This is a genomic window from Micromonospora sp. CP22, assembly GCF_009712475.1.
Classification (GTDB): Bacteria; Actinomycetota; Actinomycetes; order Mycobacteriales; family Micromonosporaceae; genus Micromonospora.
Genome location: NZ_VCJO01000020.1, coordinates 1 through 57,671 on the forward strand (window position 1 = coordinate 1; position 57,671 = coordinate 57,671).

The 57,671-nt window shown below is 71.5% G+C and carries 44 protein-coding genes and 1 pseudogene (1 of these 45 running past the window's edge); 24 read left to right on the forward strand and 21 right to left on the reverse strand.

What is annotated here, in order from left to right; all coding sequences use genetic code 11:
* Positions 1–288: 288 nt before the first annotated feature.
* Both FF096_RS22830 and FF096_RS27560 read right to left on the reverse strand, forming a co-directional pair.
* A complete protein-coding gene (locus FF096_RS22830; RefSeq protein WP_155221618.1) occupies positions 289–2,772 on the reverse strand; it encodes a DNA topoisomerase (ATP-hydrolyzing) subunit A in 2,484 nt (827 codons plus the stop codon).
* 31 nt (positions 2,773–2,803) lie between these two features.
* Entirely contained in the window at positions 2,804–5,383 is a 2,580-nt protein-coding gene (locus FF096_RS27560) for an ATP-binding protein (RefSeq protein ID WP_375335377.1), read from the reverse strand.
* A gap of 358 nt (positions 5,384–5,741) precedes the next feature.
* On the opposite strand from FF096_RS27560, the gene FF096_RS22840 reads away from it, so the two are divergent.
* Positions 5,742–6,998: a hypothetical protein gene (locus FF096_RS22840; protein WP_155221658.1), complete on the forward strand. Its 1,257-nt coding sequence runs from the start codon at positions 5,742–5,744 to the stop codon at positions 6,996–6,998.
* A 9-nt stretch (positions 6,999–7,007) separates the two neighbouring features.
* Here the strand turns inward: FF096_RS22840 and FF096_RS22845 are convergent, their stop codons facing one another.
* The gene (locus FF096_RS22845; RefSeq protein WP_309223792.1) at positions 7,008–7,499 is read right to left on the reverse strand and encodes an Rrf2 family transcriptional regulator; all 492 of its coding nucleotides are present in this window, start codon (positions 7,497–7,499) and stop codon (positions 7,008–7,010) included.
* Positions 7,500–7,678: 179 nt separating this feature from the next.
* Here FF096_RS22845 and FF096_RS22850 point away from each other — a divergent pair, with 179 nt between their 5' ends.
* The 6 genes from FF096_RS22850 (at position 7,679) to FF096_RS22875 (ending at position 13,406) form a co-directional block, all read left to right on the forward strand.
* Positions 7,679–8,899, forward strand: a complete 1,221-nt coding sequence (locus tag FF096_RS22850; protein ID WP_309223793.1) for a globin domain-containing protein — start codon at positions 7,679–7,681, stop codon at positions 8,897–8,899.
* A gap of 108 nt (positions 8,900–9,007) precedes the next feature.
* Positions 9,008–9,853 carry an alpha/beta fold hydrolase gene (locus FF096_RS22855; RefSeq protein ID WP_309223812.1) on the forward strand — a complete coding sequence of 282 codons (846 nt, stop codon included), beginning with the start codon at positions 9,008–9,010 and terminating at the stop codon, positions 9,851–9,853.
* A gap of 159 nt (positions 9,854–10,012) precedes the next feature.
* Positions 10,013–11,209, forward strand: coding sequence for an NAD(P)/FAD-dependent oxidoreductase (locus tag FF096_RS22860; protein WP_155221621.1), 1,197 nt, complete (start codon positions 10,013–10,015; stop codon positions 11,207–11,209).
* A 74-nt stretch (positions 11,210–11,283) separates the two neighbouring features.
* Positions 11,284–12,180: an RNA polymerase sigma-70 factor gene (locus FF096_RS22865; RefSeq protein WP_309223794.1), complete on the forward strand. Its 897-nt coding sequence runs from the start codon at positions 11,284–11,286 to the stop codon at positions 12,178–12,180.
* Between the two features lie 114 nt (positions 12,181–12,294).
* Positions 12,295–12,933 (forward strand): hypothetical protein, encoded by a 639-nt coding sequence (locus tag FF096_RS22870; RefSeq protein ID WP_155221622.1) that lies wholly within the window; start codon positions 12,295–12,297, stop codon positions 12,931–12,933.
* A gap of 86 nt (positions 12,934–13,019) precedes the next feature.
* Positions 13,020–13,406, forward strand: a complete 387-nt coding sequence (locus FF096_RS22875; protein WP_155221623.1) for a hypothetical protein — start codon at positions 13,020–13,022, stop codon at positions 13,404–13,406.
* A 16-nt stretch (positions 13,407–13,422) separates the two neighbouring features.
* Here the strand turns inward: FF096_RS22875 and FF096_RS22880 are convergent, their stop codons facing one another.
* Positions 13,423–14,316 (reverse strand): DUF72 domain-containing protein, encoded by an 894-nt coding sequence (locus FF096_RS22880; RefSeq protein WP_155221624.1) that lies wholly within the window; start codon positions 14,314–14,316, stop codon positions 13,423–13,425.
* Between the two features lie 146 nt (positions 14,317–14,462).
* Between FF096_RS22880 and FF096_RS22885 the strand changes: the two genes are divergently transcribed.
* Both FF096_RS22885 and FF096_RS22890 read left to right on the forward strand, forming a co-directional pair.
* Positions 14,463–15,509 carry an NAD(P)-dependent alcohol dehydrogenase gene (locus FF096_RS22885; protein WP_155221625.1) on the forward strand — a complete coding sequence of 349 codons (1,047 nt, stop codon included), beginning with the start codon at positions 14,463–14,465 and terminating at the stop codon, positions 15,507–15,509.
* Positions 15,510–15,570: 61 nt separating this feature from the next.
* Positions 15,571–16,086: a 2'-5' RNA ligase family protein gene (locus tag FF096_RS22890; protein ID WP_309223795.1), complete on the forward strand. Its 516-nt coding sequence runs from the start codon at positions 15,571–15,573 to the stop codon at positions 16,084–16,086.
* Positions 16,087–16,132: 46 nt separating this feature from the next.
* Here FF096_RS22890 and FF096_RS22895 read toward each other — a convergent pair whose 3' ends face one another.
* Genes FF096_RS22895 through FF096_RS22910 form a run of 4 tightly spaced genes read right to left on the reverse strand, consistent with a single transcriptional unit; the run spans position 16,133 to position 21,036 of the window.
* Positions 16,133–17,044, reverse strand: coding sequence for a siderophore-interacting protein (locus FF096_RS22895; protein ID WP_155221626.1), 912 nt, complete (start codon positions 17,042–17,044; stop codon positions 16,133–16,135).
* Between the two features lie 29 nt (positions 17,045–17,073).
* Entirely contained in the window at positions 17,074–19,170 is a 2,097-nt protein-coding gene (locus FF096_RS22900) for an iron ABC transporter permease (RefSeq protein WP_155221663.1), read from the reverse strand.
* A gap of 5 nt (positions 19,171–19,175) precedes the next feature.
* On the reverse strand, positions 19,176–20,162 hold the full coding sequence (locus FF096_RS22905) for an ABC transporter substrate-binding protein (protein ID WP_155221627.1): 987 nt from the start codon (positions 20,160–20,162) through the stop codon (positions 19,176–19,178).
* A 40-nt stretch (positions 20,163–20,202) separates the two neighbouring features.
* Positions 20,203–21,036, reverse strand: coding sequence for an ABC transporter ATP-binding protein (locus tag FF096_RS22910; RefSeq protein WP_155221628.1), 834 nt, complete (start codon positions 21,034–21,036; stop codon positions 20,203–20,205).
* A gap of 289 nt (positions 21,037–21,325) precedes the next feature.
* On the opposite strand from FF096_RS22910, the gene FF096_RS22915 reads away from it, so the two are divergent.
* Positions 21,326–22,966, forward strand: a complete 1,641-nt coding sequence (locus tag FF096_RS22915; protein ID WP_155221629.1) for a hypothetical protein — start codon at positions 21,326–21,328, stop codon at positions 22,964–22,966.
* A gap of 171 nt (positions 22,967–23,137) precedes the next feature.
* On the opposite strand, the gene FF096_RS26820 is transcribed toward FF096_RS22915, so the two are convergent.
* Positions 23,138–23,794, reverse strand: a complete 657-nt coding sequence (locus FF096_RS26820; protein WP_230462870.1) for a hypothetical protein — start codon at positions 23,792–23,794, stop codon at positions 23,138–23,140.
* 317 nt (positions 23,795–24,111) lie between these two features.
* On the opposite strand from FF096_RS26820, the gene FF096_RS27370 reads away from it, so the two are divergent.
* The 4 genes from FF096_RS27370 to FF096_RS22940 all read left to right on the forward strand — a co-directional run bounded on the left by FF096_RS27370 (position 24,112) and on the right by FF096_RS22940 (position 29,218).
* Positions 24,112–25,080 carry a helix-turn-helix domain-containing protein gene (locus tag FF096_RS27370; protein WP_196222617.1) on the forward strand — a complete coding sequence of 323 codons (969 nt, stop codon included), beginning with the start codon at positions 24,112–24,114 and terminating at the stop codon, positions 25,078–25,080.
* Positions 25,081–25,160: 80 nt separating this feature from the next.
* Positions 25,161–27,989, forward strand: coding sequence for an AAA family ATPase (locus FF096_RS22930; protein WP_155221631.1), 2,829 nt, complete (start codon positions 25,161–25,163; stop codon positions 27,987–27,989).
* Between the two features lie 159 nt (positions 27,990–28,148).
* Positions 28,149–28,664 (forward strand): hypothetical protein, encoded by a 516-nt coding sequence (locus tag FF096_RS22935; RefSeq protein ID WP_309223797.1) that lies wholly within the window; start codon positions 28,149–28,151, stop codon positions 28,662–28,664.
* A 26-nt stretch (positions 28,665–28,690) separates the two neighbouring features.
* Complete coding sequence (locus FF096_RS22940; RefSeq protein ID WP_309223798.1) at positions 28,691–29,218, forward strand: hypothetical protein; 528 nt, start codon at positions 28,691–28,693, stop codon at positions 29,216–29,218.
* A gap of 13 nt (positions 29,219–29,231) precedes the next feature.
* Here FF096_RS22940 and FF096_RS22945 read toward each other — a convergent pair whose 3' ends face one another.
* Positions 29,232–30,380: an FUSC family protein gene (locus FF096_RS22945; protein ID WP_309223799.1), complete on the reverse strand. Its 1,149-nt coding sequence runs from the start codon at positions 30,378–30,380 to the stop codon at positions 29,232–29,234.
* 341 nt (positions 30,381–30,721) lie between these two features.
* Between FF096_RS22945 and FF096_RS22950 the strand changes: the two genes are divergently transcribed.
* The 3 genes from FF096_RS22950 (at position 30,722) to FF096_RS22960 (ending at position 34,182) form a co-directional block, all read left to right on the forward strand.
* Entirely contained in the window at positions 30,722–32,806 is a 2,085-nt protein-coding gene (locus FF096_RS22950) for a cellulase family glycosylhydrolase (RefSeq protein WP_155221633.1), read from the forward strand.
* 62 nt (positions 32,807–32,868) lie between these two features.
* Positions 32,869–33,249 (forward strand): YccF domain-containing protein, encoded by a 381-nt coding sequence (locus tag FF096_RS22955; protein ID WP_155221634.1) that lies wholly within the window; start codon positions 32,869–32,871, stop codon positions 33,247–33,249.
* A gap of 105 nt (positions 33,250–33,354) precedes the next feature.
* The gene (locus tag FF096_RS22960) at positions 33,355–34,182 is read left to right on the forward strand and encodes an SDR family oxidoreductase (protein ID WP_309223800.1); all 828 of its coding nucleotides are present in this window, start codon (positions 33,355–33,357) and stop codon (positions 34,180–34,182) included.
* Between the two features lie 5 nt (positions 34,183–34,187).
* On the opposite strand, the gene FF096_RS22965 is transcribed toward FF096_RS22960, so the two are convergent.
* The 4 genes from FF096_RS22965 to FF096_RS22980 form a co-directional block, all read right to left on the reverse strand.
* Complete coding sequence (locus FF096_RS22965) at positions 34,188–35,102, reverse strand: cation diffusion facilitator family transporter (RefSeq protein WP_309223801.1); 915 nt, start codon at positions 35,100–35,102, stop codon at positions 34,188–34,190.
* Positions 35,103–35,279: 177 nt separating this feature from the next.
* The gene (locus FF096_RS22970; RefSeq protein ID WP_155221636.1) at positions 35,280–36,656 is read right to left on the reverse strand and encodes an NAD(P)/FAD-dependent oxidoreductase; all 1,377 of its coding nucleotides are present in this window, start codon (positions 36,654–36,656) and stop codon (positions 35,280–35,282) included.
* Between the two features lie 160 nt (positions 36,657–36,816).
* Complete coding sequence (locus FF096_RS22975) at positions 36,817–37,734, reverse strand: bile acid:sodium symporter family protein (RefSeq protein ID WP_155221637.1); 918 nt, start codon at positions 37,732–37,734, stop codon at positions 36,817–36,819.
* A gap of 71 nt (positions 37,735–37,805) precedes the next feature.
* Complete coding sequence (locus tag FF096_RS22980; RefSeq protein ID WP_155221638.1) at positions 37,806–38,873, reverse strand: DUF2855 family protein; 1,068 nt, start codon at positions 38,871–38,873, stop codon at positions 37,806–37,808.
* Positions 38,874–39,020: 147 nt separating this feature from the next.
* Here FF096_RS22980 and FF096_RS22985 point away from each other — a divergent pair, with 147 nt between their 5' ends.
* Both FF096_RS22985 and FF096_RS22990 read left to right on the forward strand, forming a co-directional pair.
* Positions 39,021–39,593, forward strand: coding sequence for a SigE family RNA polymerase sigma factor (locus FF096_RS22985; RefSeq protein WP_309223802.1), 573 nt, complete (start codon positions 39,021–39,023; stop codon positions 39,591–39,593).
* Positions 39,590–40,954, forward strand: coding sequence for a hypothetical protein (locus FF096_RS22990; RefSeq protein WP_155221640.1), 1,365 nt, complete (start codon positions 39,590–39,592; stop codon positions 40,952–40,954). The genes FF096_RS22985 and FF096_RS22990 overlap by 4 nt, the downstream gene beginning before the upstream one ends.
* A 59-nt stretch (positions 40,955–41,013) precedes the next feature.
* On the opposite strand, the gene FF096_RS22995 is transcribed toward FF096_RS22990, so the two are convergent.
* Positions 41,014–41,541 (reverse strand): SRPBCC family protein, encoded by a 528-nt coding sequence (locus FF096_RS22995; protein WP_230462871.1) that lies wholly within the window; start codon positions 41,539–41,541, stop codon positions 41,014–41,016.
* A 3-nt stretch (positions 41,542–41,544) separates the two neighbouring features.
* Complete coding sequence (locus tag FF096_RS23000; RefSeq protein WP_155221641.1) at positions 41,545–46,983, reverse strand: carboxyl transferase domain-containing protein; 5,439 nt, start codon at positions 46,981–46,983, stop codon at positions 41,545–41,547.
* Positions 46,984–47,320: 337 nt separating this feature from the next.
* Between FF096_RS23000 and FF096_RS23005 the strand changes: the two genes are divergently transcribed.
* The 5 genes and pseudogenes from FF096_RS23005 to FF096_RS23020 form a co-directional block, all read left to right on the forward strand.
* A complete protein-coding gene (locus FF096_RS23005) occupies positions 47,321–47,542 on the forward strand; it encodes a hypothetical protein (protein ID WP_309223803.1) in 222 nt (73 codons plus the stop codon).
* 162 nt (positions 47,543–47,704) lie between these two features.
* Entirely contained in the window at positions 47,705–49,165 is a 1,461-nt protein-coding gene (locus FF096_RS23010) for a DEAD/DEAH box helicase (protein WP_155221642.1), read from the forward strand.
* 129 nt (positions 49,166–49,294) lie between these two features.
* Positions 49,295–49,669, forward strand: coding sequence for a PadR family transcriptional regulator (locus FF096_RS23015; protein WP_155221643.1), 375 nt, complete (start codon positions 49,295–49,297; stop codon positions 49,667–49,669).
* Positions 49,666–49,794 carry a hypothetical protein gene (locus FF096_RS27125; RefSeq protein WP_255456693.1) on the forward strand — a complete coding sequence of 43 codons (129 nt, stop codon included), beginning with the start codon at positions 49,666–49,668 and terminating at the stop codon, positions 49,792–49,794. Before FF096_RS23015 ends, FF096_RS27125 begins: the two co-directional genes overlap by 4 nt.
* A gap of 18 nt (positions 49,795–49,812) precedes the next feature.
* Positions 49,813–51,117, forward strand: a pseudogene (locus FF096_RS23020) (permease prefix domain 1-containing protein); the annotation flags it as partial.
* On the opposite strand, the gene FF096_RS23025 reads toward FF096_RS23020, so the two are convergent.
* The 5 genes from FF096_RS23025 to FF096_RS23045 all read right to left on the reverse strand — a co-directional run.
* Entirely contained in the window at positions 51,104–51,850 is a 747-nt protein-coding gene (locus tag FF096_RS23025; RefSeq protein ID WP_155221644.1) for a YqjF family protein, read from the reverse strand. The pseudogene FF096_RS23020 and the gene FF096_RS23025 sit on opposite strands and share 14 nt — an antisense overlap.
* A gap of 13 nt (positions 51,851–51,863) precedes the next feature.
* Positions 51,864–53,456, reverse strand: a complete 1,593-nt coding sequence (locus tag FF096_RS23030; RefSeq protein WP_155221645.1) for a diguanylate cyclase — start codon at positions 53,454–53,456, stop codon at positions 51,864–51,866.
* A gap of 171 nt (positions 53,457–53,627) precedes the next feature.
* On the reverse strand, positions 53,628–56,021 hold the full coding sequence (locus FF096_RS23035; RefSeq protein ID WP_309223804.1) for an RICIN domain-containing protein: 2,394 nt from the start codon (positions 56,019–56,021) through the stop codon (positions 53,628–53,630).
* Positions 56,022–56,190: 169 nt separating this feature from the next.
* Complete coding sequence (locus FF096_RS23040) at positions 56,191–57,015, reverse strand: sugar phosphate isomerase/epimerase family protein (RefSeq protein WP_309223805.1); 825 nt, start codon at positions 57,013–57,015, stop codon at positions 56,191–56,193.
* 34 nt (positions 57,016–57,049) lie between these two features.
* On the reverse strand, positions 57,050–57,671 hold the 3' portion of the coding sequence (locus tag FF096_RS23045) for a substrate-binding domain-containing protein (RefSeq protein WP_309223806.1). Its footprint extends 560 nt past the window's final position; the window shows 622 of its 1,182 coding nt (coding positions 561–1,182); its start codon lies beyond the right edge, outside the window — the gene reads right to left on this strand; its stop codon occupies positions 57,050–57,052.

Below are 57,671 nucleotides of genomic sequence, written 5' to 3' on the forward strand. Positions count from 1 at the left end.
AGGCGCCGCGTTCACCGTCACCAGGCCACCGGCCACCAGGACCACGGCAGCAGCCGCAGCCAACCCCGACCGCCAACGACGTCTGGATGGGGAGGTGGGACGAACCTCACCAATCATTGATCCACTCCTTCGACTAGGACCACGCGCGGCTGGAGAGGACACGCGTTGTCGCAGGCACCGACGTCGTGGATGGTGGTGTCGACACGTCGGGCCATCAGCGAGCAAGGCTCAACGTATCGTCGTAATACGTCACACGTCAATGACGGTTGTCGATGGAGTGTCTGCTGTCTACTCCCGGTCGATCTGGTGACCCACCACGGCCGGTCCGAGCATGACGGCGAAGCCGGAACCGTCCCGACGCGGATCGGCCGCCGGTAGCTCCACCGCCTCGCCGTTCGCCGTCGACCCCACCGGCCGGGGACCGACCCAACCGACCACCACGTCGGTCTCGCCCTTGAGGAACCGATGGGCACGCACCCCGCCGGTCGCCCGTCCCTTCGCCGGGTACGCCGACAGCGGCGTCACCTTGACCGTCGCGCCGGTCGACGTGACCACCATCGGCTCGCCGTGCTCCGGATCGTCGGTGCGGACCGCGCCGAAGAACACCACCCGCGCACCCGACGGCAGGGAGATCCCGGCCATCCCTCCGCCGCGCAGCCCCTGCGGCCGAATCGTCCCGGCGGGGAACCGCAGCAACGAGGCCGCACTGGTCAGGAAGGCGAGGGTCTCCGCACCGTCGACCAGCCAGGTCGCCCCGACCACCTCGTCACCGTCGCGCAGCCCGATCACCTCGAACTCGTCGGACCGCACCGGCCAGTCCGGGGCACACACCTTCACCACACCCTGCCGGGTGCCGAGCGCCAGCCCCGGCGACCCCTCGGCGGACGCCCCCAGCGGCGCCAGGCCGACCACGGTCTCCCCCGGATCCAGCGGCACCAACTCGGCGGCCGACATCCCACCGCGCAACGACACCGTGCCGGCCTGCTCCGGCAGCACCGGCAGCGGCAGCACGTCCACCTTGAACGCCCGACCGGCACTGGTCACCAGCAACACCCGGCCCCGGGCGGTGGAGTGAACCACGGCGCGTACCGCGTCGTGCTTGACCCGGCCGTGCCGGCGCCGCCCCTCGGCGGCCTCCTCCGACTCGGCCGCGGTGCGGGCCACCAGACCGGTGGCCGACAGGATCACCTGGCACGGATCGTCGGCCACCTCAAGCGGACCGGCCGGCGCGGACGCGGCCAGCACCTCCTTCAGATCACCGTCGATCAACGTCGTACGCCGAGGCACGGCGAACTGCTTGACCACGGCGGCCAACTCGTCCGAGACGACCTTCTTCAGCACGTTCTCGTCATCCAGGATGGTCGACAGCTCGGCGATCTCCCCACGGAGCTTCTGCTGCTCGGCCTCCAGCTCCAGCCGGTCGTACTTCGTCAACCGGCGCAGCGGAGTGTCCAGGATGTAGTTCGCCTGGATCTCGGAGAGCTTGAACTGGCGCATCAGGCCGCTCCGGGCGGCCTGGGCGTCCTCGCTGCCCCGGATCAGCTTCACCACCTTGTCGATGTCGAGCAGGGCGATCAGCAGACCGTCGACCAGGTGCAGCCGCTCCTCCCGCTTACGTCTGCGGTACGCGCTGCGCCGGGTCACCACCTCGTAGCGGTGGGCCAGGAACACCTCCAGCAGCTCCTTGAGCCCGAGGGTGCGCGGCTGCCCGTCGACCAGCACCAGGTTGTTGACGCCGAAGGACTGCTCCAGCGGGGTCAACCGGTAGAGGTCGGCGAGCAGGGCCTGCGGGTTCACGCCGACCTTGCACTCGATGACCAGCCGGGTGCCGCTCTCGCGGTCGGTCAGGTCCTTGACGTCGGAGATCCCGGTGAGCCGCTTGGTCTTGGTCACCTCGTTCGTGATCGCGGAGATGACCTTCTCCGCGCCGACGCCGTACGGCAGCTCGACCACCGTGATGGCCTGCCGTCCCCGGCTGCCCTCCAGCGGGCCGATCTCCACCTTGCCGCGCATCCGCACCACGCCACGGCCGGTCTCGTACGCCCGGCGCACCTCGTCGAGGCCGAGCAGCAGGCCGCCGGTGGGCAGGTCGGGACCGGGCACGAACTCCATCAGCTTGTCGAGGGTGGCGTTCGGGTGCCGGATCAGCCACCGGGCGGCCGACACGACCTCGCCGAGGTTGTGCGGGATCATGTTGGTCGCCATCCCGACCGCGATCCCGGAGGCGCCGTTGACCAGCAGGTTCGGGAAGGCCGCCGGCAGCACGGTGGGCTGGGTCAGCGAGCCGTCGTAGTTGGGCTCGACGTCGACGGTCTCCTCGCCCAACTCGCCGACGAGCAGCATCGCCTCCCGCGACATCCGAGCCTCGGTGTATCGCGCCGCTGCCGGTCCATCGTCTGGACTTCCAAAATTCCCATGCCCGTCGATGAGTGGGACGTTCAACGAGAAGTCCTGCGCCATCCGGACCATCGCGTCGTAGATCGCGCTGTCGCCGTGCGGGTGGTAGCGACCCATCACGTCGCCGACGACCCGGGCCGACTTGACGTACGCCCGGTCGGGCCGGAAACCGGCCTCGTGCATCGAGTAGAGGATGCGCCGATGCACCGGCTTGAGGCCGTCGCGCGCGTCGGGCAACGCCCGGGAATGGATGACCGAGAAGGCATACTCCAGGTAGGAGTCGGACACCTCGGTGGTCAGCGGGTTGTCGATGATCCGCGCGCCGGCCCGGTCGAACGCGGAATGGTCGACCTTCGTCTCCTTGCGGCGTGCCATGGCTCAGCTTTCCTTCCGAAAGGCCCGATGGTCAGGCGTCGATGGCGTCACGGTCGACCCGGTCGGCGGAGTCGATCAGCCACTTCCGGCGCGGCTCGACCTTCTCCCCCATCAACAGCTCGAGGATCCGCTCGGCGGCGTCGACGTCGTCCAGGGTGATCCGGCGTACCGCACGGGTGGCCGGGTTCATGGTGGTCTCCCACAGCTCCTCGGCGTCCATCTCACCGAGACCCTTGAACCGGGGCACCGGGGTGACGATCTGCTTGCCGGCCTTCTCCAACCGGCGCACCGTCGACTCCATCTCCGCCTGGGTGTAGGTGTAGACGGTCTCCGGGTTGCGCCCCTTGGTCGTGATCTTGTGCAGGGGCGGCATGGCGGCGTAGAGCCGACCGGCCTCGATCAACGGTCGCATGTAGCGGGCGAAGAGCGTGATCAGCAGCGTACGGATGTGCGCCCCGTCGACGTCGGCGTCGGCCATGATGAGCACCCGGCCGTAGCGCAGCGCCGACAGGTCGAAGGTGCGCCCGGAGCCGGCCCCGAGCACCTGCACGATCGCCGCGCACTCGGCGTTGTCGAGCACCTGCTGAAGGTTGGCCTTCTGCACGTTGAGGATCTTGCCGCGAATCGGAAGAAGCGCCTGATACTCGGAGGTACGGGCGACTCGGGCGCTGTTGTGCACGAAGACGCCGGCTTCCAATGCGAAGTTGTGGTAGCCCTCGACCGTCAGGTCATAGACGTCTGCCGTCTCGTCGAGCGGCTCGACGGAAGCCACCTGGTGATTAACCAGAGCAGCAGCCTCCCGAAGCCGGGCGTAGTCGCCGTCATAGAGCTTCTGCCCGGCGGTCTCGCTGGACAGGCTGCGGTAGAGCGGCATGAGGGAATCACCGGGCATGAGGGCGTCAGCCCGACGGTAGGAGCCGTCACGTAGCCGGAAGAGGTGGTCCGGGGTGCATCTGACCGACTCGCCGTTGTCCAGAGTCACCCGCACCAGCGGCGCATTCCGCTTGGTCAGCCGCGGCTCGACAAGTGGCGCGACAACGACCCCGCCAGCCTTGTTGGTCGTGTAGCCAAAGTGGGTGACGCCCTGCTGCCAGTCATCGGCGAGTTCCGCGAATGATCGGCTCCCGCCCGAAGCGAGCGCGACCTTCGTGTCGCCCGTAAAGCATCCCAGGGCGCTGTCGCCCTCGACGATGAACAGCTCGCTGCGGTCCACTCCGGTGGCGCGGCAGTCGACGAGCTTGGCGGGCATGGCCGCGCCTTCGAGGGCGGTCTTGCGGCGGGCCGCGTCCTTCTGCTGCTTCTGGGTCAGGCGTACGCGGGACGCGTCGACGATCTTCTGGAGGACGGTGCGGGCCTCGGTGCGCGTCTTCCGGTCGTCGAGCCAGGACTTGACGTGCTGCTCCACCAGCCCCTGCACGACCTTGGTGATGCCGGCGGTGGAGAGTTCGTCCTTGGTCTGCGAGGTGAACTGCGGCTCGGGCACCCGGACGTGCACCACCGCCGTCATGCCCTCCAGGACGTCGTCCAGCGTGGGCGCCTCCTCCTTGGCCTTGAGCAGGCCACGGGCGTTGCGGACGGCGTCGGCGAGGGTCCGCGCGAGGGCCCGCTCGAACCCCTTGCGGTGGGTGCCGCCGTGGGCGTTGCGGATGGTGTTGGTGAAGCACTCCACGGTGCGTTCGTAGCCGGTGCCCCAGCGGAAGGCGATCTCGACCTCGGCGCGGCGCTGCACGTTGGACTGCATGACACCGTTGGCGTCGGCGGCGTTCTCGCGGTACGTCCCCTCACCGGTGACCAGGAGAGTGCCGGAGACGGGCCGGTCGCCGGCCGGGGCGAGGAACTCCACCATGTCGGTGAGCCCGTTGGGGTAGTGGAAGCGCTCCTCGGTGGGCTCCTGCGCGGTGTGATCGCGCAACGTGTAGCTGACGCCGGGGACCAGGAAGGCGGTGTGACGCAGCTTGGCCCGTACCGCGTGGTGGTCGAGCGCGGCCCCGGTCTCGAAGTAGCGGGGGTCGTGCCAGTAGCGGATGGAGGTGCCGGTGCGCTGGCCGCGCTTCATGGCGCGGACGACCTGGAGCCCGGGGCCGGGGGTGAACGGCGCGTCCGGACCGTCGCCGTCGAAGACGCCGGGCACGCCGTGCTGGAACGACATGGCGTGCACCTTGCCGCCCCGGCGCACGGTGACGTCGAAGCGGCGGGACAGGGCGTTGACCGCGGAGGCGCCGACGCCGTGCAGGCCACCCGAGGTCTTGTAGCCGGAGCCGCCGAACTTGCCTCCGGCGTGCAGACGGGTGAGCACCAGCTCGACTCCGGAGATGCCGGAACGCGCGTGCACGTCGGTGGGGATGCCTCGGCCGTCGTCGTCGACCTGCACCGACCCGTCGGCGTGCAGGATCACCTCGATGGTGGTGGCGTGGCCGGCGACACCCTCGTCGGTGGAGTTGTCGAGGATCTCGTTGACGAGGTGGCCCACGCCACGGCTGTCGGTGGAGCCGATGTACATGCCGGGCCGCTTGCGGACAGCGTCCAGCCCCTCAAGGTGGGTGAGGTCGTCGGCCCCGTACAGGGTGTCAGGCTCTGCGGTCAACTGGTCGTACTCCCCGGTCTTGGCGATGTGCTCCCCGCGCCGGCCGCCAGCTCGACGACGGCACCGTGGGCGGTCACCCGGCGCAGGCACGGCCGCAGCGAGCGTAGCCGTACGTCCCGACAACCTGTGCAGGACACCCGCCGGCACGCCGTGCGCTGCCACTGGCGGGCCTTGCTGCGGGTCAACGTCCCGGTCGCCGACCTTATGCCCTGGTGGTCGGAGCCGGGATGCCCGGCCGGTCGGAGCCGGGCCGACGGCGGAGCGTCTCCTGACCCTGCAGGCCCACCTCACACATGTTTCCCACTGTTGACGTGCGTCACACGTGCGTGATGTCATCACCGCACCAGAGGATCTTTCATATTTCCATGAACGGATGGGGATGCCCATGTCCGCGTTGCGTCGTACCGCCGCCGCGATGGCCCTGGCCGTCGCGGCGACGACTCTCACCACCGCCGTCGCGGCCCCCGCCGCCTCGGCCGCAGCACCCACCGCAGCCGTGGCCCTCGGCGACAGCTTCATCAGCGGCGAGGGCGCCGGCGCCTACCAGCCGGTGGTCGACGCGACCGGCGTCGCGCGCGGTTTCCCGGGCTGGACGGCGCCCAACAGCGACGCCTTCTTCTGCCACCGCTCGGCCAACGCCTCGCTGCACAAGGCGACGCTGCCCGGCATCCAGGACCGGTTCAACCTGGCCTGCTCCGGTGGTCAGCCGCGCGATGTCGCCGCCGCCTCGTCGGCCCGACCGAACGGCCGCCAGGTCGCCTCCCAGCTCGACCAGCTCCGCGCGGTCGCCCAGACTCACGACATCGACCTGGTGCTGGTCGGGCTCGGCTCGAACAACAGCTCGTTCACCTTCGGCGGGGTCGCCGAGAAGTGCGCCAACCGGTTCATCGCCGACGCCTGGACCGGCTGGTGGGAGTTCTGGGCGTACCTGAACGGGCCGGTGGAGCAGAAGCCGTGCACCGACGCCGACCTGGCCACGGCGGCCCAGGTCAGCGCCGCGACCGCGGAGACCACCGCGGCCGTACGCCAGATCCTGACCACCCTGCGGGAGGTGGACGCCGACGGTCAGCACCGGGTGGTGTTGCAGGACTACACCAACCCGCTGCCGCTGGACCTGGCCCCGACCTACCACTCCGAGGACAGCCGGGACGACACCCGGGACAAGTTCCGCGCGCTGGGTGCCGAGCGGTACGCCGCCGGTTGCCCGATCCACCGGGCGAGCCTGGCTCCCGGTCACCGGTTCTCGCAGAGCCTCGGCAGCATCGTCCGCTCCGTCCGGGACACCCTGGCTGCCGAGTTCCCCAACGCCGACCTGGTCTACCTCAACGTGCAGCGGGCCTTCGACGGCGCGCGACTCTGCGAGAACGCGAACAGCCCGACCGGCACGCTGGCCACCCCGATCCGGCTGATGGACAACCCGCCGAACGGCAACTTCGTGACCAGCCTCTCCGGCAAGGACAAGATCGCTATTCAGCGGATCGCGAACACCTGCGTGAGCTACTTCCAGACCTGCCAGGAGTCGTGGCACCCGAACGCCGCCGGGCACCAGGTGCTGGGCCAGTGCCTCTCCGGCGCGGCCAGCACCACGGCCCGTTCGGTCGCCTGCGTACGTTCCTCGAACGGCGCGATCAGCGTCTCCTGACCGGCTCGGTCAGCTGTTCCCACCGGCTCGGACGCCGCTCGGACCTCGACTGGTCCGGGCGGCGTCCGTCGTTGTCGACGCGGGACCGAGGGCGAGCAGCACCGGCCCGACCGGCCCGTCGACCAACTGGCCGAGGCTCACCCCGTCGAGGACGGCGAGGAACGCCTCCTGCGCCCGCCGCAGTTCCCCGCGCAGCCGGCAGGCCGCTCGCAGCGAACAGGCCGACGCGTCGCAGTCGACCACCTCGCCCTCGCCCTCGAACGCCCGGACCACCTGCCCGACGGTGTACGCCGGGGCCTCCTCGGCGAGGGCCACCCCGCCGGAGCGGCCCCGGATGGTCACCAGTACGCCGAGGCGCTGGAGCCGCTGCACCACCTTCGCCACGTGGTTGCGCGGCAGCGTCAGGCGGTCGGCCAGCTCGTCCACCGTCGTCCGACGGCCGGTGGCCGCGACGTGCATGGCGATCCGCAGCGCCATGTCGGTGGACCGATTGAGCTTCACGTTTCGACCCTAGTGCGGGGCAGCCGGTCCGGTGCCGTACGGACCGGTGCGCCCGGCTGGCCGCGATGTCCGGTGTGACCTGTACGACCGGCCATCCGGGACCTTCGACCCTAAAACCGGTATCTGTGATTCCTGTTTTGTGGAGGTGCCCGAGCGGTCGAACCAGAAGGAGAACAATCGTGCTCACGCAGCCCTCAGCAGTGGTGGTGACGGCGACCCTGCCCGCCGTGCGGGCGCACGGCGAGGCCATCACGCGACGGTTCTACCAGCGGATGTTCGAGGCCCATCCGGAACTGCTCGACCTGTTCAACCGGGGCAACCAGGCCAACGGCGCACAGCAGGCGGCGCTGGCCGCCGCCGTGGTCGCGTACGCCGAGCACCTGACCGGCGCCAGCACGGTGCCCTGGGGACCGGTGCTGGACCGCATCGCCCACAAGCACGCGTCGCTGGGCATCACGCCGGCCCAGTACACCATCGTGGGCCGCCACCTGCTCGCCGCCGTCGGTGAGGTGCTCGGCGAGGCGGTGACGCCACCGGTCGCCGCCGCCTGGGACGAGGTCTACTGGCTGCTCGCCTGCGAGTTGGTGGCCCGGGAGGCCCGGCTGTACGCCGCCGCCGGGCTGGCGGAGGGCGAGTCGGTGTGGCGGTCGTGGCGGGTGACGGAGCGTCGGCAGGAGACCAGCGAGGTGGTGTCGTTCACCCTCGCGCCCGCCGACGGCACCCCGGCGCCCACCTTCGTGCCCGGCCAGTACACCTCGGTCGCCGTGGACCTCGACGGCGGTCGCGGCCAGCAGATCCGGCAGTACAGCCTGACCGGCCGTCCCGGCGCGGCCGACTGGCGGATCGCCGTCAAGCGGGTACGCGGCGTCGACGGGGCCCCCGACGGTCTGGTCTCCACCTTCCTGCACGAGCGGGTGGCCGTCGGTGACACGCTGCGGCTCAGCCCACCCTTCGGCGAGGTCAGCGCGGTCGCCGGAGACGGCCCGCTGGTGCTGGTGAGCGCCGGTATCGGACTGACTCCGGCGATGGCCGCGTTGGAGCACCTGGCGGTGGCCGCGCCCCGCCGGCCGGTGGTGCTGGTGCACGCCGACCGGGCGGGCGCGACCCACGCCCTGCGCGGTGACCTGCCGCGCCTGCACGCCGCGCTGCCGAACCTGCACACCCGGCTGTGGTACGAGGACCCCACCGACGCCACGCCGCCCGTGCAGACCGCCACGGTGAGCGGCGGTCTGGTCGATCCCGAGTTGATCCCGCTCTCCCCCGACGCTCACGTGCACCTGTGCGGACCGCTGCCGTTCATGAACGCGGTCCGGGGTGGCCTGCTGCGTCGCGGCGTACCGGTGGAGCGGATCGCCTACGAGGTGTTCGGTCCCGGCATGTTGCGCGGCGAGCCGGCCTGATCGCGCACCGCCCCGGCGGCCAGCCGCGCCCGTGTCACGGGTCGGCCCGCCGGGGGCGGCCCCCCGGCGCTACCTACCGCTCGGTAACATGGTCGGGTGACCGCGCCGGTGCAGTACCAGCAGGAATTCGTCCAGGTCGACGACGCCCGTCTCGGCGTCCAGGTCTACCCGGAACCCGACGGCGTCACCGACGCCCCGATGGTGCTGATCACGCCCGCGATGGGCGTACCGGCCCGCTACTACCGCCCGTTCGCCGCCGCGCTGCGCGACGCCGGGCTCGCCGTGGTCGTGACGGACCTGCGGGGCACCGGTCTCAGCACCCCCCGACCGAGCCGGAACTGCCGGTACGGCTACGCCGAACTGGCCGCCGACATCGGGGCGGTACGCACGGCACTCAAGCCACGACTGGACGGTCGACGCACCGTGGTGCTGGGACACTCCCTCGGCGGGCAGGCCGCCGTGCTGCACCTCGCCCTGCACGGCGAGCACGAGGTGGACGGGTTGGCCCTGATCGCGGTCGGCATCCCCTACTGGCGCGACTTCACCGGCCTCCGGCGCTACGGGGTGCTGCCGTACACCCAGGGCATCGCCGCCACGACCCGGCTGCTCGGGGTCTGGCCCGGGTGGGGCTTCGGTGGCCGACAGGCGCGCGGGGTGATCCGCGACTGGGCGCACACCGCCCGCACCGGCCGCTTCCCCGAGGTGGACGGCGTGGACACCGAGGCGGCGGTAGGACGCATCCGCACACCGGTGCTGGCGATCAGCGTCGACGGCGACCAGTACACCCCGCACCCGACGCTGGACCGTCTCTGCGCGAAGCTGACCTCGGCACCCGTCGAGCGGGAGCGGTACGCCGCGCCAGGCACGAACGTGGACCACTTCACCTGGGTACGCGCCGCCGGGCCGCTGGCCGCCCGGGTGGCCGACTTCGTCACCACCCTGCCCGTACGCTGACCCGCCGAGGCGGACGGTCGGTCCGGACGGCGTCGGCGGGCCCGGAGCGCACAACACCACCAGTGCGGCCGACCGGCGCAACGTGACCTGCGTCACGACGCATCACAAACGGGGTCTCCACGGTGTCTTGATGCCGAACGCCGACAGGAGGAGACACCCATGACCCAGCACACGAATGTGGTCGTCATCGGCGGCGGGTACGCCGGTGTCCTGGCCGCCAATCGCCTGACCCGGCGCGCCGACGTGCGGGTGACGTTGGTCAACCCGCGTCAACGCTTCGTGGAGCGGCTGCGCCTGCACCAGGTGGCCGCCGGCTCCGGCACGGGGACCGTCGACTACCAGGACATCCTGGCCGACCGCGTCCGGCTCGTCGTCGACGCCGCGACCCACATCGACGCGAAGGGGCGGCGCGTCACGACCGCCTCCGGCATGACCGTCGACTACGACTATCTGATCTACGCGGTGGGCAGCGGCAGCGCAGACCCCGGGGTGCCCGGCGCTGCGGAACACGCGTACTCGGTCGCCACGCTGGAGGATGCGGAGCGGCTGAGTACGGTCATCGCCGCCGCGCCGAGGGCCTTGGTGACGGTGGTCGGCGCGGGCGCGACCGGCATCGAGGTCGCCGCCGAGCTGGCGGAGGCGGGCCGCACGGTGACCCTGGTCTGCGGCGGTGTACTCGGGCCGTACCTGCAAGCCCGGGGCCGCCGGTCGGTCGCCAGGCGACTGGCCGCACTCGGGGTGACCGTGCTCGACGGCCCCGGCACCCGGGTGACAGCGGTGACGTCCGACGCCGTGCGCCTCGACGACGGCCGCGAAGTCGCCAGCACGGTGACCGTCTGGGCCGCCGGATTCGGCGTGCCGGACCTGGCCGCGCGCAGCGGGCTGAGCACCGACGAGTCGGGGCGCCTGCTCACCGACGAGACGCTGACCAGCGTGGACGACGACCGCATCGTCGCGGCCGGAGACGCGGTGGCACCGTCGGGCCGGCCGTTGCGGATGAGCTGCCAGTCCGCCCGTCCGCTCGGCGCGCACGCCGCCGACACGGTGCTCCGTCGCATCGCCGGTGAGCAGCCCGAACCGATCAACATCGGGTTCTTCGGGCAGTGCATCGCGGTGGGCCGGCGGACCGCCACCGTGCAACTGGCCAACCGGGACGACACCACGAACCGGTTCTACCTCAGTGGCCGGGTCATCGGCACCATCAAGGAGCAGGCCATCAGGGCCATGCTCAGGGAACTGAAGCACGAGGCGCGTCGGCCCGGTTCGTTCAGCTGGCGGTTCACCGACGACAAGCGCCACCAGTTGCTGTGGGCCGGGCACGGCGAATCACCGGTCAACGCGGAGCGGACGGCCTGACCGACGGTCGACGGCACGGTCCGACGGACCGTGCCGTGACCGGATCGGAGCCCGCACGAGGAGAGGTCGAGACAGTGAGTGAGCCCGCCACCGACACGGCGACCACCGCCTTCGTCGCCCACCGCAACCTGCTGTTCACCGTGGCGTACGAGATGCTCGGGTCGGCTGCCGACGCCGAGGACGTCCTCCAGGAGACCTGGCTGCGCTGGGTCGACGTCGACCTGGCGCAGATCCGCGACCAACGCGCCTACCTGGTACGGATCACCACCCGGCAGGCGCTCAACCGGCTGCGCACGTTGCGCCGCCGCAAGGAGGCGTACGTGGGGTCGTGGCTACCCGAGCCGCTGCTCACCGCGCCGGACGTGGCCGAGGACGTCGAACTGGCCGAGAGCGTGTCGATGGCGCTGATGCTCGTCCTGGAGACGCTGTCGCCGACCGAGCGGGCGGTCTTCGTGCTGCGCGACGCCTTCGACATCAGCTACGACGAGATCGCTGCCGCGGTCGGCCGCAGCCCGGCGGCGGTGCGCCAGATCGCGCATCGGGCCCGCCAGCACGTCAGCGCCCGTCGCCCTCGTGAGGCGGTCTCCCCGGACGAGACCCGGGCGGCGCTGGAGTCGTTCCAGCGTGCGGTCGAGACCGGCGACCTTCAGGCCCTGCTCGACGTGCTCGCCCCCGAGGTCGTCCTGATCGCCGACGGTGGCGGCCAGCGGCAGGCGGTGCTGCGTCCGATCGTCGGCGCCGACAAGGTGGCCCGCGTCTTCTTCGGTGGTCTGCGCAAGGTGCCGGGCCGGATGACCGTGTCCCCCACCCTGCTCAACGGCAGCCCGGCCCTGGCCGTGTACCTCGATGGCGACCTCGACGGCGTGTTGGCGGTCCAGGTCGGCACGGCGGGCATCGGCAACATCTACTACGTCCGCAACCCGGAGAAGCTGACCGGGGTCAGGTCGGAGATCCGGCTCACCCGACGCTGACACCCCCGAACGTGGCAGGCCCCGCCGACCGTGGCGGGCCTGCCACCGAAGGCGGCGATTAGCCCGACCGCAGGTGGGTAAGCCGCTGCGCCCGACACGGTGGAAGGGGACCAGATGTCTGACAGCCACACCGCCCTACGCTCGATGCACGACCTGGGCCTAGCGGCCTGGTTCGGCGGCTCCCTGATGGGTGCCTTCGGCGTCAACGGCGCCGCGGCCCGGATCAGCGACTCGACCCAACGGCTGCCGGTGGCGGCGACCGGCTGGAACCGCTGGACGCCGGTCAACGCGGCGGCCATCGGTGCCCATCTCGCCGGTGCGGTCGGCGAACTGGTGACGGAGAGCCCGCGCATGGCGGCACAGGCCGGGGTCGGCCGAGCCAGCACGATCAAGACGGCGTTGACCCTCAGCGCGCTGGCGGTGACCGGGTACAGCCGGATGCTCGGCAAGCGACTCGCCAGGGCCGGTCAGCCGTCGGTCGAGGGCGTCACCGAACCCAACCAGCAGACCCCGGCGAACGTGGCCTCCTGCCAGCGCCAACTGAAGATGCTGCAATGGACGATCCCGGCGCTGACCGGCGCCCTGATCGTGGTCACCGCCTACATGGGTGAGCAGCAGAAGCCCGGGCAGGTCCTGCGCGGCGTGATCGGCCGGGTCGGTGGTCTGGGGCACGCCACGAAGATGATGGGCAAGGGCACCGGTGGGATGGCGGCGGCCAAGGCGATCCGGCAGATGGCGATGTCCGATCGCTGACGGCGGCGTACACCCGCCGACATGCCCATGTGCCGGCATCGGTCTCGGGGTGGACCGACGCCCGGGCACCGACCAGCGAGGTGGCCATGAGCGACCGGGACAGGCAGGACCGGGGCCCCGAGGGTGTCGCGCCCTGGGGTACCACGGGTGGCTTCGACACGGACCCTCCGTGGGGTGCCGGCGGGGATTCGCCGATGGACGAGGGCAGCGAGGAGGCCGCGGTGCCCGAGGGGCGGCGCGGGGAACGGCGCGCGGCCGCCCCGCTCACTGGTGACCGGACTGACCGGCCCGCCGGGCGGCACGGGTTCGGCTCGGTCGAGCCGACCCGTACGCCGGTGGCCGGACCCGGCGCACCGCCGGACCCGGCACCGTCGCGGCGCAGCTTCCCCGACGACGAGGCCGGTGGGGATCTGCCGGACAACGCGCTGGAGGAGGCGACCGGCATGCGCCCGGAGGGCACCGTGCGCGGCTGACCGCGGCACCGTCCGATCAGGACGGTACGGTCCGCCGGCCGACGACCTCGACGAGACCGGCCAGCCGCTGCGCGTCGCGTTGCGCCTGACCGGCGCAGCAGTTGTTGAACAGCACGTGCAGCTCGTCGGCCTGCCCGGCGAGGTCGACCAGCAGGTCGGACCAGCGGCGTAGTTCCTCGTCGCCGTAGGCGTACCGGAACCGGTCCTCCTTGTCGCCGTCGGCCCAGGTGCTGCTGTGACCATGGAACCGGATCATCGCCAGGTCGGCGGTGGCCACCGGGATCGGCGGGACCGAGTCCGGATGCCCCTGCGGCATGTCCACGCAGCAGAAGGTCAGCCCCTGGTCGCGGAGGAAGGCCAGGGTCTCCAACGCCGCCGTATCCGCGAACCAGGAGGCGTGCCGCAGCTCGACGGCGACCCGCCACGGTCGGCACCGGGTCGCCAGCTCCGCGATCCGACGGCGGGCCGCCTCACCCCGGGCCAGCCACGGCGGAAACTGCAACAGCACGGCACCGAGCCGGTCCGCCGCCGCGATCGGGCCCAGCGCCGCCCGGAACCGACTCCACAGCTCGTCGTACGCGGCCGTCGGCAGGTCACGCCGCCGGATGCGGGCCGGTCCGCCGGTCGGACGCAGGTCGGCGGGCAGGGTGGCCACCGGGGTCGGATGGCCGGTGAAGAGGCTGAACGCCTTGACGTTGAAGGTGAACCCGTCGGGGGTGGCGTAGACCCAGCCCTGCGCGGTCTCCGGCGCGGGCACCGCGTAGTACGACGTGTCCACCTCGACCAGGTCGAAGCGGTCGGCGTAGTAGCCCAGTCGGTCGGCCGGGTTGTTCACCTGGCGCGGGTACCAGCCGGAACGCACCAGCGTCCGGTCCGCCCACGAGGACGTGCCCACCTTGATGACACCCATGTCATTCAGTGGACCGCCGAACGGGCCGGTCGGCAACCGCTGGGGCGGTGGGCCCGCAGGCGGCCAGGTCGGGCGGCGACGGTGGTTTGGGACGCTTCCCGACGGGGAGCCCTCCGGGCAGGGGTCACCGACGACGGGAGACAGGGATGCGCGCACTACGGCTGCCCGCCTGGAAGTCAACGCCGGAGCTGGTCGAGGTCGACGAGCCGGAGCCCGGTCCGGGACAGGTGGTGGTGCGGATCGGTGCGGCCGGCGCCTGCCACTCCGACCTGCACCTGATGCACGACTTCGAGGCCGGTGAGCTGCCCTGGAACCCGCCGTTCACGCTCGGCCACGAGAACGCGGGTTGGGTGCACCGGCTCGGCTCCGGGGTGACCGGGCTGGAGGTCGGCCAGCCGGTGGTGGTCTACGGCCCCTGGGGCTGCGGTTCCTGCGTCCGCTGCCGCGTCGGCGTCGACAACTACTGTGAGAACCCGGCCGCCGCGCCGGTACCGTCCGGCGGCGGTGGCCTCGGCTTGGACGGCGGCATGGCCGAGTACGAGTTGGTGCCCGATGCCCGGCACGTGCTGCCCCTGCCCGAAGGGCTCGACCCGGTCGACGCCGCGCCACTGACCGACGCGGGTCTCACCCCGTACCACGCGATCCGGCGCTCCTGGCGGAAGCTGCCACCGGGCAGCACCGCGGTGGTGATCGGTGTCGGCGGGCTCGGGCATATCGGCGTACAGATCATCAAGGCCACCACCGCCGCCCGGGTCATCGCGGTGGACACCCGCGACGACGCGTTGCGGCTCGCCGAGGAGTGCGGCGCGGACCTGACGCTGCGCTCCGGCGAGAACACCGCCGCGGAGATCCGGGCGGCCACCGCCGGACGGGGCGCCGACGTCGTGCTCGACTTCGTCGGCGCGGACCCCACGCTGAAGTTGGGCATCGCCGCCGCCCGGACGTTGGGCGATCTGACCATCGTCGGGCTCGGCAACGGCTCCCTGCCGGTCGGCTTCTTCACCGTGCCCTACGAGGTGAGCATCCAGACCACCTACTGGGGCAGCCGTCCCGAACTACAGGAGGTGCTCGACCTGGGTGCGCGTGGTCTGGTGCGGGCCAAGACCACCAGGTTCAGCCTGGACGACGCGATGAGCGCGTACCGGATGATGCAGGACGGCAGTCTGGAGGGTCGGGCCGTCATCGTGCCGTGAGCCGCCCTCCGGACCGCACCGCCACTGCGTCGACGGTCCGACACCACCCTAGAGTGATCATGTGGTCGCCGCACTGGAGTTGTATCTGGACACCGTCGCCACTCGTCGGATCCGGGTGCTGTGGGACGCCCTGGAGGCCGAGGGGGTGCAGAGCATGCGCTCCCTACTGGAGCAACGGCACCGGCCGCACGTCTCGCTCGCGGTCGCGCCCCGGTTCGACCCGGAGCAGGTCACGGCGGCGTTGGCCGGCACCACGGTGGCGGCACCGCTGCGGTTGTCGTTCCAGCACGCCGGGCAGTTCGTCGGCCGGGTGCTCTGGTTGGGCCCGGTACCCACCCCGGAGCTGCTGGAGCACCATCGGCGGGTGCACGACCTACTCGTGGCGGGCGGAGTGACCCTGGTGGAGCACTACCGGCCGGGCCGTTGGGTGCCGCACTGCACGTTGTCCATGCGGGTGCCGAACGCGCTGATGTCCGCCGCCGTACGCCGATGTCTGGAGATGTTGCCGTTGGAGGCGACGGTGGTCTCCGCCGCCCTCACCGATCATGCCCGCGGCATCTCCCACCCCCTGCCCTGACCCGCGCGGGTCGGGAACGGACGTGCCGGACGGCGGGGTCGGCGGCTCAGGAGGGGTCGGCGCGGCCCTGACGCCAGTAGCCCATGAAGGCCACCGCGCGCCGGTCCAGGCCGCGTTCGGTGACCAGGTGTCGGCGAAGGGTACGGATGACCCCGGCCTCCCCCGCCAGCCAGGCGTAGAGCGGGGCGGTGGGCGGCACGTCGGGCACCTCCCAGAGGATCTCGTGGTCCACGTCGACCTCGTCGACCGGCTGCGGCACACCTCCGTGGGTCGGCGCACCGGCGAGCAGGTCGTCGGCGGCCTCGGCGACGGCGGCGACGAGGCGACTGCCGTGCTCCCCCGCACCCCGGGGCAGCCAGGTCACCTCGACACCGGGTGGGGTGACCATCGGCAGCACGTCGTCGGCCTCGGGTACCTCCAGCAGCACCCGGCCGCACGCGTCCAGCGGTAGCCGCTCGCAGATGCCGCTGATCGCCGGTACCGCCGTCTCGTCACCGGCCAGCAGCAGGCATCCGGTCGACGGGGGCCGGAACTCGACCCCGCCGTGGTCACCGCCGTACGCCGAGTCCGGGCCGACGATGGCGATCTCGTCGCCGGGGCGGACCCGCCGGGCCCACCGGGTCGCCGGACCGCCGTCGCCGTGCAGCACCAGGTCGACGTCGACCTCACCGAGGTACGGCCGGACCGCGCGCACCGTGTACGTGCGGATCGGGTTGCGTTCGTGGTCCGGCAGGGTCCGCCACCGCGCGTACCAGTCCGGTCCCTGCGGCAGCTGCACACCGACCTGGCCGGGCAGCGGCAATGCCAGCTTGATCCGCTGGTCGTAGCCGTTGTCGGCGAAACGGTCCAGATCCGGGCCGGTGAAGGTGACCCGGACGAAGGACGGGCTGAGTCGACGGACCGCGCCGACCTCGACGGCGAACAACCGCCAGGGCGCGACAGGCAGGGTTTGGGTCATGATGCCTCTCTCCGTGTCGGGTCGATGCGTCAGCGGGGTGGGGCGGCGGCGCGGGAACGCCACAGCAGCCAGACGAAGTAGGGAGTGCCGATCATCGCGGTGACCAGCCCGGCGGGGATCTGGGCCGGAGCGATCACGCTGCGGCCGAGGGTGTCGGCGAGACTGACCAGGGCGGCGCCGAGCAGGGCGGCGACCGGGAGCACCCGGGTGTGTCGGCCGCCGACGAGGGCTCGGGCCGCGTGCGGAGCGACCAGGCCGACGAAGCCGATCACGCCGACGGCGGAGACCGCCGTCGAGGTGAGCAGGGCCGCCGCGCCCAGCGCGATCAGTCGGGTCCGTTCCAGCCGGACGCCGAGCACGCGTGGGGTGTCGTCGTCGAGGGTCATCAGGTCCAGTTCCCGGCGGGCGGCGACGACCACCGGAGTGAGCACCAGCAGGGCTATCGCCACCGGCAACACCTGGGTCGCGGTTCGCCCGTAGGTGGAGCCGGAGAGCCAGGTGAGGGCCTTGCCGGTGTTCCACGGATCGAAGGCGACGATCATGAAAGTGATCATGGCCATGCCGCCCTGCCAGGCGCCGAACCCGATCAGGACCAGCCGGTCGGAGCTGAGGCCGCCACGCCAAGCCGCCCCGTACACCAGGGCGAAGGCCAGCATGGCACCGAGCCCGGCGACCCCGGAGACGGCCCAGACGCCGGCCAGCGGCACGAAGGTGAGCAGCGAGACCGCGCCCAACCCGGCACCGGCGGTGATGCCGAGGATCCCCGGCTCGGCCAACGGGTTGCGGCAGACCGCCTGCACGGTGGTGCCGGCGACCGCCAGGGCCGCGCCGGCCAGCAGCGCGGCGGCGACGCGCGGCCACCGCTGGTCCAGCACGAAGGTGTACGCCGGCCCGGTGCTGCCGTTGACCCAGTTGACGATGTCGCCGAGCAGCAGCCAGGTGTCCCCGGCGAGCATGCCGAGCAGGACCGCCCCGGCGGTCACCGTGGCGGCGACGATCACCACGGTGCGGTGGAACGCCGCGGAACGCACGGCCGCGTGGCCGCCGGGCGGACGGCGGGTGGGGCCGGCGTCGCGGTGTCGGCGGGCCAGCCAGATCAGGATCCCGGCGCCGAGCAGGGTGGTCACCACACCGGTGGGGATGTCCACACCGGCCTGGCCACCCATGATCGCCCGCAGCAGCACGTCGGAGCCGAGGACGATGACGACGCCCGCCATACCGGACAGCGGCAGCAGGATCCGGTGCCGGTGGACGCCGGGCACCAGCGGACCGAGCAGCCGGACGATCACCGGTGCGCAGAGGCCGACGAAGCCGACCGGGCCGGTGAGGGTGACCGCTGCGGCGGAGAGCACCACGGCCAGCACGGTGACGATCAGCCGGGTCCGGCGTACGTCGATGCCGAGCACGGTGGCGGTGTCGTCGCCGAGGGCGAGGATGTCGAGGCGGTGACCGAGCAGCATCAACGCCACGCCGGAGGCGACGATCACCGGGGCGAGTTGGGTGAGCGCGTCGAGGTCACTCTGTACCAGGGAGCCGTTGCCCCAGGCGAACAGGCCGATGGTGGCCTGCTCGAACAGCAGGAGCAGCAGCATGGTCACCGAGCTGAGCGCCAACGCGGTGGCCGAGCCGGCGAGGATCAGCCGGGTGGTGCCGGCCTGACCGCCGGACGACATCGCCATCACCAGCCCGGCGGCGGCGAGCCCTCCGCAGAAGGCCAGGCCACCGGCGGGCAACGCGGGCAACGCGATGCCGAACGCGGCGACCGAGACGATGGCCAGGTGGGCACCGGCGTTGACGGCGAGGGTGTCCGGGGAGGCCAGCGGGTTGCGGGCGATCGACTGAAGCGCCGCACCGGCGAAACCGAGGGCGACGCCGATGGTCAGCCCGGCGAGCAGCCGAGGCAGCCGGGAGGCGACGAGCACCCGGGCGGTCTCCTCGTCCCCACCGGTGAGCAGGCGGAGCAGGTCGAGCGCACCCACGGCGGAGGTGCCCTGGGTGAGGTGCACCGCCACGACCACCAGCAGCAGCGCGGTGGCGCCGACGAAGATCCCGACCAGGCGGGGAGTCGAGGGGCGCGGGTCCGGAGCCGGCTGGACAGCCGGCTCCGGACGCGAGGGCGCGGACAGGGTGGTCACACCGCGTAGGTGTTGACGAACTGGTCGATGTACTGCTTACCGGAGAGCGGCCCGCCGAAGGTCCAGATTCCGTCGGGCATCCGGTGCAGGTTGCCCTGCTTGACGAAGGGCAGCGACTTCCAGATGGCGTTGCTGTTCAGGCCGTCGGCGAAGACGTCCGCGCCGTCCGAGGCGTTGTAGAAGAAGTGCAGGTCGGGGTCGGTCAGACCGGTCAGACCCTCGACGTCGGTCTGGCCCAGGCCCCAGGCCGGGTCGGTCTCGCCCTTCCAGGCGTTGGTGAGCCCCAACTGGATGCCGATCTGGGAGACCAGGGCGCCCTCACCGAACATCCGGATGCTGACCGTGCTGCCTTCCTTCCAGCCGTCGGCGATGGCGAACGGCTTGCCGGCGGCACCGGCGTCGGCGATCTTCTTCTTGCCGTCGGCGATCGCCGCGTCGAAGTCGGCGAGCAGCTTCTCCGCCTCGGCGGTCTTGCCGACCGCGGCGGCGATCATGTTGAGGTCCGACCGCATCCGACCGAGGTTGTCCGAGGCGTCACTGCCCTTGGTGACGACGACCGGAACGTACTTCTCCAACTGGCTGATCACGTTGGCGCCGCGGTCGTCCTCCATCACCACGAGGTCGGGTTCCAGCGCCACGATGGAGTCGACGCTCGGCTCACCGCGCGTGCCCACGTCCTTGACGCCCTCGTCGAGCTTGGCGGCGCTCACCCACGTCGCGTACCCCTTAGGGTCGGCCACCCCGACCGGCATGACGCCGAGGCTGACCAGCATCTCGACCTCGCCCCACTCAAGGCCGACGACCTTGGTCGCGGGGGCGTCGAGCTTGATCTCCTTGCCCCGGCTGTCGACGACGGTGACCGGGCCGCCGGCGGCGGGAGCGGAACCGGTGGCCTCGGGCTCGTTGGTGTTTTCGGTGGTGCCGCAGGCGGCCAGCACCATGGTGGCGGCAGCCAGCAGGGCGGTAACACGGGTACGGGACATGATGTTCTTTCTCGGGTGGTGAGTCGTGACCGGTCTGGGCTCAGACCGGGATTCGGGCCAGGTGGCGGCCCACGGGGCGGGTCGTCACCAGCCCGCTGAGCGGGTCGGCGCTGACCTCGATGCGGATGCCGTAGGTCTCGGTCAGGTCGTGTTCGGTGAAGACCTCGGCGGGAGTGCCGGTGGCGCGGACCCGTCCGCCGTGCAGCAGGACCACCTCGTCGGCCACCGCGGCGGCCTGGTTGAGGTCGTGCAGCACGACGCCGACCGCGACGCCGTGGTCGTCGGCGAGGTCACGCATCAGGTCGAGGATGCCGATCTGATACCGCAGGTCGAGGAAGGTGGTGGGCTCGTCGAGCAGCAGCACCGGGGTGTCCTGGGCCAGGCAGGTGGCCAGCCAGACCCGTTGAAGTTCGCCACCGGAGAGTTCGTCCACCGGCCGGTCGGCCATCGCGCTGACGCCGGTGACCTCCATCGCGCGGGCGATGGCGGCCGGGCCGTCCGGGTCGTCCGCGCGCCACCGGCCCCGGTAGGGGTGGCGGCCGTAGCCGACGACGTCGCGCACGGTGACGCCGTTGGGGATGGGCCGGCTCTGGGCGAGCAGGGTGACCCGGCGGGCGTACTCCTTGGCGGGCAGCCCCGAGGCGGCGATGCCGTCGGCGAAGAGGACGCTGCCGCTGGCGAGCGGGTGCAGCCGGGCCAACGCCCGCAGCAGGGTCGACTTGCCGCTGCCGTTGGGACCGACGAGAGCGGTAACCGCGCCGGGGCGCAGGGTGATCGCTGCGCCGTGCACCACAGTCGTGCCGTGGTAGCCCAGGCACAGGTCAACACCGCGTAGGCTCTGCTCAGCGTCGTTCAACGTCAGTACGCTCGACATGCGGTTAGGTTAACCTAACCTAAGTACCTGTCAAGACGCGGGTCGGCTTCACTTCGCCCACACGGCGCCGCCCGGTGAACAGGATTGATTCGTCGCGCTACGTACTTCCCCACTCACGGCGCGGATCCCCTTGCCCGATCGGACACGGGATGAGACGGGCCCACCGGCCCGGCGACGTGAAATCCGTACCAGGGTGGGAGGACAGGGCAGCCGGAGCAGCGGTAACGTTGCGCGTCATCCGCCGCCGGCCTACCGGCGTGGCATTTACCGATCCACCGGAGGATGGGGCATGTCCATCGGCGAGGAGCCGTTCGCAGTCCGCGACGACCTGGCCTCGCGGCCGAACTTCGAGGTCACCCTACGTGGGTTCGAGAAACGACAGGTCGAGCGTTACGTCGAACAGGTCGAAGGCCGGATCGCCGCGCTGTCGGCGGAACGGGACCGGGCGGCGGCACACGTACGGGAGCTGACCGGGAAACTCCAGGCGGTCCAGAGCGAGATCGCCGAGCTGCGACAGCGACCGGCGCAAGTGGACAAGGCCAGCTTCCAGGATGTGGGCCCGATGGTCGGCCAGATTCTTGACCTGGCCGAGAAGCAGGCTGCGGCGATCATCGACACACACACGCAGCGGGCCACGAAACTCCAGGCGGAGGCGGAGAAGACGCTCGCCAACGCGCGGGAGCGCACCGTCAAGGCGCTGGCCGACCTCGAAGAGGAACTGGCCGCCCGGCGGGCCGAGCACGAGAAGAAGTACGAGGAGCTGCGCGCGGCGGCCGACGCGGAGCTGGCCGAGGCCCGGGAACGGGCCGACAAGCTGCGCGCCGACGGGGAGGCCGCACACGAGCGCGCCCAACAGGAGGCGCAGCGGATCGGCGAACAGTGCCGACAGCAGATCGAACAGGCCCGCTCGGCGGCCGAGGCGTTGACCAGTTCGGCGCGTACCCAGATCCACCAGGAGATCCAGGCCACCCGGTCGAAGAGCCAGCAGGAGCTGGCGCAGTGGCGGGCCACGGCCGAGGAGGAGATGGCCGAGCGACGGGCCGCCGCCGAGGAGGACCTGGCCGAGCAGCGCGCCGCCGTCGAGCGGGAGCTGGCCGCCCAGCGGGCCGCCGCCGAACAGCGGGTCAGCTCGATGATCGCCGACGCCCAGCAGTACTCAGCGGAGATCCGCAAGCGCGCCGACGAGCAGGCGGCCGAGGTCCGCAGGCTCAGCGACGAGCAGGCCGCGGCAGCCGAGGAGCAGCTGCACGCCGTCCAGTTGGAGGTCGGTGAGCAACGTCAGGCACTGGCCCAGTTGCACGAGCAGCTGGACGAGGCCGAGCAGCAGCTCGACGAGGCCCGCCAGACCAAGGACGCCACCGAGGCCGACCTGACCCGGCTGCGGCAGTTGCTGGAGGAGACCAGCCGGGAACTGGTGGCGGAGAGCCAGCGACTGGACGAGGTGCGCCGGGCGGCCGAGGCCGCCGAGCGGCACGCCAAGGAGACCCGGGCCCGGGTGCAGCGCGAGGCGAAGCGGGTCGCCGACCTGGCCGCCGCGGCCGTCATGGCCGCCGCAGCCGGTGGTGGCGAGACCGCGGAGTACCCGATGGTGTCTGGCCGCGCCGGCCACGGCGGTGACGACCCGGCCTCGACCGTCGATGGGCAGGCCGAGAACGCGGACGCCGACCGGGGCGGGTCGGACCGCAACGGTGCAGTTGGCCAGTCGGGCCAGCCTCGGCCCGGCTCGAGCGAACTCGGTGCCGGTCTGGAGCACGGTTCACGCCCGCTGATGGATCCGGTGGCCCGCGCGGCGGCGGCGGTGGCGGCCGGGGGGCCGGGCGGCATCAACTGGTTCGCCGGCCAGCCGGCCGACCAGCAGTCCGACCAGGACGACGCGGCGGCAGCAGCCGGGAACGACACCGACCGGGCACCCGAGCCGGCGGCCAACTGATCGGGCCCTGTCTGACCAGGCCCACCCGGGCCGGTGCACCGGCCCACCCGCGCGGGCTGGTGCACCGGCCCACCCGGGCGGGTGCACCAGCCCGCCGGAGCGAGCCGAGGCACCCGGTCCGACCGCACGTGCCGGGCCCGCCGCCGGTTCAACACCGGCGGGCGGGCCCGCTCAGAAGGGCCGCCGTGGCAGCCATCCGAGGAAGCGGTTGCGCGCGCGGGCCAGCGGCAGGCCGGGTAGGTCCCGGGCTGCGGCGAGCAGACACGAGCCCAGGTAGACCGCGAGCGCGGCGCGGGCTCCGCCGAACTCCGCGAGCAGTTGGCTCTGCTTGACCGCGCAGGGCCATTCCTGCCCGCAGCCGGTGCACGTCCAACTCGGCGGTGCGGGTAGGTGCTCCGGTGGCTTGGTGGAGCGGTAACGAATGGCGGCACTGTTGCGCCTGCCGACCCGAGGGGCGGCCCGAGGCGGGTCGCCCGGCGCGGCGGACCGGTGGGCGAACAGCTCCCGGCGGGCCAACCCGAGCGCCCCGCCCACCCGGACCAGGGCGTCCGGTCCGGGACGGTACCCGACCAGCGCACCCAGCACGTGGTGCCCCAACAGGTCGAAGGCGTCGGGCCCCAGGGCCAGGTCGCGACAGAGCGTGATCAGTCGCCTCGGTGCGGCCACCCGCTGGGCCACCAACGCACAGCGCAGCACGTCCCGCAGGCTGCCGCCCAGGGCGGACATGCGGGATCCCACGAAGCTGGTCAGGAGTGTCTCCCCGGCGATCCGCCGGAGCGCCTCAGCCGTCGCCAGTCGGACGATGTCAGTCGGATCCTTGGTCTCCAACACCCCATCCCTTCATCCGTTAGTCGATCAGCTACCTCTCGCTCGACACCCTTCGCATGATCACGGCCACGGACGGTCGACCGCTAGCGCGGCACGCGCACGCCGGAACGCGCACGCTAGCCCGAAAACGAAACTCCCCTGACAGCGCCAACGAATGAGATCCCACCGACGGGACGCTTCGTCACGAAACCTTCATGGGAGTCCTTCCTTTGTGGATACCATCGATGGGAATCCTGACTACCGCTCTCCGGATCCACCACGTCCGGGCCTCGTCCCGGCGCAGCGAAGCGCACTCCGTCCAGGTCGATGGAGACGTAGTGAAGACGAAGGTTCCAGACGTCAACCGGTTCGACAGCTGCGATCCGGAGACGATCCACGACTTCCTGGCGACCGCCTACCACACCGGTTTCACCGTCCGCGCAGCCGCCGACACGCCGTACCGGTTCCGGCACCACCGGGTCGACGCCGGCTCGTTCTGGCTGGACACGATGGACCAGTCCACCCGGCTCGACATCGATGTCGGACCGCCGACCGCCCTGGTGATCTGCGAGGTCGTCCACGGACGCATCGGCCGCTTCAGCGCCGACGGGGACGGCCGGTTCGGGCCCGGGGAGGTTTTCCTGGTCACCCTTCCCGGCGTGCCCTGCGCGCTGCGCTGGCTGCCGGGCAAGGTCACCACCTGCCTGCTCAACCTGTCCATCCTGGACCGGGTCACCGGCGGTGCCTCCGCCGACCGGGCGAAGGGCATCCAGTTCACCGGCCTGGCACCGGTCTCACCGGCGCTGGCCCGACTGTGGCGGCACACCACCGGCTATCTGAACCACGTCGTGCTGAGCAACCCGTACGCGTACCGCGAGCCGCTGGTCATCGCCAACGCCGCCCGGATGCTGGCGGCCTCGGCCCTCGCGGTCTTCCCCAACACCACCTCGGGCTGGCCGAGCATCACCGACGCCCGCGCCACGACCACCGCGACGCTGCGCCGGGCGACCGCCTTCATCGAGGAGTACGCCGACCGCGACATCGGTGCCGCCGACATCGCCGCAGCGGCCCAGGTCTCGCTGCGCACCCTGCAACTGGCCTTCCGCCGGCACCTCGACACCACCCCGATGGCGCACCTGCGTCGGGTCCGCCTCGATCGGGCCCACCGCGAGCTGATGCAGGCCGACCCACGTGAGGAGACCGTCTCGGCGATCGCCTCACGGTGGGGGTTCCTCAGCCACAGCCGGTTCACCGCGCACTACCACGCCACCTACGGATATCCGCCCAGCCGCACCCTGCACGCCTGACGATCATCCTGACCGACCGCCGGTGGCGCACCACCGTCCGCCCGATGGCCGCCCGCTGACACCGGTGCCAGAATCGCCCCATGCGGCGTACGCTCGTCGGCCGGGACGGGGTGCTCGACCAGGCCTGGCGCGCACTGCGCGCGCCGGGGCCGGTGCTGTTGGAGGGCCCCGCCGGCATCGGCAAGACGACGCTGCTACGAGAACTGGTCACCGAGGCGACGAACGCCGACTGGTCGGTGCTGACCTGTGCACCGACCGAAGGCGAGGCCGAGCTGCCCTTCGCCGCCCTCGCCGACCTGCTCAGCCCGCTGGCGGATCTGGTGGTGGACCTGCCGCGCCCGCAACGCGTCGCGGCCGAGGTGGTGCTGCTCACCCGGGACAGCGACGAGACCGTCGACGAAAGGGTGGTCGGTGCCGCCACCCGGTCGCTGTTGGAGATGGCACGCACCGCCGGCCGACCGGTGCTGATCGCCGTGGACGACTCGCCCTGGCTGGACCGGCCGAGCGAACGGGCGCTGCGATTCGCCCTGCGCCGGGTCGGCCCCGGGCTGTCCGTGTTGGTCAGCTGCCGGACGGACACCACGTCGACGCCGCCGATCGCGCCGCTCGGGCTCGACACCGGCCCACACCAGCTGACCCGGCTGCCGTTGGCCCCGCTGGGCGTGGGTGCCCTGCTCCACCTGCTGAGGGAACGGGTCGGCACCGCCCTGGGCCGCTCCCTGCTGGCCCGGATCGCCCGGGAGGCCGACGGCAACCCGCTGGTCGCCATCGAGGTGGCCCGCGCGGTGCAGCGGCTGCCACAGCCACCGGAGCCGACCCAGGACCTGCCGGTGGCCTCGTCCATGCACCAACTCCTCGGCGAGGTGCTCGCCGGGTTGCCGGCCCGCTGCCGGGAGGCCGTGCGACTGGCCGCCCTGCTCGGCGTACCGCTGTTGCGTGACCTGGTCGCGGCGGGGATCTCCCCCGACGCGTTCGACGCCGCCGAGGAGGCCGGGCTGCTCACGGTCGGTGCGCTACGCGTGGACTTCGCCCACCCGGTCTACGCGACCGCGGTCCGCGCCGGCATCCCGCCCGGGGTACGGCGTGGTCTGCACCGCCGGCTGGCCGGTGTGGTCGCCGACCCGGACGAACGGGTCCGGCACCTGGCGCTGTGCACCACCACGACGGATGCGGTGGTGGCCGACGCGCTCGCCGCAGCCGCCGCCCGGCAGCACGCGCGGGGTGCGCCGGGCCCCGCCGCGAACCTGTACGAGTCGGCGGCGCGGCTCACCCCGGCCGACGACGAGGCGAGCCGGGGCCACCGGCTGCTGGCGGCGGCGCGGTGTCGGTTCGGTTGCGGGGACCACCCGGGAGCACGCGTCGCCGCCGAGGCGGTGGCCGCCGACTTCGACGGTGACATCCGCGCGGAGGCGCTGCTGCTACGCGCCGTGGTGGCGTGGAGCGCCGACGAGTCCGGCGGCACCGCGGTCGAGGCGGCCGGTCGGGCGTTGGCGGCGACCCGCCCCGACTCCCCGCTGGCCGGCCGGATCCACGCGCACCTGGCCCTCTTCGTCGACCTGCCGGATCCGGCGCGGGCCCACGCCGAGGCGGCCATCGCCCTGCTCACCGGTCCCGGCGGGGACCGCGCGCTGCTCGCCGCGGCGCTGCTGCACCTGTTCTTCAACGAGGTACGCGCCGGTGAACCGCCCCGAGTCGAGCTGCTCGACCGGGCGCTGGAGATGGAGGGTCCGGAGCCCTCGTGGTTGGCCGGCACGATCCCGGCGATCTGGTGGAGGTCGATCGACGACCCGGCGCGGGCCCGGCAGCGGCTGGGCAGGCTGCTGAACCTGGCGACGGCACGGGGAGACGAACCCTCCCAGTACGAGCTGCTCAAACATCTCGGCGAGACCGAGCTGCTCGCGGGGCGGTGGTCGACCGCCGAGCGACACATCGCGGCGGCCCGGGAGCTCGGCGAGCTGCTGGGCACCGAGGCGACCGCGGAGATCTGGCTGGCCGGGCTGCTCGACGCGCTGCGGGGCCGGCTCGACGCGGCACAGCAGGTGGCCGAGGCCGGGATGCGGCTCGGCGAGCAGCTCGACGACGACTGGTGTCGACGCATCCACCTGCAACTGGGCGCGTTCGTGGCGCTCTGCGCGGGTCGCCTGGCCGACGCCGCGACCGGGTACGGCCAGCTCGCCGCGGCGGTCGACCGGGTGGGCCTGGCCGAGCCGCTGGCGCAGCGGTTCGAGCCCGACTGGATCGAGGCCTGCGTGGGCGCCGGTGACCTGGCGACGGCCCGCGACGCCCTGGGTCGGCTGGCGGAACGCCACCGGCGGTTTCCCCGCCCATGGACGCTGCTGGGCCTGGCGCGCAGCCGCGCCCTGCTCGACAGTGCCGGCGGTGTCGACCCGTCGGCTGCCCTGGCCGACCTCGCCGCCGCCCGGGCCGCCGTACCGCCGGAGGTGCTGCCGTTGGACCGGGCCAGATGCCTGCTCGTCGAGGGCATGGTGCACCGCCGGTCGCGCCGTAAGCGCCCGGCCCGGGAGGCGTTGACCACCGCAGCGGCCGAGTTCGACGCCCTGGGCGCGGCGATGTTCGCCACCCGGGCCCGGGCCGAGGCCGCCCGGCTCGGCGGGCGTCCGCCCGCGCCCTCGGACCTCACCGCCACGGAGGAGCGGGTGGCCCGGCTCGCCGCGCAGGGACGGACCAGCCGGGCCATCGCCGACGAGTTGTTCGTCAGTCCGAAGACCGTCGAGACGAACCTGTCCCGGGTCTACCGGAAACTGGGCATCTCCCGGCGGGCTGAACTGGGAGCCGCGCTGGCGCGGGTCGGTGGATCCGATGATCGGGTCCGTCCCCCCACGTCGACGGCGGGTGCGCGGCCAAAGGCTAGGGAAACGCCGGATTCCTCCACGGCCGCGCGGTCGTAGCGTCGAGTCGTCACCCCGGCGTACCGGCTGCGGGGGTGCACCGGCACCGGCTCGCGGCAGGCAGCCGAGCCCCGTCACGGTGACCGCCCACCGACGCCGGGCCGGACCTGGTCGAGCAGCCCGGCCCGGTTGAAGCCGGGAGTCAGAAGGGACCGAACCGTGCGTCGACTGATCCTGCCCACGGTGCTCGCGGCCGTGCTCACGCTGACCGGCTGCGACAGCACCGATCCCGCGCCACCGGAAGCCGGCCCCGGCGTGGACGCCGAGGCGGACCTGGACCTGCCCGCCGACGACGGCGGCACCGAGACCCCGGCCTGCCCGTTCACCGCGGCCCAGATCTCGGAACTGGTCGGCCAGTCGATGGTCGACACCGGCAACTGCGGCTTCGGCGACGGCGCGGGGGTGGCGGTGCTGTCCGTGACGACCGCCTCCCAGGCGGCCGGTGAGATGACCTACGACTACCAGCGCGAGCAGGCCGCGCAGATCTACCAGACGGTGACGGACCTCGACGCCGGGAAGGGCTACCTGGCCGTCAAGGACATCGGTGCGGAGGCCGTGCTGGTGGCCGGCGCGGGCAGCTTCACCGTGACGCTGAGCGGCTTCGAGCGCCTCGGCGCCCAGCCCGACGGGTACGAGCAGGCGCTGCGCCGACTGCTCGACGCCCTGCCCCGGTGAGACGCCGCGCCTACGAGGAGACGATTGTGAGGTACCTCAGGTTCGCCGCGACGGCCGCCGCCGTCGCCGTTCTGGCCGGCTGCGGTGGCGGTGCCGAACCCGCAGCCGCGCCACCGCCGACGACCGAGGTGGTGGAGGCGGCACCGCCCACCGAGGGCCCCGAGGTCGTCGACCCACCGGCTGCGGCACCGCAGGTCGACGCCTGTGCGCTGGTACCCAGGGCGGACGCCGAGAAGTTGGCCGGCACCGCGCTGGAGGAGCCGGTGGCGGTACGCGACACCTGCACGTACACCGGGCCGCCGTCGGGCCCGCTGGCGCAGGTGGAGGTCTACGTGGGCGACGGGGCCAAGAAGATCCTCGACATCGACCGCGATCTGGCGCACGAGTTCGAGACGTTGTCCGGGATCGGCGACGAGGCGTACCTGGAGGAGGGCGCGGTCTTCGTCAACGCCGCCGGGGTCTGGGTGGCTATCCGGCTGATCCGGCTGGACGACCCGGCGAAGTACCAGAAGCCGCTGACCGAGCTGGCGCGCACCGTCGCCGGTCGGCTGTGAGGCGGCGGGCCGCTCACGCCGCCCGCCGTTCGTCCGTGCGCCGACCCACCTCGTCACGCCGCCGTTCGAAGCGTTGCCGGACGGCGGCGACCGCCTCGTCGTCGTGACAGCCGAGGCTGCGCAGCAGGTCGGTGGCGACGGTACGGATCTGGGCCACCACCACGCTGCCGGAGAAGCCGACCCCCTCGTCGTACGCCTCGGCGGCGCGGTCGACCGCCTTGAGGATCAGCTGCTCGGACCGGCTCGGGTGCTGCCTGCTCTCCACCTCGACCTGCAACAGGGCGAGCGCGTCGCCGAAGTAGTGCACCGCCGCCGCCAACCCGGCCGGCACCGGCTCCTTGTCGTGCACCGCGGTGGCCGCCCGGCGCAGCATCTCCTGGCCGCCCCGGACCGCCAGGTCGATGTAGCGGGTACCGCGTTGGTAGTGCTCGAACTCGGCTCGCCGGTGCCAGCGGGCCGGTGACACCGCCACCGCCTCCTGCGCACCGGAGACCGCGTCGTTGAGCAGTGAGAGTTGCGGGCCGAGGTGGGACAGCCCGTCCCGGGCTCGGGCCACCATCGCGCCGTCGCCGCTGGACATGCCGTCGGCGGCGTTGTGCAGTTGCTCGATCAGGGCGGCGAAGAGCGGGCGGGCCGCCCGCTGGATGATCCGCAACGGGTTGGCCGGCAGCACGGCCACCACCACCACGGCGGAGATCGCCCCGATCATCGCGTCGGTGATCCGGGGCAGTTCCAGTCCGCGCTGGATCGGCGCGAGGGTGGCGATCAGCACCGCCGTACCACCGGCCTGGGTGACCACCTGCCCACCCCGGGTCATGGTCAGTGCGAGCAGGATGGCGATCGTGACCACGGTGCCGATCTGCCACGGACCGGTGCCGATGATCATGATGAGGACGTCACCCACCAGGAGCCCGGCCAGCACACCGATCAGCAGTTCCACGGTCCGTCGGGTACGCCGGCCGATCGCGGCGGCGATCGTGCCGACGGCGGCGCTGGGGGCGAACACCGGCGACGGGTGACCGAGCAGTTCGTGTGCCAGCGTCCAGGCCAGGGCGGCGGCCACCCCCGCCTGCACGGCGAGGATGGCGTACAGCTCCAGGCTCCGGCGTCGCTCGCGCCAGCCGATCCGCCGGCTGAGGCGGTGGACCGCCGTGGCGACCACGGCCCTGACCCGGCCGGCCGCATGACCTGCGCTTCCCCTCACCGCCGCCACGCCACCGACTACCCCGCCGGGCTGCGCTCATTCGCCACCCGGGAGCACCGTTGCCTCCGCCGGCCGGCACCGTCCCGATCCACACCCCAGATCCCGGCATCGGCACGACGGCGCGATCGACTCACCGCGAGAACACTTGTCCCCACCTGGGCGGAGGCCCCAAGCATCGCATTTCGTCGATTGACAAAGTTGTGGATCCAAACTTATTGTGCGAGCCGGCCGGATGTTTCCGGTGGCCCGGCGACGCCCGGCCAGCCACCCGTCGACACCATCACCATGCGAGGAGCGTCATGGCTGGGCTGAAGGGCACACTACGCAGGACACGTTGGCGATTCGGCCTGGTCGCCAGCAGCGTCGCCGCACTACTCGCCGGCGTCGGGCTGATCAACGCCGGAGCCGCCCACGCGGCGGCCGGATGCCGGGTGGTGTACTCCGCCCCCAGCGAGTGGCCGGGCGGGTTCACCGCCAACGTCGACCTGACCAACCTCGGCGACCCGCTCGACGGCTGGCAACTGACCTGGACGTTCCCCTCGGGGCAACGGGTCACCCAAGCCTGGAACGCCACGGTCACCTCCTCCGGTGACGACGTCACCGCCCGCAACGTCGGCTACAACGCCGCACTGGGCACCAACCAGTCCGTGTCGTTCGGCTTCAACGGGTCCTGGTCCGGCAGCAACACCGCGCCGACCACGTTCGCACTCAACGGCGTCACCTGCACCGGCAGCGTCGACACCACCCCGCCGCCGACCACCCCGCCGCCACCGACCACCCCGCCGCCAGCCGACGACCCGATGGCGTACGTGGCCGCCATGCAGCCGGGGTGGAACCTCGGCAACACCTTCGACGCGATCGGCGCGGACGAGACCGCGTGGGGCAACCCGCGCGTCACCGAGGCGCAGCTCGACGCCATCCGCGCCCAGGGCTTCAACAGCATCCGGATCCCGGTGACCTGGAGCAACCACCACGGGCCCGCGCCGTCGTACACCATCGACGCGGCCTGGCTCAACCGCGTCAAGGAGGTGGTCGGTTGGGCGCTGGACGACGGCTTCTACGTCATGATCAACCTGCACCACGACTCGTGGCAGTGGATCAACGAGATGCCGACGAACCGGACCACGGTGCTCGACCGCTACAACGCGCTCTGGACCCAGATCGCCGCCGCGTTCCGGGACCACTCGCCGAAGCTGCACTTCGAGAGCGTCAACGAGCCCCAGTTCGCCAACAGCTCCGGCGACGCCCAGAACGCGCAGTTGCTCCACGAGCTGAACGTCAACTTCCACCGGATCGTACGCGCCTCCGGCGGCAACAACGCCACCCGGATGCTGGTGCTGCCGACCCTGCACACCTCCTCCGAGCAGGCCCGCATCAACGAGCTGACCACGACGATCAACCAGCTCGACGACCGCAACCTGATCGCCACCGTGCACTTCTACGGCTACTGGCCGTTCAGCGTGAACGTCGCCGGTGGCACCCGCTTCGACGCCACCACCCAGCAGGATCTGATCGACGCGTTCGACCGGGCGCACAACGCTTTCGTGACCCGGGGCATCCCGGTCGTCATCGGCGAGTACGGGCTGCTCGGCTTCGATCGGCACACCGGCACCATCCAACAGGGCGAGAAGCTCAAGTTCTTCGAGTTCCTCGGCCACTACGTGCGCGCCAAGCAGCTCACCACCCAGCTGTGGGACAACGGCCAGCACTTCGACCGGGTCGCCTTCCAGTGGCGGGACCCGGAGCTGTGGGGCCAGATCCGGTCGAGCTGGACGACCCGTTCCGGCACCGCGTCGTCCGACCAGGTGTACGTGCCGCGTACCGGCTCGATCACCGCCAAGTCGCTGACCCTCAACCTGAACGGCACCACCTTCTCCGGATTGCGCCAGGGCACCACCGACCTGACGCAGGGCACCGACTACACGATCTCCGGCAATCAGCTCACCCTCACCGCGAGCGCACTGACCCGACTGGTCGGCGACCGGTCGTACGGTGTCAACGCCAGCCTGCAGGCCCGCTTCTCGGCCGGCGTGCCCTGGCGGATCGACGTGATCACCTACGACACTCCGGTGCTGTCCAACGCCACCGGGTCGACCAGCGCCTTCGCCATCCCGACCCAGTTCCGTGGTGACCAACTCGCCACCATGGAGGCCCGGTACGCCGACGGCAGCAACGCCGGGCCGCACGACTGGACGTCGTTCAAGGAGTTCGACGTGGCCTTCGCCCCCGATTACCCCGCTGATCGGATCACCCTGACCGAGACCTTCTTCGGCGAGGTACGCGACGGCGCGCCGGTCACGCTCACCTTCCACTTCTGGAGCGGGGCGCAGGTGACCTACACCGTCACCCGATCCGGCAGCAACGTCACCGGGGTCACCGGCTGACCCGCCCGCGCCACCGGCCACCGCCTGAGTGGCCGGTGGCGCGCAGCGGTCATCATGGGTTCATGATCCGATTCCTGCTGAACGTCCTCTGGCTCATCTTCGGCGGTGGTCTGGTGCTGGCGATCGGCTACGGCATCGCCGCCCTGATCTGTTTCGTGCTCGTCGTCACCATCCCGTTCGGGGTCGCGTCGTTGCGGTTGGCGTCGTACTCGCTGTGGCCGTTCGGCCGGACCCTGGTGCCCAAGCCCGGAGCTGGCGTGGCCTCGGGTATCGCCAACGTCATCTGGGTGCTGCTGGCCGGCTGGTGGCTGGCGCTCACGCACATCGTGGCCGGTGTCAGCCTCTGCCTGACCGTCATCGGCATCCCGTTCGGCGTGGCGAACTTCAAGCTCGTCCCGGCGGCGATCTGGCCGTTGGGGCAGGAGGTCGTACCCACACCGTGACCCCGGTTCCGGCCGCCGGAAAAGGCCGGGCGTCACGCTCGCCTCGTCCGGTAGGGTCGCGTCCTCCAATACCGGCCCGGCGTCTTCGAGCGGAGAGTCCACCACGTGTTGCCGAGCACAGCTGCCACCGACCTGACCGGTCGGGTCGCCCTCGTCACCGGGGCCAACCACGGCATCGGCGCGGCCACCGCCGTCGCGCTGGCCCGCTCGGGTGCCGCGGTACTGGTCAGCTACCTACGGCTGGACGACCCACCGGACCCGGGCATCCCCGACACGTACCGGCGCAACCGGGCCGGCGACGCGACCGAGGTGATCGAGCGCGTCCACGCTGTCGGCGGCCGGGTGGTGCCGGTCGAGGCGGACCTGTCGGACCCGGCCGTCCCGGCCCGGCTGTTCGACATCGCCGAGAGTGAGCTGGGCCCGGTCGACATCCTGGTGAACAACGCCAGCAGTTGGCTGGCGGACACCTTCAAGCCCAGCACGGTGGACCAGCACGGCCGGACGTTGCGGCCGGTGAGCGCCGAATCCTTCGACGCCCAGTTCGCCGTGGACGCCCGTGCGGGTGCCCTGCTGATCGCCGAGTTCGCCCGCCGCAACGTCGCCGCGCGGCGCGGCTGGGGGCGGATCATCAGCCTCACCTCGGGTGGCAGCGACGGGTTCCCCGAGGAGGTCTCCTACGGTGCCGCCAAGGCGGCCCTGGTCAACTACACGATGGCGGCGGCACGTGAACTCGCGCCGTTCGGCATCACCGCCAACGCCGTGCACCCGCCGGTCACCGACACCGGCTGGGTCGGCGAGCAGGTACGCGCCGCCGTCGACAACGACCCGAACCTGCTCGGGGTGGCCGAGCCCGAGGAGGTCGCCGAGGTGATCGCGTTCCTCGCCGGGGAGAGCGGGCGACTGATCACCGGCAACGTGGTCCAGCTGCGCTGACCCGCTCACCAGCGGGCGCCGCCGCAGACGCCCTCGGCGTCCCGTGGCTCGACCTGCAACGTGGCGTGCTCGATGCTGAAGCGATCGTGCAGCAGCCGGCGGGCGCTAGCCAACACCTGGGCCAGGTCGGCTCCGGCCGCCAGGGTCAGGTGCGCCGAGGCCACCTCCATGCCCGAGGTCAGGGTCCACACGTGCAGGTCGTGCACGTCGGCGACGCCACCGAGCCCACGCAACCCGTCGCGCACCTCGGCGACGTCCAGGTGCGGCGGCGCGGCCTGCACCAGGACCCGCAGCGCGGCACGGGCGAGGCGGTAGGTGCGGGGCAGGATGAACAGCGCCACCCCGACGGCGACGATCGGGTCCGCGTACCACCAGCCGGTCAGCGCGATCACCCCGGCCGCGACGAGCACGCCGACCGAGGCGACCAGGTCACCGAGGACCTCCAGATAGGCGCCACGCACGTTCAAGCTCTCCGTCGACCCGGCGCGCAGCAACAGGAAGGCGATCACGTTGGCGACCAGCCCACCCACGGCCACCACCAGCATCGGGCCGACCAGCACCTCCGGTGGCTCGTCGAGCCGCCGCAGCGCTTCGACCAGCACGTAGAGGGCGACCCCGGAGAGCAGCACCGCGTTGGCCAGCGCCGCCAGGACCTCCATCCGGTAGAGGCCGAAGGTGCGCTGACCGTCCCGGGAGGCCCGGCTCGCCGCGGTGATCGCGGCGAGCGCCATGCCGATGCCCAGCACGTCGGTGAACATGTGCCCGGCGTCCGACAGCAGGGCCAGCGAGCCACTCACCCACGCGCCGACCGCCTCCGCCAGCATGAAGACCGCCAGCAGGACGAACGCGGCCCACAGCCGCCCCCGGTGACGCTGTCCTGCCCGGGCGACCTGCTGCCCGTGATCGTGCCCGGCACCCACCCGCGCCCCTTCCGTCCGCCCTCGCCACGAACATATGCTGACATTGCCATAAGTGCAATAGTCGCGCCGCAGTAGTGGCGGCCTCGGCGGAACCATCCAGCCCGCCCGACACCGACCGCCCAGAAGGAACTGTCGGTACGCGGCAGCGTACGCGCAGTGCCGGCGCGGTGCAGCCCGTCAGCGGGCGCGTCGGTTGGCGCGCAGGGCGTCGAGGATCACCTTCGGTGAGGCCAGCGAACTCGGGTGCTTCCGCATCGAGACGACGTCGTTGAACCGACGTGCGGTGACCACGTCGGTGACGGTCGCCGCGACGATCTGCCGACTCACCCAGCTGGAGAACCGGTAGCCCCGTGGGTAGGGGCCGTCGACGTGCGGCAACGCCAGGTCGGCCGAGGTCGATATCGACCAGGCGGCGTCGACCACGACCTTCTGGAGGGCGAAGAAGTGGCGGGCCGGGGCGTTCAGATCCGGAGCCGCGCGCAGATAGCTGGCCAGGCAGGAGGCGTGCAGGACGGCCGCCGTGATGCCCTGCCCGTACACCGGGTTGAACGAGGCGACCGCGTCACCGACGCTCACCAGCCGGGCCGGCATCCGGGTCAAGGCGTGGAAGTCCCGCCGCCGACTGTCGGCGTGCCGGTAGGTCTGCACGTCACCGAGGACCTCGCTGTCGGCGACCACGGCGAACTCCGGCGGGAACTGCTCCCGCAACCGGCGGACGAAGTCCTCCACGGTCCGGCCGGGGCGGTTCTCCCCGTAACCGGCCATCATCGCCATCCACCGACCGTCCTCGATGGCGAAGAACGCGGCACCGGCGACGTCCACCGACCTGGTGGGGCTGTGCAGCGCCATCACCACCGCGTGCTCGGGGTTCGCCTCGTGCCGTCGGAACAGGGCGGTCGCGTAGTTCAGGTTCACCGTCATCCGCCGCAGCGCGGGTCGTTCCCACCCGGCCTCGGCCAGCCAGTCGGACACCCGGCTGGACCGCCCCATGGCGTCCACCACCAGATCGGCGTGCTCGACCCCGGGTGAACCGCCGACCTCGCACCGGACCCCGGAGGTCACCGGGCCGTCGAACGCCAGCCCGGTGGCCCGCGCCCGGACGGTCTTCACGTTGGGCAGACGGAGGACCTGCTGACGGATCAACGACTCCAGCAGCGGCCGACTGCCGGCCAGGCTGTCGGCGTCGTCCGGTACGACGACCTTCGGGCGACCGTCCAGGTAGTTGCGTCGCGCCCTGGGCGGGGCCTCGATCGCCCCCTGGGCCAGGGCCTCCTGGCGGAACCCGGGGAACAGCTGCTCCAGCTGGAGGAAGCCGCCGGGCAACAGCGCGTGCAGCTGGGTGCCCTGCGGTACGCCTGGCCGTCCGCCGCTCGCGTTCAGGTCGTCGCGGTCGATGACCACCACGCTCTCGGCATGGTCGGACAACACCCGGGCGGCGAGCATCCCGGCGATGCTGCCGCCGATCACCACCGCCTTGTCCATGACAGGGGATGCCTGGTCGGGCGGTCGCACCGCGTTCAGCGCGGCGAAGACCCGAGCCGGAGAGAGGGACATCGTGCTCTCCAAAAGGGGTACGAGGTGTGGCGCCTTCCCACCTGCCTGCCCGTGAGCGGCGCACGGTAGACCGTTGGAGCCGGGCGGTCGGCATGACGCCCAACGATCGTTGCACAGCGAGGGAACGCTTCCGGCGCTCCGCCCACCCCTTCGGGCACCCCTACAGTGCCGTTTCGGCCGGGTCAGGTCCGGACGACACCGTCCGGTTCCGGGTCGGTCGCGCACCCACCCGGTTGACCAGGTACCCGAACGCGGCGGCGGTGAAGAACATGACGACGCCGTAGACGGCACCGGGAATCGCCATCTGGGTGCTGTTGAGCAGTGCCGGGCTGAGCGCGATGGTGATGGCCAGGGTGCTGTTGTGGATGCCGATCTCGAAACCGGCCGCCTTGGCGGCGCTGCGCTCGACCCCGGCCAGCCGGGGCACCCCGTACCCGATACCGAGGCTGAGCAGGTTGAACGCCAGCACGGCCAGACCGACGGAGACGAAGTAGTCGGCGAGGTTGTCCCGCTCGCCGAGCACCGCACCGGCGATCACCGCGACCAGCACCACCACGGACAGCACCCGGACCGGTCGATCCAGCCGCCGCGCGACCTCGCTCGCCCGCGCCCGGATCAGCATCCCGAGGGCGACCGGGAGCAGCACGATCGCGAACACCTGGAGCACCTTGTCGAACTGAAGTCCGATGCTCCGCGCGTCGCCGAGGAAGTACGCCGCCGACAGGTTGACCACGATCGGCAGGGTGAACACGGCCAGCACCGAGTTGATCGCGGTCAGGCTGATGTTCAGCGCCACGTGCCCGCCGAAGAGGTGGCTGTAGAGGTTGGCCGTGGTGCCTCCCGGGGAGGCGGCCAACAGCATCATCCCGACACCCAGTTCGGGCGGCAGGTCGAAGGTGAGAACCAGGGCGAAGCAGAGCGCCGGTAGCAGCAGCACCTGGCACACCAGCGCGATGACGGCGGCCTTCGGGTGCCGGGCCACCCGTCGGAAGTCACCGGTGGTCAGGCCGAGGCCCAGACCGAGCATGATGATGCCGAGGGCGACGGGCAGTCCGATCAAGGTCAGGGCGGAGTCCATGACACGACATCGTTACTACCTGGTAACCCGCTCGCAATCCTCCGTGCGGCCGGGGGTACCCGCTCGCGCGCTCAGAACTGGACGACCCGGCCCACCCGAGGTGGTGTACGGCCGGCGAGGACGTCGAGCCAGGCGTGCTCCAGCGCGGCCGGACCGGCACCGACCTGGACGTCGAGCCATCCGCCCACCAAGTCGGTGAAGCGCCGCCAGGCCTCGGCGAACCTGTCGTCGAGCCCGTCCCGACCCCAGTCGATGCGACGTTTGCGCATCTGCACCGGAGCGAAGAAGACCTCCTCGGCGGCGTCGGCGTTCGGGACCTGGTTGGTCAGTCCGACGGCGATGTCGCGTACCAGCCGGTCGCCCAGATGACGCCGCAGGGCGGCCCGGGTCGCAGGGGCACCGGACAGGTCGAGGTAGACGGTCGGCACCCGTTCGAGGGCGGCGACGCCGTCGTACGGCACCACCTCGTCGTAACAACCGAGCGAGCGGGTGAAGTCGACGTTGCCGGGTGAGGTGAGCCCGACCAGACGCGGGCCGCGCCCACGCAGCTCGACGGCGGCGGCGTACGCGGTCTTGCTCGACGCCGACGAGAACACCAGCGTCTGCGCGCCGTAACAGTCGTTGTCGACGATCCGGTCGGCCAGCATGAAGGAGGTGAAGAAGAGCGGTCGGAACAGGATCAGCAGGTCCTCCTGGTCGGCCCGGTACGCCGGGTCACCGACCGTCGAGCGGTACGTGTGGTACGGCGACGGCAGCTCGGCCCGGTGCGTGCTCGCGTCCCGGAACCCGGTGCCGTCCACCCGCGACGGGCGCACCACCAGGTGACCGGCGGGCGGCAGGTAGCCGTACACCCGTTGGCCCACCTCGACCTCGGCGACGGTCGAGGTGACCACCTCGGCGAAGCCCCACAGCGGCGGCAGGCCCCACCGCCCGTCCAGCCCGTGGCGCTCGGGCGGGAAGAACTCCCAGTACCGCATCGCGTCGCCGAGCACCGCGTAGGTCACGTTGTTGGCGGTCAGTCCGACCCGGTCCACGCGCAACAACGCCTCGCCGTCGGACAACTGCGGCACGGCGCTGTTCACCAGGGTGGTGCGGCTCAGGTCGTCACGGGCGACGGCGAAGGTCCAGCAGGCAGCCATGCTGAGACGCTAGGCAGCCGAGGCCGCCGAAACAAGATGCACTGCGAGTGCAAAATCCCACTTCTTCGCCGACGCCCACGCAACCTTTCCCGGCGGCCGGAGGTCTTCCTGCCGTGAACGATGCCCAGAAAGGGCTGGAGGGTGCAGGTGAACGATGACGACTTCCGCGAGTTCGTCGAGATCCGGTACGCGGACCTGGTCCGGACCGCGTACCTGCTGACCGGTTCCCGGCACGCGGCCGAGGACCTGGTGCAGATAGCGCTGATGCGGGCGATGCGCCGGTGGCGTCAGGTGGACGACCCGATGGCGTACGTCCGCCGGATCATGGTCAACGAGCGGACCCGGCTCTGGCGGCGATTCGGTTCCCGGGAGTTCCTCGCCGGTTTCACCGGGTCCTGGCGAACCCCGACCGAGCCGGGTCGGGACCTGGCCGACGATGTCGTGACCCGCGACGAGGTACTCGCCGCGCTGCACCACCTGCCGCCCCGGATGCGCGCGGTGCTGGTGCTGCGGTACTGGGAGGACCTCACCGAGTCACAGATCGCCGACGCGCTCGGCTGCTCGGTCGGCACGGTGAAGAGTCAGGCGTCGCGCGCACTCACCCGGCTGCGGACGGTGCTGTCGACAGCGCCGCTCCGGCCGACGTCCGTACCCGGAGCAGGTGAGCCGGATTCGCTGGCCGTGGTGGCGGGCCCGTCGAGAAGGAGATCCGAACGATGAACGATGAGATCAGGCAGGCACTGGCCCGGCTCGCCGAACCGGTGGTGCCACAACCCGACCCCTACGAACGGCTGCTACGTCGGGTGCGGCGACGCCGCCAGCGGCGGATGTCGGTGGCGGCCGCCGGCGTCGTGGCGCTGGCGGCGGTGACGCTATCGCCGATCGGTGCGGCGAACCTGCTGACGCCCGACGAGCCGACGCCGACCACCATCGCGTACCAACCGGCGAGCCCGATCGACGGACCGATGGTGCGGCGCCTGCTCGACTCGCCCACCCGGGGCAACCTGGCGGGCGACACAGCGCTGATCGCCACCATCGAACGGGAGTACCGGGCCGCCCGCGCCGAACTTCTTGTCGATCCGGCACTGGACGAGGTACGGGTGCTGTTCGCCCACGACGCGCCCGGTGCCCGCGTGGTGGTGGTGGCCTACCTGGACGACTCGCACGCACTGATCCGCCAGGGCAGCGGCCCGCCGGGTGCGCCCGTGCGGGAGGTGCTCGACCAGACCGGGACGCCGGACGAGCCACAACCGTTGACTCCGTACGTCTTCCTCGGTTGGCACTCACTCACCGACGGAGATCAGCCCGCCGATGTCGCGGTCGGTCTGGCACCGGCCGGTTGCCAGGTGGAGATCTCCGACGACGGCCGACTCCAGCCGGACGGATCCGTCGTCCGGTCGTGGCGGCGGGTGGACACTGACGGTTACGTGGTGCGAGGGGCGGGTGAGCCGGTCGGGCGGTGGCAGTTCACCTGCGACGGGGCCGTGCGCTACTCCGGCCAGCCGTTCCAGTCCGGCATGGTCCGGCGGGAGGTGCCGATCTCCTCGGCGCTGCACGGCGACCTCGGCGTCGACGCCGTCCGCGAGCTACAGGCCAAGCTTCACGGCGAGGGACTCACCGGTTCGACTCCCCAGGTGGTCTGGACCGGCCGGCTACCCGCCTGGGTTCCCGACGCGCCAGCGGCCGTCCTGGTGAGGTCCTGCTCGACCGACGGCGGCTGCGCCGCACTGCTCAAGGCCGACGCCCGCGCGCTGGCGCCTGCGGGGTCAGCGGTGCCGGAGGACCAGCGGACGGGCCTCGGCAGCACCGACGTCGTCGCCGTGCCGTTGCCGGGCGACACCGCCGGCCTGCTGGTGGCGGGCCCCACCTCCGCGGCCCGTGCCGAGTTGGTCGACGCCCAGGGAACGACGGTGACGGGCGGTCCGCTCACCGACGGAACCGGGGTCTTCGAGACCGACACCCGCAGGATCGCCCAGGTGCGGGTCGTCGACAGCTCGGGCGGCCTGTTGCACACCCTGGCCACCCCGCGTCTCGCCACCAACAACCGGCAGCTCGCCGAACCGCCGCTCTGGGCCTGGTGACGAGCGGTCGTACCGGCCCCCCGGCGATGTCGCGGATGCGCCGCCGGGGGCCGGTGCGGCTACCGGGTCGCCATGCGGCGGGTCAGCTCGGCTGCCCGGTACGCCGCGACCCGACCGGCCTCACCGGTCACGAAGCGCCGTAGCAGGGCCGGTGCGTCGGCGGTGACCCGTTCGACGACCCGGGTGCCCTCCGGTACCGCAGTCAGCTCGACCACCGCGCGCAGGGACACCCGGCCGGGGCTGCGCACCTCGCTGACCAACGGGCCGTGCGGTGGTGTCGACACCATGCGTACCTGGATACGGTTGTCCCACCGCAACGGCCCGACCAGCCGGAACCGCTCGACGGCGACGTACTCGGCGACCGCGCGGCCCTCGACGTCGTGACCGTGCCGCACGTCGTCGACCGCCACGATCAGCGGCGACAGCCCGATGTAGCTACGCGGATCGGCCAGGTGCGCGTACACCACATCGGGCGCAGCCGCGACGGTGCAGGTCGTCTCGAACGCGATCGGCGGCTTGCGGTCCTCGGGCACGCCCCATGGTGACACGCCGGTGGCGGGACCGTGTCCCACCACCGGCGTACCCACCACTCAGGACGGTGTTGCCGTCTTCGCCAGGCCGCGCTCGACCGCCGCGATCAGCTGGGGTCGCAGCTCCTCCGGCCGGATGATGGCGTCCACCGAGCCGACCTCGACGGCACGCTGGATGCTGTGCACCGCGTCGAACTCGGCGGCCACCTCCGCCAGCTTCTCCGCCCGCACCGACGCGCGCACGTCCATCAGCTGGGTCACCAACGCCGCCCGCTCCCCGCCGGTCGCCGACGCGACGCGCGCCTCCAGGTCCGCCACCCGCGGATCCTTCGCCGTACGCGCGTTGACGTCACCGGCGAACACCACCGCGGCGGCCGGTGCGCCGCCGATGACGGAGGCGAACGAGCCCTCCACGGCGAGGACCGTCATGTTCGGGTTGAGCGCCTTGGAGAAGACCACGAACGCGCCACCGTGGTACCGCGAGATCACGCAGAAGACGATCGGACCGTCGAAGTTGACGATCGCCCGGCCGATCTCCGCGCCGTACTCCAGCTGCAACTGCCGCATCGACTCCGGCGAGCCGTCGAAGCCGGAGAGGTTCGCCAGCACCACCAGCGGCCGGTTACCGCTGGCCGCGTTGATCGCGCGGGCGGCCTTCTTCGACGAGCGCGGGAAGAAGGTGCCGGCGGTGTAGGTGTCCGGGCCGTCGGTGGGCGGGAAGCCCCGTCGCGGCACCGACCGCGACTCGATGCCGAGCAGGCACACCGGGATGCCGCCGAGGTGCACGTCCTGCACGACCGCCGTCTCGGCGTCGGCCATGCCCGCCCAGCGTTCCAGGACCGCGTGGTCCTGGTCGGCCACGGCGCGCATCAGCGTACGGATGTCGAACGCCTTCTTCCGGTCCGGGTTGCGCTCCCGGGAGAAGATCTCGCCGACGGTGGTGAAGTCGCTGTCCGGCACCGCGTGCGGGTAGTCGGAGATGTCCCGGTCGACCGGGTCGGTGGTGACCGCCCGGCGGGGCCGGCGCTCGCCCGGCGCCACGTAGGCGTGGTCGTGGTACGCCATCAGGACGTGGTGGGCGCCGCGCAGGTCCGGTGCCCAGTACTGGGCCTGACCGTTGGGGCCCATCACCCGGTCGTAGCCGCCGATGCCGAAGTTGTCCTCGGCGGAGACGCCGCCGGAGAAGTCCAGCGACTGCTTGCCGGTCAGCACCATCGCCGAGTCCGGTGTCATCACCAGGATGCCCCGGGTGTGCATGAGCATCGTGGCCTCGGCGTTCCAGTACGGCTGGGCGCCGACGGTGATCCCCGCGACGACGATGTTGATCTCGCCGCCGGCCTGGGTGAACTCGACGATCCGCTTGAGCGCGGCGGCCACCCAGTCCATGTTCTCGGTGCCCGAACTCATCGAGATCCGGGCCCCGGCCGACAACGCGAACCAGTCGACCGGCACGCCCATCCGCTCGGCCAGGTCGAGTGCCGCGATCACCCGGGCGCACTCCGGCTCGGCCAGCGCGCCCAGCGCCTTGGTCGGGTCGCCGAGCAACACCACCCGGGTGACCCCCTCGGGATAGCGCTCGGTGGGCGTACTCGCCACACCGACGACGATGCCGGCCCGGTTGTGGCCCTTCGGCCGCTGCACCGGGACCAGCTCACCGGAGTCGACCAGGTCGTACTCGACGAAGCTGCCGTTGCGACCGGCCAGCATCTCGGTCAGCTCGTACGGGTAGGTGGTGCCGCGCCGCCGCGCCGCCAACACCTTCTGCCGGTAGTCGTCGAGCGGTTGGACCAGCTCCGACGTCGGCTCGGTGACCGAGATCCGCATGCCTTCGTCGTAGGAGACCTGCACCGCGATGTCGGTCAGCTCGCCGGTCTCCTCGTCCCGCTGACGGCCGAGGAAGAGCACCTCCTCCAGCCCGGCGTCCGCCGTGATCGGCAACAACCGCTGGGCGACCGTGTTCAGGTCCTCGATGCTCAGGTCGTTGGGGGGCCAGACGAAGATGGTGATGCGGTTGGTGTCGAACCGCTTCTTCGCCGGACGCTGCGCCTGGACCTTACGGATCGCGTCGAGGCAGGCGTCCAGCGCGCCCTCGACCGCGGGCAGCGCGAGAATCCGACCGTCGGTGTCGCGCAGCGGGGTGAGGTCGCGCACCTGGGCCATCGCGGCCAGCCGCTCGTCGGCCGGATTGTTCGGCGCGACACAGTGGAAGAGGTACACCTCCTCGTCGGCCGAGGGCAGCCGGGTCAGGTCGAAGTTGCGCAGCCGGGGCAGTTGCAGGCGCTGGGCGATCAGCGGGTGCAGGCCCCGGATCACCCGGTCCTCGCCGAGGCCGGACCGGAAGGTGAAGTGGTGGTGCATCTCCGCGCCGTTACGCCCGGCCACCGAGATCGTCGCCCGCTGGAGCACGTCCAGCAGGCCGGTCTGGTCGAGCACCTCGCGCAGGGTGGCGGCCATCGCCTCCACGTCGGGCTGTTCGGCCCAGGTCAGGTACACGTCGGCGACAGCCGTCTCGGGGTCGCGACCGTCGCCACCGGCCAACCCGGCGACCTTCGTCAGGGTCGCCGACAGGCCGGCGAAGTCCGTCGCCGCGGCGACCAGCCGGAAGCGTTCGCCGTCCCGGTCGTACCCGGCGGTGAAGAACGGCTGCCCCGCCACCTCGACGGTCCGGGCGTCGCTCGCGCCCCGGTAGCCGTAGTAGCGGCGACTGAGCACCTCGAGCATCGGGCCGTGATCCGCGCTCGGCCGGCCGATGCGCTGGGCGAGCAGTCGCACCAGCGGCTCGGGCGAGGCGACCATCCTCGCGATCCGCTCGGCGCGGTCGACCGCGTCCGGGTGCTGGTCGAGGTAGCGCAGGTTGCGGCGGACGTCGGCGTACACCTCGGCCCGCTTGCGCCGCAGCATCGGCTGCGCCGCCCAGCGGAACACCACACTGCGAGCGAGGTCACCGACGGCCGGGAACCGTCGCTGGGTGGCGAAGATCAGATGCTCCAACGCCTGCCCGACCAGCTCGCGCAGGCTCTCGCTGGGCGGGGGCTCGGTCAACCACCGTTGCAGGAAGGTGACGATCACCTTCACGTCGGCCGCCGCCCGCTGCTGGGCGAGGAAGATCCGGAAGACGGCCTCCTCCAGCTCCGGCGTGCGTTCGAAGCCGTCCACGCCGTAGTGGGCGAGCACCCGGGCGAGGCGCTGGCGGAACGTCTCCGGCAGCGCGGCCCGGTCGACGTCGAGGCACTGGAGGTAGCTGTGGAAGTACTCGCGCGGGCTGTGCACCCGGTTGTTGGCCCTGGTCTCCTCGCCGGCCGGACGGTTGCGGCTGAGTTCGGAGAGGTCGGCGAAGACCTGGAGCAGCTCGACCTCCTCCTCCAACGGCCGGTGGGGCAGCTCGTCCCGTGCGGCCAGGTAGCTGACCAGCGCCCGGCGTTCGTCACGGGGGTCCAGGTCGTAGCCGAGCAGCAGGCTGCGCAGTTCGGCGATGCCCCGGGCGACGCGGTCCCCGGCGGAGAGGCCGGTCGGCTCCGGCGGCAGCTCCAGGTCGACCGCCTCGGACACGGCGGTCTCGTTCGCGGCCCCGTCACCGAGCGGTTCCAGGCGCAGCAGCGGCGCGCCGGTCTCCACCTGGCTGCCGACGGTGACCAGGCACTCGCGCACCTTCGCCGCGAACGGAGCCCGCAGCACGGTCTCCATCTTCATGCTCTCCAGCACCAGCACGGGTGCGCCGGCCTCGACCTCGTCGCCCACCGCGATCGGGGTCGCGACGACCAGCGCGGGTGACTGGGAGCGCAGCACCCCGCCCTCGTCCCGGCTGACCCGGTGCGTGACGCCGTCGACCTCCACCAGGTGGGTCGGCCCGTGGGTGTCGGTGACCAGCCGGAACCGCTTGCCGTTGACCAGGATCCGCCCGCTGTGCTCGTCGAAACGCTCCAACTCCACGTCCACCGTGGACGCCTCGCCGACGCCGACCCGGAACCGGTGCGGTCCGGTCTGCGCGACGGTGACCCGGTAGGTCGCGCCGCGCAGCTTCAGGTCGATCGGCCGACCACTGACGTGCTGGACCTGCGGACGGCCGCCGTGTGCGGTGGAGAGCAGGCGCTGGCGCTCCACGTGCGCCTCGTCCTCGTACGCCTCGATGGCGGCGGCGGCCAACGCGACGCCGGAGTGCCGGGTGGAGACCAGGCGGCCCTGGGCGCGGACCCGGTCGATCCAGCCCGTGTCGGCGCTGGCGTCGATCACCTCGGGCTGGTCCAGCAGGTCGAGCAGGAAGCTCTTGTTGCTCGCGCCGCCTTCGATGATCACCGTGGTCTCGGCGACCGCGCGGCGCAACCGGCTCAGCGCCTCGTCGCGGCTGCGGCCGTACGCGATGATCTTCGCGATCATCGAGTCGAAGTCGGCCGGGATGACGTCGCCCTCGCTGACGCCGGTGTCCACCCGCACGCCCGGCCCACTGGGCAGCACCAGCCGGACGATCCGCCCGGGGGACGGCGCGAAGTCGCGATCAGCGTCCTCGGCGTTGAGCCGGGCCTCGACGGCGTGCCCCGCCTCGACCGGGATCCGGTCGCCGAGCCGGTTACCGGCGGCCACCTGGATCTGTGCCTTGACCAGGTCGAAGTCGGTGGTGGCCTCGGTGATCGGGTGCTCCACCTGCAACCGGGTGTTGACCTCCAGGAAGGCGAACAGCCGGTCACCCGGGTGGTAGAGGAATTCGACGGTGCCCGCACCCCGGTAGTCCACGGCCAGGGCGAGCCGCTCGGCCGCCTCCTTCAGCTCACGGGTCTGCTCGGCGGAGAGCACCGGCGAGGCGGACTCCTCGATCACCTTCTGGTTGCGCCGCTGCACCGAGCAGTCGCGTACGCCCAGCGCCCAGGCGGTGCCCTGACCGTCGGCGATCACCTGCACCTCGACGTGCCGCGCGCCGGTGACCAGCCGCTCCAGGAAGACCACGCCACTGCCGAACGCCCGCTGGGCTTCCATGGTCGTGCGCTCGTACGCCTCGGTCAGGTCGGCGTCGCTGCGCACCACCCGGATGCCCCGGCCGCCACCGCCCGCCGTCGCCTTCAGCATCAGCGGGTAACCGATCTCGGCCGCCGCCCGCCGGGCCGCGTCGAGGCTCTCCACCGCGCCCCGGCTCCACGGCGCCACCGGGACGCCGACCTCCTCGGCGATCAGCTTCGCGCCGATCTTGTCGCCGAGCCTGCGCATCGCCTCCGCACTGGGGCCGATGAAGGTGACACCGTTCTTCTCGCACAGCTCGGCGAAGGCCGGATCCTCGGCCACGAAGCCCCAGCCCACCCAGGCGGCGTCCGCGCCGGTCTCCTGCAACGCGCGTTCGAGGACCCGGTGATCCAGGTACGGCCGCGCCGACGCGGGCCCGAGACAGTAGCTGTGGTCGGCCTCCCGCACGAAGGTGGCGGAGCGCTCCGCCTCGGTGTAGAGCGCGACGGTCTCGATCGGCGGGGCGTCGATCTCGGCGTTGAGCTCGCGAACAGCGTGGATCAGCCGCATGGCGGCTTCTCCTCGGTTGACGATGGCGATGCGGCTGAACACCGAGCAGGCCTCCGGAAGATTCGTCCCTGACAGGAGGGACCTCCCTTGGACAAGGGGGTCCCGCTCACCCAACCTTCGCGGCTACCGGCTAGTAATGAAACGTGGGAACTGCCACCTCCGGACAACGGATTTTGTGGGAACCCACCAATCCCACTCTCGGCCGGCGAACCACCCGCCCTCCCGGGTGACCAAATTCGACCACGCTCGGCTAAGGCGACGAACACCCTGCGTGGCAGCCACCCCTGCAAGATCATCAAACATTTCCCTGGCGGACCTGGTGCTATACGGTCAGCAGGTGAGAGTTGAGCGTCACTGGTGGAACGGCGACCACACCCCGCGCGGACGGCGCGACGTCTACATCCGTACCGACGGCGAATCGTGGGAGGTCGAGGCCCGGGCCGGCGGCGGCACCGGCCGCTCGAAGATCTACCCCTGCCCCGGCCGTAAGTCGGCCGAGATCCTGGCCGGAGCGTGGATGGGCGGCCAGAGCCGCTGGCGCGTCGTGGTGCCCTCCTGACGCTCGCCACGCATCCTTTCACCGCGGTCGGGTAGGCTGGCGGTGCGTGACCCGCCTGACCGCGGGTCCGATTCGATGTTCCACGCCCGCGCCTTCCACGAGCCGGGCCACGGCCGGCACCGCCGCGCCGGTGGGGCGTCCCCTTCGACGTTCGGAGCCTTCATGGCGGCACGCCGCCCGCAGCAACAGACCAATTCGACCACCCTGCCGACCTTCGCCGAGCTGGGCGTGCCCGAGGCGCTGACCCGCCCGTTGGCCGCCGCCGGGGTGGAGCGGCCGTTCCCCATCCAGGCCGCCACCCTGCCCGACGCGCTGGCCGGTCGAGACGTGCTCGGCCGGGGCCGCACCGGTTCGGGTAAGACGTACGCCTTCGTGCTGGCAGTGCTCACCCGCCTGGCCGCGACCGGCAGGCCGCGCCGACCCGGCCGCCCCCGGGCGCTCATCCTCGCGCCCACCCGCGAGTTGGCCTCCCAGATCGACGCCGCGATGGCGCCGCTGGCCCAAGCCCTCTCGCTGCGCACCATGACCGTCTTCGGCGGCGTCGCCGCCCGGCCGCAGATCACCGGCCTGCGCGCCGGGGTCGACATCCTGGTGGCCTGCCCGGGTCGGCTCGCCGACCACGTGCAGGCCGGGCACGCCCACCTGGACGCCGTCGAGATCAGCGTGCTCGACGAGGCCGACCACATGGCCGACCTCGGGTTCCTGCCGACCGTACGCCGACTGCTGGAGCTGACCCCGCGCGGCGGGCAGCGGCTGCTCTTCTCCGCCACCCTCGACTCCGGCGTCGACGTGCTGGTCCGGCGGTTCCTCACCGATCCGGTGGTGCACAGCGTCGACTCGACCCTGTCCCCGGTCACCGCGATGGCCCACCACGTCCTGCACGTGCAGGCCGAGGACCGCTTCGCGGTGCTGGTGGACCTGGCCGCCGCGCCGGGTAGGACGGTGGTGTTCACCCGCACCAAGCGAGGCGCCAAGACCCTCACCCGTCGGCTGGTCGCGGCCGGGGTGGCCGCCGTGGAGTTGCACGGCAACCTGGCCCAGGGCGCGCGCACCAGAAACCTCAAGGCGTTCTCCGACGGTTCGGTGCGGACACTGGTCGCCACCGACATCGCGGCTCGGGGCATCCACGTCGACGACGTGGCCCTCGTCGTGCACGCCGACCCACCTGTCGAGCACAAGGCGTACCTGCACCGTTCGGGGCGTACCGCCCGAGCCGGTGCGGCCGGGACCGTGGTCACCCTGATGACCGACACACAGGCGCCCGAGGTGCGGGAGTTGACCCGCAAGGCAGGCATCGCGGCGACCACCACCCGTTTGCGCCCCGGGGATGCGCTGTTGCGTGAACTCGCCCCGGGAGAGCGGACGCTGGAGGTCGTGCCGGCCGTCCGGCAGACGACCGGCCGACTGGAGGCGCCCCCCGCCTCCACCGGCCGGGGTCGACGCGGCGGTAAGCCGACCCAGACCGCTTCGGCGCGCTCCGCCCCGGCCGCCTCGGCGCGATCGGCGCAGAGCACCTCGGGGCGGTCCGCTCCGGCCGCCTCGGTGCGCTCCGGTGCGGGCCGGTCCGGCGCGGCGGCCTTCTCCTCACGAGCCCGGCCGGGCCGACGCGGCAACGGCCGCTGAGCGACGGGGCCGCCCGGAGACGACCATCATCCGAATGCCCGCCGGCAGGCGCCGGCGGGCATTTCCTTGCGCCCACCGAATACCTAGAACTACTATGCCTCACAGTTCTAGGTATTTGTGGAGGGTCCGATGAAGGTCACCAAGGATCTCGTCGCCGCCTCGGCGACGCCGATGGTGCTGGGCATCCTGGCCGACGGTGAGAGCTACGGTTACGCGATCCTCAGACGGATCAACGAACTGTCCGGCGGCGAGTTGGACTGGACCGAGGGCCTGCTCTATCCCCTGTTGCACCGGCTCGAACGGCTCGGCCATGTGGAGTCGAGCTGGCAGTCGGTCCCCGGCGAGCGGCGACGCAAGTACTACCGGATCACCAGCAGCGGCCTCGCGGAACTCGCCGAGCAGCAGCGCCAGTGGGACACCGTGGTGAGCGCCCTCAAGGCGATCTGGGTCGACCCCGGCGACGTCCGGCGTTCCTCGGCGACTCCGCTCGGAGGTCTGGCATGACCACGCCCGGCGGCCCGGACGGCACGACGGCGTCGCCCGACCAGCAGGACACGACCACCCGGCACGGCCCGTCCGGCCCGGGGTCCGCCGAACCGGACGCCTTGGAGGCCCAGTTCGACCAGTAGCGCCACTACGTACGACGTCGCCCCGAGTTGCAGCGCTCCGACACCGAGGAGCTGGAGGACCATCTGCGCGGCTCGGTCGACGAACTCGTCGCCGCCGGGCTGCGTCCCGACGAGGCGTTCCTGGTGGCCGTCAAGCGGCTGGGCGGCCTGGACGAGCTGTCCCGCGAGTTCGCCCGGGAACACTCGGAGCGGTTGTGGAAGCAACTGGTGCTGACCGGCGGCGGCGATGACCCGGCAACGGCCGACCAGTCCCGACGCGACCTGATCGCGATGATCATCTGCGCCGTCGGCGCGGCCGTGTCGATCAAGGTGCCCGAGCTGTTCGGCTTCGGTTTCCAGCAGGATGCCGCCTTCTACGCACCCAACTTCTCGTTGTTCGCACTGCCCTGGCTGGCTGCGTACCTGGCCTGGCGGCGGCGGGCCGGTACGGCGCTGATCGCGGTGCTGGTGGCGCTGTTCGTGCTCGGCGCGGTGGCCGCCAACGCCTACCCGCTCGCCGACGACTCCCAGTCGCTGGTGCTGACCACCATCCACCTGCCCATCGCCCTGTGGTTCGTGGTCGGCCTGGCGTACGTGGCCGACGACCCGCACTCGTCGCGACGACGCATGGACTTCATCCGCTTCACCGGCGAATGCTTCGTCTACTTCGTCCTCATCGCCCTCGGCGGCGGCGTGTTGACCGCCTTCACGGTCGGCACCTTCGAAGCCATCGGGATCGACCCGGAAGGCTTCGTCTCCCAGTGGTTGCTGCCCTGCGGCGTGGTGGCCGCGGTGGTGGTGGCGGGCTGGCTCGTCGAGGCCAAACAGAGCGTCGTGGAGAACATCGCCCCGGTACTCACCCGGCTGTTCACGCCGCTGTTCACCGCCGCGTTGCTGGCCTTCCTGGTCGCCGTCGTCTGGACCACCGCCGGCATCGACGTCGAACGGGAGGCGCTGATCCTGTTCGACCTGCTGCTGGTCGTCGTGCTGGGCCTGCTGCTCTACTCGATCTCGGCCCGCGACCCGCTCGCCCCGCCCGGTCTGTTCGACCGGCTGCAACTCGCCCTCGTGGTCAGCGCGCTCGTCATCGACGTGCTGGTGCTGTGGGCGATCACCGAACGGATCACCGAGTACGGCACCACCCCGAACAAGGCGGCGGCGCTCGGCGAGAACGTCATCCTGCTGGCCAATCTCGCCTGGTCGGCGTGGCTGATGCTGGGATTCGTCCGCCGTCGCGCCCCGTTCGCGGCCCTGGAACGCTGGCAGACCGGCTACCTACCGGTATACGCCGGATGGGCCTGGGTCGTGGTGCTGCTCTTTCCCCCGCTGTTCAGTCACCTCTGACGGCCGTCGCCCGGGGCGGGCCGAAGACGACCGGCACCCCCGGCGAGTAGAGCACGCTGGTCGGTGGTCCGTCCGGCGGCGGCAGCCCGGCGGCGGTCACCAGTTCGTCGTCCAGGGCGAGCAGCTCCGCGCGGTGCAGCGGCCAGCGAGGGTGCCAGTTCGGCAGGTGCAGGGTACGCCCGTACGCCCGGGTGTGCAGGGCCCACCGCGCGGTGACGAAATGCTCCAGCGGCGTCGGCTCGGCGATCGGGTCGTCGACCCGGACCTCGATCCGGCTCGTCGCGCCGGTCGGGCCGGGCCAGCGGCGCCGGCAGCGATAGCTGAGCCGGTCGCCGTCGCGGGCCAACCCCATCGACGACCACATGTACGGCAGCCGCAGGGTCGCCCGGGCGACCAGCACCGGCACCAGCCGGGACGCGTCGAGCGAACGGAACACCACAGCCCGACGGCCGGCGCCGTCCACCGAGTACAACCGGACGTTGGTCTCCCAGAAGCTGCCGAAGTACGGCACGCCGGGACCGATTCCGAGCCCCAGACCGACCATCCGGAAGCCGATCAGCCCGACATAGGTCAGCCCGTCGAGCGTGTCGGGGCGGGTGCCGACGGGCAGCAGCGGTGCGACCCGCTCCGGCTCGACCGGCCAGTGCAGGAAGACCAGATCGTCCCAACGCTGCCGAAGCACCACGCGGCCGAATCCGCGCGTCGGCGCGGCGTCGACCGGCTCGATGTCCATGTGTCGCTCCTGGTCAGGTACCAGTCTGGCGGCTGCTCACCCGGTTTCCGCCGGACCGCTTCGCCGCGTACATCGCGCGGTCCGCCGTCCCGAGCGTCTCCCCGACGGTGTACGCGGAACCGCTGGCCACTCCGACGCTGACCGTCACCGACCACGCCGTCAATCCGGCCACCGCGTCGACCGCCCGGTGGGCGACCTGCTCGGCGGCGCTCAGATCCGCGCCCGGCAGGATCGCGACGAACTCGTCACCGCCCAGCCGGGCCACGAAGTCGTCCCGCCGGACGCTGGTCTCGATCACCTGCGCCACCGCCCGCAGCACGTCGTCGCCGGTGGCGTGCCCCAACGAGTCGTTGACGGCCTTGAACCGGTCCACGTCCACCATCAGCACCGCCACCGGATCGGTCGCGGTCTCCGTGGCAGAGGCCAGGTTCTCCAGGAAGGTGTCCAGGCCACGCCGGTTGGCCACCCCGGTGAGCGGGTCGATCCGCGCCGCCCGTTCGGCCCGCTCGTGTTGCCACCGCAGCGTGTCGTACGACTGCATCGTCACCGCCGCGTGCAGCCACCGGTGCCGCTGACGCCACAGCAGCTCCGCGAGCGCGTCACCGTAGGTCAGGCCCGGCAGCGCGTCGCGTACCCCGTCCTTGGCGAGCAGCACCGCGTGCGTACGGTGCAGCGCCGCAGTGATCAGCCAGTCGTGGTCGGGTGACAGTTCGGCCACCGCCTCCTCGATGACGCGCAACGCCTCGCCCGGTCGCCCGGACCGGCTGAGCGCGACGGCGTGGAACGGCCGACACAGCAGTTGCTCCTGGTGCCGCTCTTCGACGCCGTGCGCCTGCAACAACGCGAGGTACCGGGGGATGTCCTCGGCCGCACCGGCCGGGTCCTGACGGTCGGCGCGGGCGCACGCCGCGAACAGCGACGCGGAGAGCCGCCAGACCTCCGCCTTGGGCCCGGAGGACTCGGTGACCGCCCGCACCGCGTGCTCCTCGGCAGCCGTGGTGTGTTTCTCCGCCTCGGCGACCTGGCCCACCTGGTACAGCTCCAGCGCCCACATGAGGTTGAGTTCCGCCAGGTTGCACAGCCACATCGCCCGGTTGCCGTTGTCCGGGTACCCGGGCCGGCAGGTCGTCTCGTACGCCGCCTGGAACTGTGGCGCCGCCAGCTCGTAGAGCCGCAGCTTCGCGTAACCGATGGCCAGCCCGGTGCGGGCGTTGCCCTCGATGACCGGATCGGGTTCCCCGGCCAACAGCGCCGTCTCCGCCCGGACGAGATCCCGCAGCACGGCCTCGATGTCGTACTCGGCGATGTCCTGATCGCCGAGGCGCAACCGCCGGTCGGCCCGCAGCGACAGCGCGCAGGAACGCCACCCGGCGCTGTTCTCCCGCTCGGCGGCGACCAGCATCAGTTCGGCGGCGGCGATCGCGGCGCGCAGGTCCCCGAGCCGGGTCAGGGCCACCACGCGGACGAAATGCATCGCCGCCGGGCCGTCGCGTAGTTCCCCGGTCGGTTCCCGCAGCGCCGCAACCGCCTCCGCCAGCACCTGGGCCGCGCTGCCGGCCTGCGCCTCCTCCAGCAGCCGGAGGGCTCGGAGGGTCACATCGTCCATGCGGTCTCCTCCGCACCCGCCCAGGGAAGAACAGCCCGATGTTACGGTAGTCAGCCCTCTTCAGGCGCCTTCGACCACTCCGGTCCGCGCCAGCCTCCGGCGTAGGGCGTTCCGGATCGGGGCGGGTGGACGAGTGGGGCCGACGGTGTGCCGGCCCCACTCGTCGGTCGGTCAGTTACGCAGGTTCCACTGTTGGTTGGTGCCGCCGTGGCAGGTCCACAGATGGATCACCGTGCCGTTGGTGGTGCCGTAGCCGCTGGCGTCGAGGCACAGCCCGGACTGTACGCCGGTGATGGTGCCGTTGGAGTTGACGTTCCACTGCTGGTTGACCTGACCGTTGCAGTCCCAGATGATCGCCAGCGTGCCGTTGCTGGTGCCCTGACCGGAGGCGTCGAGGCACTTGTTGCCGTACACCATCAGTTGCCGGCTGGCGGTGTAGGTCCATCGCTGGTTCGTCCCGCCGTGGCAGTCCCAGAGCTTGACCTGTGCCCCGTTGGCGGTGCTCGCGCCCTCGACGTCCACGCACCGACCGGACTGTGCGCCGACGATCTGCACGTTCTGCTGACCGTCGCCGCCCTGGGGACCGGCACCGGCCATCACGGCCTGGGCACCCGAGGGCCAGTTCCCGTTGGTCACCGTCACGTTGCCGGACACCACGTTGCCCCGGTCGCCGTTGGTCACGTTGGTGCTGCCGTTGGTCGACCAGTTGTTGGTGACGGTGAAGTTGCCCATGTTCTCGGCGTACCAGTAGTTGGCGGTCGCCCAGGTACCGGTGGACGAGAAGACGTTGGTGCGGGCGGTGTAGTAGCGGGATCCCTCGTCGAAGTAGAGACCGAAGTGGCCGTTGGTCCGCAGGCAGTAATTGTCGCTGATCAGGCCACCCGGGTTCGCCGACAGAGTGTAGATGCAGCCGCCGTCGTTCATCTGCTGCATCACGTCGTGCACGTAGTTGCCGATCAGCCGGTTGTTGCTGGCGGTGGTGGGGGTGGTGTAACGCGGCTGGTAGTTGTACAGGCCCCGGCCGGCGTAGTGGTCGCTGCCGCCCGCGTCGTTGGCACCCCAGCCGTAACCGAGGGACATGCCGGTGTACGGCATGTTGTAGACCTCGTTGTACGAGACGGTGGCGTTGGTGACGTAGGTGGTGAGCACCGAGACGATGCCGCGGTACTCGATCCCGAGGTCGTGCAGCCGATTGTTGCTGATGGTGATGTCACGGTTCACCATCCGCTGGTCGCTGGGGTGGTGGGCGTCGGCGCGTACGCCACCGACGACGATGCCACCGGCGGCGTTGCGGGCGATCTCGGAGCGGGTGATGGTGATGTCGCTGGCTCCCAGGCCCACCCCGCTGGCGTGGGCGTTGGCGTCGTTGCCGATCCCGATCGCGGTCTGTCCCAGGTTGACGAACTGGGAATCGCTGAAGGTGATGTTGTTGGCGGCCGAGATCTGCACGGCGGCGGGCATCTGCTGCCAGTTCGGCCGGGTGGCCTCGAACTGCGGGCAGCCGTTGTGGCAGGAGTTGAAGGCGGGCCAGCTCCAGTTGCCGTAGATGTACGCGCCGGTCTGCTGGTCCACGTAGCCCTGGTTGCTGCTGGCGCCCAGCCAGGTGGTGCCGGTGAAGGTGATCCCGGTGAACCTGATGTGGTGGGCCGGTGCGGCGTAGGTCCCGCCGAGGTTGACCAGGGACTGCTGCGTCGGCAGTTCCACGCTGACGCTGTTCATGTTCTGCCCGGCGAGCGGGATGTAGAACAGTGCGCCACTACCCGAGTCGAGGTACCACTCCCCCGGCGAGTCCAGGAACTCGTAGGCGTTGGTCAGGTAGAGCGGTCCGGCCCGGTGCGGGCTGGTGAAGGTGTCGTAGCCGAAGTTGTTGTTGCTCCAGCCGGGCTGCTGCATCCGGATGAGGTTGCCGCTGATACTCTGCACCGAGACGTACCGGTCGGTGAACGAGTTGACGCTCTCCATCTGGATCCGGCTCTGGTTGGCCAGGTTGTTGAGGTAGCTCAGTGCGCTGGTGGTGAACCGCATGCCGGTGCTGTCCGCAGTGAAGTCCGCGCGGTTGACCTGGGTGCGGGCGCGGGTGGCGAGCGCACCGTTGACGTAGAGCTGGCGGGTGTCGGTTCCGGCACCGACGTTGGCCCGCCAGATGTTGCGGCCGGCGTCCACCTGCGTCCAGCCGGTGACCGCCCGCGCGCCGCTGATCACCGGACGGGCCGACGGTGCCGCCTGCCAGATCACGTGGTAGCCGTTCGTGCCGGAGTCGGCGGCGGTGAACCGTAGCGGCGACGAGAGCCGGTACACGCCGTCGGCCAGCTGCACGACGATGTCGCCCGACATCGAAGCGTTCATCGACCGGACGACGGACTGCGCTGTGGTCAGGGAACACGGTTGGGCGGCGGTGCAGTTGCTGCCGCCACCGGAGGGGGAGGCGTAGAGGGTGGTGGTCGCGGCGAGGGCGGGGGCGGCGGCGGTGGTGACAGCGGCCACGGTGGCCACGGCGGTCAACGCCACGGCCGTGGCCACGGCCAGCACCCGTCGGGGTGCGGTGGGGGTCGGAGGTACGGACACGGGGGTCTCCTTACCTGGGCGGTGCGGTGTGGTGGGTGCCAATTGGACGGCAGTTCATCATACGAATGATGTCTTCGCAAGGATCGACCGCCATCTGGTCCCCGAAACCGTGAACCGCCCTCGCGGTGACCCCGTCGACCGGAGATCACCGCGAGGGCGGCGGCGCGGATCAGCCCAGGATGCTGCGGAGATAGGCCAGCCCGTCTCCCGCGAGCCGATCCGGAGACGGGGCGAGCGGACGCCAGATCGAGGCGGCGGTCGCGATCGTCGCGTTCTCCGGGGTGAACGACTCGATACAGATCGCGCCCCAGTAACCGGTCGCGGCCAGGGCGGCGAGGAACCGGGGCCAGTCCAGGTGGTCCGACCCGGGCGCTCCCCGGTTGGTGCCGCTGACCTGGACGTGCTTGATGTACGGACCCACGGCGGCCAGCGCCGCGTACGGGTTCGCCTCCTCGATGTTCATGTGGTACGTGTCGATCATGATGCCGACGTTCGACGGCAGACCGTCTATCATCTCCACGGTCTGTTCGAGCGTGTTGACCACACTCGTCTCGTAGCGGTTGAGCGCCTCCACACCGATGGAGACCCCCCGCTCGCCGGCCCGCTCCGCGACCGGGGCCAGCGCCCGACGGAAGTCCACGTAACAGGCGGCGCGTTCCGCCGGCGTCATCCGCCAGGTCCGGCCCACCGACGCGTAGACCGGCCCACCGACGCACGGCGCACCGATGATCGCCGCACTGTCCACGCAACTGTCCAGGTACGCCACCGTGGCCTGCACCACGGCGGGTTCCGCGTTGACGAGTTCCCGCCCGGGTGGGGTGACCGCGCAGACGCCGGCAGCGGCCAAGCCGTACCTGGCGAGCAGGTCCCGGACCCGGTACGGATCCCAGTCACCCGGCTGTTCGATCGGCAGCTCGACCGCGTCGAAACCGAGCGCCGCGATCCGTGGGATCACAGTGGTCAGCGCCCGGTCGTCGACCGGTGAGGTCCACACCCAGGGATTGACACCGACGGCACGCAACGAGCACCTACTTCCAGCGCTGGGGGTAACCCGGCAGGTCGGTGCAGCCGCACATGGCGTAGTGCAGCGGCGGCATCTCCGGATCGAGGTAGCTGTCCAGGTTCTCCTGGGTGATCGTCGGCTGCGGCAGCTTCCACGGGGCCGACACCTGCTGGCCGTCGAGGATCCGCAGCGCCGCGATGATCGGCGTACGCCACTGGTAGGTCGGATACGTGGGCGCGATCGCGGTGAGACCCTCGTCCTTCCACAGCTTCAGGAAGTCGAGCTGGTCCTCGCCGTTGATCGGAGGTACCGGCTGACCGGCGTCCTGGAACGCCTCCACCGCCGCGACGGCGACCGCACCCGCGTCCATCCAGACGCCGTCGATGGTGCCGTGCCGCTGGATGTAGTCGTTGACGATCTTCTTGGTCTTGGCCGGGTCACCGTCGGTGAACTCCACCCCGACGACGTCGACCTGCGCCTTGTCGAACACCACCTTCGCGGCGGACCAGCGGGTCTCCAGCACGTCGACGCCGGGCAGGATACGCAGCGCGAGGACCTTCCCGCCGGGCTTCATCCGCTGGCTGACGAACTCCGCGCCGACGTGACCGAACCCGTACCCACCGATCGGGTTGATGAAGGTCACCGGG

What these genes read in the sequence shown, in the direction of transcription:
- FF096_RS22830 (WP_155221618.1), bottom strand. Translation starts at nt 2,772, where the DNA reads ATGGCACGCCGCAAGGAGACGAAGGTCGACCATTCCGCGTTCGACCGG.
- FF096_RS22840 (WP_155221658.1), top strand. Translation starts at nt 5,742, where the DNA reads ATGTCCGCGTTGCGTCGTACCGCCGCCGCGATGGCCCTGGCCGTCGCG.
- FF096_RS22860 (WP_155221621.1), top strand. Translation starts at nt 10,013, where the DNA reads ATGACCCAGCACACGAATGTGGTCGTCATCGGCGGCGGGTACGCCGGT.
- FF096_RS22870 (WP_155221622.1), top strand. Translation starts at nt 12,295, where the DNA reads ATGTCTGACAGCCACACCGCCCTACGCTCGATGCACGACCTGGGCCTA.
- FF096_RS22875 (WP_155221623.1), top strand. Translation starts at nt 13,020, where the DNA reads ATGAGCGACCGGGACAGGCAGGACCGGGGCCCCGAGGGTGTCGCGCCC.
- FF096_RS22880 (WP_155221624.1), bottom strand. Translation starts at nt 14,316, where the DNA reads ATGGGTGTCATCAAGGTGGGCACGTCCTCGTGGGCGGACCGGACGCTG.
- FF096_RS22885 (WP_155221625.1), top strand. Translation starts at nt 14,463, where the DNA reads ATGCGCGCACTACGGCTGCCCGCCTGGAAGTCAACGCCGGAGCTGGTC.
- FF096_RS22895 (WP_155221626.1), bottom strand. Translation starts at nt 17,044, where the DNA reads ATGACCCAAACCCTGCCTGTCGCGCCCTGGCGGTTGTTCGCCGTCGAG.
- FF096_RS22905 (WP_155221627.1), bottom strand. Translation starts at nt 20,162, where the DNA reads ATGTCCCGTACCCGTGTTACCGCCCTGCTGGCTGCCGCCACCATGGTG.
- FF096_RS22910 (WP_155221628.1), bottom strand. Translation starts at nt 21,036, where the DNA reads ATGTCGAGCGTACTGACGTTGAACGACGCTGAGCAGAGCCTACGCGGT.
- FF096_RS22915 (WP_155221629.1), top strand. Translation starts at nt 21,326, where the DNA reads ATGTCCATCGGCGAGGAGCCGTTCGCAGTCCGCGACGACCTGGCCTCG.
- FF096_RS22930 (WP_155221631.1), top strand. Translation starts at nt 25,161, where the DNA reads ATGCGGCGTACGCTCGTCGGCCGGGACGGGGTGCTCGACCAGGCCTGG.
- FF096_RS22950 (WP_155221633.1), top strand. Translation starts at nt 30,722, where the DNA reads ATGGCTGGGCTGAAGGGCACACTACGCAGGACACGTTGGCGATTCGGC.
- FF096_RS22955 (WP_155221634.1), top strand. Translation starts at nt 32,869, where the DNA reads ATGATCCGATTCCTGCTGAACGTCCTCTGGCTCATCTTCGGCGGTGGT.
- FF096_RS22970 (WP_155221636.1), bottom strand. Translation starts at nt 36,656, where the DNA reads ATGTCCCTCTCTCCGGCTCGGGTCTTCGCCGCGCTGAACGCGGTGCGA.
- FF096_RS22975 (WP_155221637.1), bottom strand. Translation starts at nt 37,734, where the DNA reads ATGGACTCCGCCCTGACCTTGATCGGACTGCCCGTCGCCCTCGGCATC.
- FF096_RS22980 (WP_155221638.1), bottom strand. Translation starts at nt 38,873, where the DNA reads ATGGCTGCCTGCTGGACCTTCGCCGTCGCCCGTGACGACCTGAGCCGC.
- FF096_RS22990 (WP_155221640.1), top strand. Translation starts at nt 39,590, where the DNA reads ATGAACGATGAGATCAGGCAGGCACTGGCCCGGCTCGCCGAACCGGTG.
- FF096_RS23000 (WP_155221641.1), bottom strand. Translation starts at nt 46,983, where the DNA reads ATGCGGCTGATCCACGCTGTTCGCGAGCTCAACGCCGAGATCGACGCC.
- FF096_RS23010 (WP_155221642.1), top strand. Translation starts at nt 47,705, where the DNA reads ATGGCGGCACGCCGCCCGCAGCAACAGACCAATTCGACCACCCTGCCG.
- FF096_RS23015 (WP_155221643.1), top strand. Translation starts at nt 49,295, where the DNA reads ATGAAGGTCACCAAGGATCTCGTCGCCGCCTCGGCGACGCCGATGGTG.
- FF096_RS27125 (WP_255456693.1), top strand. Translation starts at nt 49,666, where the DNA reads ATGACCACGCCCGGCGGCCCGGACGGCACGACGGCGTCGCCCGACCAG.
- FF096_RS23025 (WP_155221644.1), bottom strand. Translation starts at nt 51,850, where the DNA reads ATGGACATCGAGCCGGTCGACGCCGCGCCGACGCGCGGATTCGGCCGC.
- FF096_RS23030 (WP_155221645.1), bottom strand. Translation starts at nt 53,456, where the DNA reads ATGGACGATGTGACCCTCCGAGCCCTCCGGCTGCTGGAGGAGGCGCAG.